The sequence below is a fragment of the Streptomyces pratensis genome (assembly GCF_037137275.1).
Lineage (GTDB): Bacteria > Actinomycetota > Actinomycetes > Streptomycetales > Streptomycetaceae > Streptomyces > Streptomyces pratensis_B.
Map to the genome: position 1 here is coordinate 19,597 of NZ_JBBBEN010000103.1, position 42,263 is coordinate 61,859.

At 74.3% G+C, this 42,263-nt stretch carries 24 protein-coding genes; 14 read left to right on the top strand and 10 right to left on the bottom strand.

Going from position 1 to position 42,263, the window contains the following annotated elements:
* Positions 1-680: 680 nt before the first annotated feature.
* Positions 681-1,124, bottom strand: a complete 444-nt coding sequence (locus tag V9U70_RS29300; RefSeq protein WP_336680178.1) for an Rv3235 family protein — start codon at positions 1,122-1,124, stop codon at positions 681-683.
* 272 nt (positions 1,125-1,396) lie between these two features.
* On the opposite strand from V9U70_RS29300, the gene V9U70_RS29305 reads away from it, so the two are divergent.
* From V9U70_RS29305 to V9U70_RS29315, 3 genes are all read left to right on the top strand, one after another.
* On the top strand, positions 1,397-1,903 hold the full coding sequence (locus V9U70_RS29305; protein ID WP_336680180.1) for a DUF6912 family protein: 507 nt from the start codon (positions 1,397-1,399) through the stop codon (positions 1,901-1,903).
* 38 nt (positions 1,904-1,941) lie between these two features.
* Positions 1,942-2,619: an HAD family hydrolase gene (locus V9U70_RS29310; protein ID WP_336680182.1), complete on the top strand. Its 678-nt coding sequence runs from the start codon at positions 1,942-1,944 to the stop codon at positions 2,617-2,619.
* Between the two features lie 553 nt (positions 2,620-3,172).
* The gene (locus V9U70_RS29315; RefSeq protein WP_336680184.1) at positions 3,173-8,176 is read left to right on the top strand and encodes an NAD-glutamate dehydrogenase; all 5,004 of its coding nucleotides are present in this window, start codon (positions 3,173-3,175) and stop codon (positions 8,174-8,176) included.
* A 128-nt stretch (positions 8,177-8,304) separates the two neighbouring features.
* On the opposite strand, the gene V9U70_RS29320 is transcribed toward V9U70_RS29315, so the two are convergent.
* Both V9U70_RS29320 and V9U70_RS29325 read right to left on the bottom strand, forming a co-directional pair.
* Positions 8,305-9,108: an ABC transporter ATP-binding protein gene (locus V9U70_RS29320; RefSeq protein WP_419724049.1), complete on the bottom strand. Its 804-nt coding sequence runs from the start codon at positions 9,106-9,108 to the stop codon at positions 8,305-8,307.
* Positions 9,101-10,066: an ABC transporter permease gene (locus tag V9U70_RS29325; RefSeq protein WP_419724050.1), complete on the bottom strand. Its 966-nt coding sequence runs from the start codon at positions 10,064-10,066 to the stop codon at positions 9,101-9,103. Before V9U70_RS29325 ends, V9U70_RS29320 begins: the two co-directional genes overlap by 8 nt.
* A 156-nt stretch (positions 10,067-10,222) precedes the next feature.
* On the opposite strand from V9U70_RS29325, the gene V9U70_RS29330 reads away from it, so the two are divergent.
* On the top strand, positions 10,223-10,831 hold the full coding sequence (locus tag V9U70_RS29330; protein ID WP_336680186.1) for a TetR/AcrR family transcriptional regulator: 609 nt from the start codon (positions 10,223-10,225) through the stop codon (positions 10,829-10,831).
* A 24-nt stretch (positions 10,832-10,855) separates the two neighbouring features.
* Here the strand turns inward: V9U70_RS29330 and V9U70_RS29335 are convergent, their stop codons facing one another.
* Both V9U70_RS29335 and V9U70_RS29340 read right to left on the bottom strand, forming a co-directional pair.
* Complete coding sequence (locus V9U70_RS29335; RefSeq protein ID WP_336680188.1) at positions 10,856-12,070, bottom strand: hypothetical protein; 1,215 nt, start codon at positions 12,068-12,070, stop codon at positions 10,856-10,858.
* A gap of 95 nt (positions 12,071-12,165) precedes the next feature.
* Positions 12,166-15,780, bottom strand: a complete 3,615-nt coding sequence (locus V9U70_RS29340) for a CDP-glycerol glycerophosphotransferase family protein (RefSeq protein WP_336680189.1) — start codon at positions 15,778-15,780, stop codon at positions 12,166-12,168.
* A gap of 101 nt (positions 15,781-15,881) precedes the next feature.
* Here V9U70_RS29340 and V9U70_RS29345 point away from each other — a divergent pair, with 101 nt between their 5' ends.
* From V9U70_RS29345 to V9U70_RS29370, 6 genes are all read left to right on the top strand, one after another.
* Complete coding sequence (locus V9U70_RS29345; protein WP_336680191.1) at positions 15,882-17,069, top strand: CDP-glycerol glycerophosphotransferase family protein; 1,188 nt, start codon at positions 15,882-15,884, stop codon at positions 17,067-17,069.
* A gap of 161 nt (positions 17,070-17,230) precedes the next feature.
* Positions 17,231-18,022, top strand: coding sequence for a methyltransferase domain-containing protein (locus V9U70_RS29350; protein ID WP_336680193.1), 792 nt, complete (start codon positions 17,231-17,233; stop codon positions 18,020-18,022).
* Positions 18,023-18,068: 46 nt separating this feature from the next.
* Positions 18,069-18,965: a TylF/MycF/NovP-related O-methyltransferase gene (locus tag V9U70_RS29355; protein ID WP_336680194.1), complete on the top strand. Its 897-nt coding sequence runs from the start codon at positions 18,069-18,071 to the stop codon at positions 18,963-18,965.
* A gap of 244 nt (positions 18,966-19,209) precedes the next feature.
* Entirely contained in the window at positions 19,210-22,659 is a 3,450-nt protein-coding gene (locus V9U70_RS29360; protein WP_336680196.1) for a bifunctional glycosyltransferase/CDP-glycerol:glycerophosphate glycerophosphotransferase, read from the top strand.
* A complete protein-coding gene (locus V9U70_RS29365) occupies positions 22,656-25,526 on the top strand; it encodes a bifunctional glycosyltransferase/CDP-glycerol:glycerophosphate glycerophosphotransferase (protein WP_336680198.1) in 2,871 nt (956 codons plus the stop codon). The genes V9U70_RS29360 and V9U70_RS29365 overlap by 4 nt, the downstream gene beginning before the upstream one ends.
* Positions 25,523-26,665 carry a glycosyltransferase gene (locus V9U70_RS29370; RefSeq protein WP_336680200.1) on the top strand — a complete coding sequence of 381 codons (1,143 nt, stop codon included), beginning with the start codon at positions 25,523-25,525 and terminating at the stop codon, positions 26,663-26,665. The genes V9U70_RS29365 and V9U70_RS29370 overlap by 4 nt, the downstream gene beginning before the upstream one ends.
* A gap of 22 nt (positions 26,666-26,687) precedes the next feature.
* Here V9U70_RS29370 and V9U70_RS29375 read toward each other — a convergent pair whose 3' ends face one another.
* From V9U70_RS29375 to V9U70_RS29395, 5 genes are all read right to left on the bottom strand, one after another.
* The gene (locus V9U70_RS29375) at positions 26,688-28,916 is read right to left on the bottom strand and encodes a bifunctional glycosyltransferase/CDP-glycerol:glycerophosphate glycerophosphotransferase (protein WP_336680203.1); all 2,229 of its coding nucleotides are present in this window, start codon (positions 28,914-28,916) and stop codon (positions 26,688-26,690) included.
* Positions 28,917-29,077: 161 nt separating this feature from the next.
* On the bottom strand, positions 29,078-29,995 hold the full coding sequence (locus V9U70_RS29380; protein WP_336680205.1) for a carbohydrate ABC transporter permease: 918 nt from the start codon (positions 29,993-29,995) through the stop codon (positions 29,078-29,080).
* Positions 29,992-31,278, bottom strand: coding sequence for a carbohydrate ABC transporter permease (locus tag V9U70_RS29385; RefSeq protein ID WP_336680207.1), 1,287 nt, complete (start codon positions 31,276-31,278; stop codon positions 29,992-29,994). The genes V9U70_RS29380 and V9U70_RS29385 overlap by 4 nt, the downstream gene beginning before the upstream one ends.
* 103 nt (positions 31,279-31,381) lie before the next feature.
* The gene (locus V9U70_RS29390) at positions 31,382-32,746 is read right to left on the bottom strand and encodes an ABC transporter substrate-binding protein (RefSeq protein ID WP_336680209.1); all 1,365 of its coding nucleotides are present in this window, start codon (positions 32,744-32,746) and stop codon (positions 31,382-31,384) included.
* 211 nt (positions 32,747-32,957) lie between these two features.
* On the bottom strand, positions 32,958-36,458 hold the full coding sequence (locus V9U70_RS29395) for an FHA domain-containing protein (protein WP_336680211.1): 3,501 nt from the start codon (positions 36,456-36,458) through the stop codon (positions 32,958-32,960).
* A gap of 546 nt (positions 36,459-37,004) precedes the next feature.
* Between V9U70_RS29395 and V9U70_RS29400 the strand changes: the two genes are divergently transcribed.
* The 4 genes from V9U70_RS29400 to V9U70_RS29415 form a co-directional block, all read left to right on the top strand.
* Positions 37,005-38,681: a serine/threonine-protein kinase gene (locus V9U70_RS29400; RefSeq protein WP_336680213.1), complete on the top strand. Its 1,677-nt coding sequence runs from the start codon at positions 37,005-37,007 to the stop codon at positions 38,679-38,681.
* Between the two features lie 145 nt (positions 38,682-38,826).
* Positions 38,827-40,074: a serine/threonine-protein kinase gene (locus V9U70_RS29405; protein ID WP_336680215.1), complete on the top strand. Its 1,248-nt coding sequence runs from the start codon at positions 38,827-38,829 to the stop codon at positions 40,072-40,074.
* Positions 40,075-40,209: 135 nt separating this feature from the next.
* Positions 40,210-41,316 (top strand): peptide chain release factor 2, encoded by a 1,107-nt coding sequence (gene prfB / locus V9U70_RS29410; RefSeq protein WP_336680216.1) that lies wholly within the window; start codon positions 40,210-40,212, stop codon positions 41,314-41,316.
* A 351-nt stretch (positions 41,317-41,667) separates the two neighbouring features.
* On the top strand, positions 41,668-42,263 hold a 596-nt coding region (locus tag V9U70_RS29415; RefSeq protein ID WP_336680217.1), incomplete at its 3' end, for a hypothetical protein.

Consider the following 42,263-nt stretch of genomic DNA (forward strand, 5'->3'; position numbering starts at 1 on the left):
CCCCGGCCGCGTTCCGAGAGGCGGGGGCAGGGGCGGGGCGCCCCGCCGGCGGGCGGTGGACGTGAGCCCGTCGGCGAGCTGAGGCGGTCCTGACGCGCGAGGGGCGGGTGCGCCGCCATCGGGGCGGCAGCTCCTCTGGGCCCGCTGCCGGGCGGCGTGCCGGGGCGGCTGTTCCGTAGCGCCGAGGGCGGGCCCGGCCTCGGCGGTGGGCCGGACGGCCTGTCGGCACTCCTACGTGCCTGTTCGCGCGGGGACCCGGCGCTGCGGCCCGTGCCGCGGGGGCGCGCAGAGGCGACTGCGGGGCGTGGCCCCGCCGGGAGAGGGTCGCGGGCGACTGCGGTGGTGCGCGGCTCCTGCTGGGCTTCGACGCTCCGGCGGCCGGTGCGGGCCGGCCGAAGCGCGCGAGCCGCGTCGGTGCACCCGGCCCGCCGGGACGGGGGCCGGCTCGTCCCTGCTCCGGTGGGGCCTGACGAGACCGGCCCCGATGTCCGCTGCCGACTGTCCCCACGGTCTCGTCCCCGGTCAGCCATGGTGGACGGCCGCGTCGTGGAGTACGGAAGTCTCGACGGCTCCCGGTCGGGCGCCCGAGCGGAACAGCCCCTGACCCGGCCCCCGGCCCCTGGCCCCTGCCGGGGCCCGCGCGGCCCCGGGGGACTGGCCCGTCCGCCCGCCGTGGAGGGTCACCGCGGGCCGGGGGAGCCGACGGCGAGGCGCTCGCCGCCCAGTTCCACGGCCGCGCAGCGCCAGCGCCGGTCGTCGCCCTGCTCCAGACGGAAGGCCATCGCCCGGACCCGGTCCCCCTCCGCGATGCTGGCGAAGGCCTCCACCACGCCCGTGGCGGGCTGGGCCCCGCGGCAGTGGCGCAGCACGGGACGACTGCCCCGGGCGGCCCCCGGCGGCGCGCTCGGGGCCAGCTCGGCGAGCTGGTCGTAGGCGTCGCCGACCGTGTGGCCGAGCATCCAGTGCACCGGTCGCTGGCCGCTGAGGACCGCGAGCAGGCGCTCGGCGAACCACTGGTGGGGCCGCGGCGGCCGCTGCGCCGTCCGGCGCGACCGCTGCGGGGGTACTGACCGAGGGCCGCGCTGGTCGCGGCGGCCGGCGGGCCTCGTCCTGTCCGTGCTCATGCTTCGCCCCCGTTGACCGGGCCCGGTATCTACCGGGCGGTAACTCCTGTTGGGGATCTTCTACGGGGGCGGTCGTCAGCGCCGCAAGGGGCCTCGCGGCGCCGCTCGGCGCGGGGCACGTTCACCTATCAGTGGCACGGCCCTTGTGCGGCAAGGGAACCGGTGGGGGTGACGGGCCGTACGCGGTGGACGGAAGACCCCGGTTGCCGAAACCCGAAAGGGGACGTTCCCACGTATCCTGAGGGCGTTCTCCCCCTACGAAAGCGGCTGCCATGCGCGTGTACGTCCCCCTGACCCTCTCCGGTCTCGCAGCGGCGCAGGGTGCGGGCGAGGTCGGCCCCGGGCCGCTGACGGCATACGCGGTGACCCCCGGGCTGCGCGAGTGGTACGTCTCCGACGACATCGAGGAGCTGGAGTACGCGGCGCTCAACCGGGCCGCCGCCGCCTCGCTCAGGTTGATCGCCCAGAGCCCGGACGATGCGCGGCGACGGGTCGTCCTCGCCCTCGACGTGCCGGACGGGGCGGCTGTCGCCGACCCCGGCCACGGGCTGGACGCGTCGTCCATCGGGGAGGTGCGGATCGCCAGGGCGCTGCCGCTGGCCAAGGCGGCCGCGGTGCACGTGGACGCCGAGGACGCCGGGCAGGACGTGGCGGCCGCCGCGGCGGCGCTGGAGGCGGCGGACCGGGGCGACGACGACGCGCGGTTCACCGTGGACGGCGCGGAGGACCACGAGCTGCTCTGGTTCGGCGTCCAGGAGATCCCGCAGCTCATCGGCTGAGGGAGGGCGCTGTCGGACCCGGCGGGTATTTTCTCCCTATGACTTCCGGGACGACACGCACGCATCTGGTCTGGGACTGGAACGGCACGCTGCTCGACGACATGCAGGCCGTCGTGCACGCGACGAACGCCGCGTTCGCGGAAGTCGGTCTGGCGCCGGTCACGCTGGAGCGGTACCGCGAGATGTACTGCATACCCATCCCGCGCTTCTACGAGCGGTTCCTGGGCTGGCAGCCCACAGAGGCCGAGTGGGAGCGGATGGACGCCGGCTTCCACCGGTACTACACCGAGCAGCGGGTGGCCTGCGGGCTCACCGCGGGGGCCGAGGAGCTGCTGACCGGGTGGCAGCGGGCCGGGCGCAGTCAGTCCCTGCTGAGCATGTACGGGCACGAGCAGCTGGTGCCCGCGGTGCGCGGGTACGGCATCGAGCCGCGCTTCGTCCGCGTCGACGGGCGCACGGGCCCGTCCGGCGGGAGCAAGGCGCTCCACATGGAGCGGCACTTCGCGGCACTGGCCGATGCCGCCGGCATCGCGCCGGAGCACTCGGTGGTCATCGGGGACGCGCTGGACGACGCGGTGGCAGCCGCCCACGTGGGAGCGCGGGCCGTGCTGTACACGGGGGGATCGCACAGCCGCCGCAGCCTGGAGGCGGCGGGCGTGCCGGTGGTGGACAGCCTGACCGAGGCGGTGGCGCTCGCGGAGACCTTCTCGCGGTGAGCGTGGACGCCCCGGGCGGCGCGCGGAGGCCCTCGCGACCGGCCGGGGCACGCGGACGCACCGGCCTGGACCGCCGGGGGCCGGGGTGCGGTGCGGCTCCAGGGCGGCGGTCTGCCGGGCTGTCGCGCTCCGGGTCGGCCGGCGCCGGCCTCGCGGGGCGGGCGGCCTCTCTCCTGCGGTGCGGACGGCCTGCCCCGGTTTCACGAGTGAGCGAAGCAGACGCGGCGCACTGTCCGGAACGTCAAAGTTCGGGGCGTTCTTTTGTGCATAAGCGGCTCATGACGGGCCGGGGTGGGGGAGAGATAGCCTGGTGCCGTGATCAGCGCGATACGCCTCGGGGGCAGCGAAGCCCCCGGCCGCCGCCCGGAGTGCCACCGCACCCGGGCGAACCGCGATCTCCCGACCCCGGATCTGCTGCCGAGAATCGCCAGTATGGTCCCGGGTATCTCTCGAAGCGGCATAGCGTCGACCCAGACCGGAAACCCTGTGTCGTGGCGGTACGCCGCTTTTCTCACCTACGTCACGCAACGGCGCGCGACAGGAGCCAGAGGACATGCAGACCAAGCTGGACGAAGCCAAGGCCGAGCTGCTCGCACGGGCCGCCAAGGTAGCTGACAACAGCCCGGGCGGTGGTGCCGGTGGCCCGGGGATCGCCCCCCGGTTGCAGGTCGCCGCCGGGGTCGGCGAAGGGGCCCGCCCCGGTCAGGACGCGGTGCTCGCCTACCTCCAGCGCTACTACCTCCACACGGCTCCGGAGGACCTCAACGGCCGCGATCCGGTCGACGTGTTCGGGGCCGCGGCCTCGCACTACCGGCTGGCCGAGAACCGTCCGCAGGGCACCGCGAACGTCCGGGTGCACACCCCGACGGTCGAGGAGAACGGCTGGACCTGCAGCCACTCCGTCGTCGAGGTCGTCACCGACGACATGCCGTTCCTGGTGGACTCCGTCACCAACGAGCTGTCCCGGCAGGGCCGTGGCATCCACGTCGTGATCCACCCGCAGGTCACCGTCCGCCGCGATATCGCCGGCAAGCTCATCGAGGTGCTCGCCGACGGCCCCGGCGTCCCGAAGGGCCTCACGTCCGGCAAGGGGGCCGACGCCGTCCGGGCCGAGCTGCCGCACGACGCGCTCGTCGAGTCCTGGATTCACGTCGAGATCGACCGCGAGACCGACCGCGCCGACCTCCAGCAGATCACCGCCGACCTGCTGCGCGTCCTCTCGGACGTCCGGGAGACCGTCGAGGACTGGGGGAAGATGCGCGACGCCGCCCTCCGGATCGCCGACGGCCTTCCCGGCGAGCCCCTGGACGACCTCGCGGAGGAGGAGGTCGAGGAGGCCCGCGAGCTGCTGCGCTGGCTGGCCGCCGACCACTTCACCTTCCTCGGCTACCGCGAGTACGAGCTGCGGGACAGCGACGCGCTGGCCGCCGTGCCCGGCACCGGGCTGGGCATCCTGCGCTCCGACCCGCACCACAGCGAGGACGAGGCCCACCCGGTCAGCCCGTCCTTCGGCCGGCTGCCCGCCGACGCCCGCGCCAAGGCCCGTGAGCACAAGCTCCTCGTCCTGACGAAGGCCAACAGCCGGGCCACCGTGCACCGGCCCAGCTATCTCGACTACGTCGGCGTGAAGAAGTTCGACGCCAAGGGCAACGTCGTCGGCGAGCGCCGCTTCCTCGGCCTGTTCTCCTCGGCCGCCTACACCGAGTCCGTGCGCCGGGTCCCCGTCATCCGCCGCAAGGTCGCCGAGGTCGTCGAGGGCGCGGGCTTCTCGTACAACAGCCACGACGGCCGCGACCTGCTCCAGATCCTGGAGACCTACCCGCGCGACGAGCTGTTCCAGACGCCCGTCGACCAGCTCCGCTCCATCGTCACCTCCGTGCTCTACCTCCAGGAGCGCCGCCGGCTGCGGCTCTACCTGCGCCAGGACGAGTACGGGCGCTACTACTCCGCGATCGTCTACCTGCCGCGCGACCGCTACACCACCGGCGTGCGCCTGCGGCTGATCGACATCCTCAAGGAGGAGCTGGGCGGAACCAGCGTCGACTTCACCGCCTGGAACACCGAATCGATTCTCTCCCGGCTGCACTTCGTCATCCGCGTCCCGCCGGGCACCGAGCTGCCGCACCTCACCGACGCCGACGCCGACCGCGTCGAGGCCCGTCTCGTCGAGGCCGCCCGGTCCTGGGCCGACGGCTTCCAGGAGGCGCTCACCGCAGAGCTGGGCGAGGAACGCGGCGCCGAACTCCAGCGCCAGTACGGCCACTCCTTCCCCGAGGGCTACAAGGCCGACCACTCACCGCGCGCCGCCGTCGCCGACCTGGTCCACCTGGAGACCCTCAGGAAGGACGAGAAGGACTTCGCGCTCAGCCTGTACGAGCCGGTCGGCGCGGGCCCCGGCGAGCGCCGTTTCAAGATCTACCGGACCGGCGAGCAGGTCTCGCTCTCCGCCGTCCTGCCCGCACTCCAGCAGCTCGGCGTCGAGGTCGTCGACGAACGCCCTTACGAGCTGCGCTGCGCGGACCGCACCCACGCCTGGGTCTACGACTTCGGTCTGCGGATGCCGCAGACCGACGGGGGCGGCGGACACCTCGCCGACGACGCCCGCACCCGCTTCCAGGACACCTTCGCGGCCGTCTGGCGGGGGCAGGCGGAGAACGACGGCTTCAACGCGCTGATCCTGAGCGCCGGTCTCAACTGGCGCCAGGCCATGGTCCTGCGCGCGTACGCCAAGTACCTGCGGCAGGCCGGTGCGACCTTCAGCCAGGACTACATGGAGTCCACGCTCCGTAACAACGTCCACACCACCCGGCTGCTCGTCTCGCTCTTCGAGGCCCGCATGTCGCCCGGCCGCCAGAGCGCGGGCACGGAGCTGACCGACGGCCTCCTCGAAGAGCTCGACGGGGCCCTGGACCAGGTCGCCTCGCTCGACGAGGACCGCATCCTGCGCTCCTTCCTCACCGTCATCAAGGCCACCCTGCGCACCAACTTCTTCCAGGCCGCCGAGGACGGGGCCCCGCACAGCTACGTGTCGATGAAGTTCGACCCGCAGGCCATCCCGGACCTGCCCGCGCCCCGCCCCGCGTTCGAGATCTGGGTCTACTCGCCGCGGGTGGAGGGCGTCCACCTGCGATTCGGCAAGGTCGCCCGCGGCGGCCTGCGGTGGTCCGACAGGCGGGAGGACTTCCGTACGGAGATCCTCGGCCTGGTCAAGGCGCAGATGGTGAAGAACACCGTCATCGTGCCGGTCGGCGCCAAGGGCGGTTTCGTCGCCAAGCAGCTGCCGGACCCGTCCGTCGACCGGGACGCCTGGTTGGCCGAGGGCATCGCCGCGTACCGCACCTTCATCTCGGCGCTCCTGGACATCACCGACAACATGGTGGCCGGCCAGGTCGTGCCGCCCGTCGACGTCGTCCGGCACGACGAGGACGACACCTACCTCGTCGTCGCGGCAGACAAGGGCACCGCGAGCTTCTCCGACATCGCCAACGAGGTCGCCGTCGCCTACGGCTTCTGGCTGGGCGACGCGTTCGCCTCCGGTGGTTCGGCGGGCTACGACCACAAGGGCATGGGCATCACCGCCCGCGGCGCGTGGGAGTCCGTCAAGCGGCACTTCCGGGAGCTGGGCCACGACACCCAGACCCAGGACTTCACGGTCGTCGGCGTCGGGGACATGTCCGGTGACGTCTTCGGCAACGGGATGCTGCTCTCCGAGCACATCCGGCTGGTCGCCGCGTTCGACCACCGGCACATCTTCCTCGACCCGAACCCGGACGCGGCGACCTCGTACGCAGAGCGCCGCAGGCTGTTCGACCTGCCCCGCAGCTCCTGGGCGGACTACGACACCGACCTGCTCTCCGCGGGCGGCGGCATCCACCCGCGCAGCGCCAAGTCCATCCCGCTCAACGCCCACCTCCGCGAGGCGCTCGGCATCAGCGGGCCGGTGACCAAGATGACCCCCGCCGAGCTGATGCAGGCCATCCTCAAGGCCCCCGTCGACCTCGTGTGGAACGGCGGCATCGGCACGTACGTCAAGGCCGCGTCCGAGTCGAACGCCGACGTCGGCGACAAGGCCAACGACGCGATCCGCGTCAACGGAGAGGACCTCCGGGCCAAGGTCGTCGGCGAGGGCGGCAACCTCGGAGCCACCCAGCTCGGCCGGATCGAGTTCGCCCGCAGCGGCGGCCGGATCAACACCGACGCGATCGACAACAGCGCCGGTGTGGACACCTCCGACCACGAGGTGAACATCAAGATCCTGCTCAACGGTCTGGTCCGGGACGGTGACATGACCGTCAAGCAGCGCAACAAGCTGCTCGCCGACATGACCGAGGAGGTCGGCGCGCTCGTCCTGCGCAACAACTACGCGCAGAACGTGGCGCTCTCCAACGCCGCGGCCCAGGCCCCGTCCCTGCTCCACGCCCAGCAGCGCTTCATGCGGCGGCTGGAGCGCGACGGACACCTCGACCGGGCGCTGGAGTTCCTGCCCGCCGACCGGCACGTCCGCGAGCTGCTGAGCAACAGCACGGGGCTCAGCCAGCCCGAGCTGGCGGTGCTGATCGCGTACACCAAGATCACGGCGGCCGACGAGCTGATCTCCACCGTCCTGCCGGACGATCCGCACCTGCAGAAGCTGGTGCACGCCTACTTCCCGAGCCAGCTGCGAGAGCGGTTCCCCGAGGCGGTCGACGGGCACGCGCTGCGCCGCGAGATCATCACGACCGTGCTGGTCAACGACACGGTGAACACCGCCGGTTCGACCTTCCTGCACCGGCTGCGCGAGGAGACCGGGGCGTCCATCGAGGAGATCGTGCGGGCCCAGTTCGCGGCGCGGGAGATCTTCGGCCTGTCCTCGGTGTGGGATGCGGTCGAGGCGCTCGACAACCGGGTCGCCGCGGACGTCCAGACCCGGATTCGGCTGCACTCGCGCCGACTGGTCGAGCGCGGTTCGCGCTGGCTGCTGGGCAACCGCCCGCAGCCGGTCGCCATCGCGGAGACCATCGAGGGGTTCCGGGACGGCGTCGAGCAGGTCTGGAGCGACCTGCCCAAGCTGCTCAGGGGCGCCGACCTGGACTGGTACCACTCGATCCTGGACGAGCTGACCTCCGCGGGCGTCCCGGACGAGCTGGCCGTGCGGGTGGCCGGGTTCTCCTCCGCCTTCCCGGCGCTGGACATCGTGGCCATCGCCGACCGCACGGGCAAGGAGCCGCTGGAGGTCGCCGAGGTGTACTACGACCTGGGGGACCGGCTGCGGATCACCCAGCTGATGGACCGGATCATCGAGTTGCCGCGGGCCGACCGCTGGCAGTCCATGGCCCGCGCCTCCATCCGCGAGGACCTGTACGCGGCGCACGCCGCGCTCACGTCGGACGTGCTGAGCGTGGGGAACGGGTCCTCCACCCCCGAGGAGCGGTTCCAGGCGTGGGAGGAGAAGAACGCGGCGATCCTGGCCCGGTCGCGCTCGACGCTGGAGGAGATCCAGAGCTCGGACGCGTTCGACCTCGCCAACCTGTCGGTCGCGATGCGGACGATGCGCACGCTGCTGCGTACGCACGCGTAGAGGTACGGACACGCCCGGGGGCCCGCGCCTGTGGNGGTGGCGCGGGCCCCCGGGCGTGGTGTCCCCCGGGCGCGAGGCACGCCACGCCCGGCGCCGGGCGGGGAGGCGGCCCGGTGCGCCGGACCGGGCTACGGGCGCTTGGTGAACGCCTCGTAGGCCGCCACCACGTCCTTCGCCGGACCGTCCATGCGCAGGGCGCCGGCCTCCAGCCAGAGGGCCCGGTCGCAGGTCTCGGTGATCGACTTGTTGCTGTGGCTGACCAGGAAGACCGTGCCCGCCTCTGCGCGCAGTTCCTCGATGCGGTCCTTGCTGCGGCGCTGGAACTTCGCGTCGCCCGTGGACAGCGCCTCGTCGATCAGCAGGACGTCGTGGCTCTTGGCGGCCGCGATGGAGAAGCGGAGCCGCGCGGCCATCCCCGAGGAGTAGGTGCGCATCGGCAGCGTGATGAAGTCGCCCTTCTCGTTGATGCCGGAGAAGTCGACGATCTCCTCGTAGCGGGCGCGGATCTGCTCCCGCGTCATGCCCATCGCGAGCCCGCCCAGCACCACGTTGCGCTCGCCGGTCAGATCGCCCATCAGCGCCGCGTTCACGCCGAGCAGCGCGGGCTGGCCCTGCGTGTGGACGCGGCCGCGGGCCGGCGGGAGCAGCCCCGCGACCGCCTTGAGCAGCGTCGACTTGCCGGAGCCGTTGGAGCCGATCAGGCCGATCGCCTCACCCCGGTAGGCGGCGAAGCTGACCCCCTTCACGGCGTGCACCGTGCGGGCGCCGGGGGGCCTGCGGCGGGAGGCGAGCCGGCTGAGCGCCGAGGCCGCGCTGGACCGGCCGGCCCGGGCGCCGTGAACCGTGTAGGTGATGTGGACGTCGTCCACGACGACGGTGGGGACCCGCTCGTCGCTCACGGGCGCGTCCGGGGAAGTCCGGGTCTCAGCCACGTCCGTACGTCTCCTCCGCCTTCCAGAAATACACGAAACCGGCCACCCCGCACACCAGCGCCCAACCCGCCGCGGCCGCCCACACATGCGGCGGCAGATGGGCTCCGGTGAAGCTGTCGATCAGGGCGTACCGCATCAGGTCGATGTAGAGGGCCGCCGGGTTGTACTCCAGCGCCACCAGCACCGCGTGCGGGACGCGGTCCCCCGCGAGCAGGCTGTCCAGGCTCCACATGACGCCGGACGAGTACATCCAGGTCCGCAGGACGAACGGCATCAGCTGGGCGATGTCCGGTGTGCGCGCGGTCAGCCGGGCCACGGCCATCGAGACGCCGGTGTTGAACAGGGCCTGGAGCGCCAGGGCCGGGACGGCCAGCAGCCAGGACGGCTGGGGGTACTGGCCGAAGACCAGCAGGATCAGGAACAGCGCCGCCAGCGAGAAGAGCAGCTGCTGCACCTGCTGGAGGGCCAGGGCCACCGGCAGCGAGGCGCGCGGGAAGTGCAGGGCCCGCACCAGCTGGATGTTCCCGCTGATGGCGCGCATCCCCGCGGTGATCGAACTGCTGGTGAAGGTCCAGATGAAGACCCCCGTGACCAGGAACGGGACGAAGTCCTCCACGCCGCGCCTGGTGTCCAGCAGGACGCCGAAGATGAAGTAGTAGACCGTCGCGTTGAGCAGCGGCGTCATGACCTGCCAGACCTGGCCGAGCTTGGCCTGGCTGTACTGCGCGGTCAGCTTGGCGGTGGCGAACGCGGTGATGAAGTGCCGACGGCCCCAGAGCTGTCGGACGTACGCGCCGAGCGTCGGCCGGGCCCCGCTCACAGTCAGGCCGTGCCGGGCGGCGAGCGCCGCCAGCTCGCCGGGCGCGTGGGCGGGGGCGGTGGAGCCCCTGGCGGGGGAGGGGCCGGCGGGAGGCGCGGGGCCCACCGGGGGCGGCGGAGCTGCTGTCTGGCTCACCACGATCGCTTTCGACGCAGGCGGAGAGGAGCGGACGGAACGATACGGTCCCGTAGGGACGCCCTCGTTGGGACGGGACCGTATCGTCGTAACGCTGAGAGTAGGACGCTTCCACGTCGCAACGCAACCGTTTCGTCGCGGCCGACTATCATGCGGCCCATGAGCACCGAACGGGGAACCCGCCGCCGCGCTCCCGCAGGCGCCGCCGTCCTGCGGGAGGACGTGACGGACGCCATCCGCGCCGCCGTCTTCGAGGAACTCGCCGCGGTCGGGTTCGCGCGGATGTCCATCGAGGGCATCGCCCGGCGGGCCGGGGTCGGCAAGACGGCTGTCTACCGCCGCTGGAAGTCCAAGCTGGCGCTCGTCCTCGACCTGGTCGCGGCCGTCGCCGCCCAGGGAATGCCCGCCCCGGCCACCGGTTCGCTCTACGGGGACGTGCGCGCCGTCCTCGAACTGGCCGCCTACGCGCTGCGCCACCCGGTCGCCTCGCAGGTCATCCCCGACCTGCTGGTGGAGGCGGCCCGCAACCCGGAGATCTCCGAGGCGATCAAGGCCGCCCTGCTCGACCAGCAGCAGGGCGTCGCCACCGTCGTCGTGCGGGAGGCGGTGGCGCGGGGCGAACTGCCCGAGGGCAGCGACCCGGACCGGGCGCTCGACCTGATCGTCGGCCCGCTCTACTGGCGTCTGGTCGTGGTCCGCGGGGACCTGCCGAAGGGCTACCTGGACGACCTGGCGGCCTCCGCGGTCGCCGCCCTCCGGCGCCCCTGAGCGGCCGCGCCCCCTCCCGGCGGCTCAGTCGGCCGCCGCCACGCGCGCCAGCACCTCGCCGGTGCGCGGGCCGAACGCCAGCACCGTGGCGTTCTCGGGCAGCCGCTGGAAGCGCGTCAGCAGCAGCCACCGCACCCCGTACCGCGCGGTGATCCTCTCCCGCCGGGCCTGCGGCGTCGACGCGGTGAGGTAGGCGGCGACCGCACGGCTCCGCTCGCGCCGCTCCGTGGGCGCGAGCCCCGCGTCCGGCAGCGCGTCGGCCAGGACGTACGCTCCGTGCCCCGCCAGCGCGTACATCGCCGGGCGGCTGTCCGTCAGGACCACCTCGCCCGCCGGGACGTGCGCGGTCGCCCAGGTGTACGGCTCCCCGGCTGCCCGCTTCCCCCCGATCTCCGGGGGGCCCGTGGTCCTGGCGTCGGCCGGGGTGCGCGGGGCGGTGAGCCCGTTGTAGTAGGGCCACAGCGCCGCCACGGTCACCGCGCACACGGCGGCGACCGCCCACCGCCGCAGGGACGGCCGGATGCGGGTCCGCTGCCGGACCGCGATCAGGGCGACGCACCCCACCGCCGCGCCCAGCGCCGTCGGCGGGTGGACCAGCAGGACCAGCCCGAGCAGCACCCCGATCCCCGCCGCGTCGCTCCACCGGGGTGTCCGGCCGGGCCGGGGGTCGCCGGGCCGGGGGGCGCGGGCGGCCGCGCGGCCGGTCCAGACCCACAGGTGCAGCGCGAGGGCGACCGCGAAGGTGCTCGGCGCGCTCCACCGGGCCGGGTCCGCCCAGTGGATCAGGGCCAGCGGCGCCAGCACCAGGACCGGCGCCCAGCGGTGCGGGGTGAGCAGCCGGGTGATCCGGCCGAGCCCGGAGAGCAGGAGCAGCAGGTTCGCAGAAGCGGCCAGCGCGACGACCGACGCCCCCGGAAGCCCGGTGGCGCGGGCGGCCACGCCCTGGAGGAGCGCGTACGGGGAGTAGTGGGCGCTCGCCACGGCGGGCAGGTCCGTCATCGGGAACGACGGGTGCAGCAGGTTCGCCCGCAGCCGCTCGACGACCGCCGCCTGGAGGCCGGTCTCGCAGCACAGCGGGGCCTGCCAGGCTGCGGCCGACAGCGCGGCCCACATCAGACCGCCCACCAGCAGGTAGGGCGACGGCAGCCACAGGGGCGGCCGCACGGCCTCGTCGGCTTCGGTCGCGGTGGCGGCGGGAGGGAGGTCGGACGGGGCGGAGGTATCGGGGGAGAGGGACACATCTGATGGGTTCCGTGCGCGGGCCCGGCTCTCCCCGCCGCCACTCGTCCGGGGGATTTCCGGACCCCGTCGGGAAGCCCGGCGCCCCTGGGGCTCTACCCCTCCGCGAGCAGGCGGTCCGCCACCCGCGCCGCCGCCCCTCCGTCGTCCAGGTCGCAGTAGTCGCGCCGGAAGCTCTCGTACGCGTCGGCGTGGCGGGCCGCCAGGGCTTTCGTGTCCCGCAGCGCCTGCGCCACCTCCTCCGTCGTCACCAGCAGCGGCCCCGGAGCCCGCGTCTCGAAGTCCAGGCAGAAGCCCCGGACGGTGTCGCGGTAGTGCTCCAGGTCGTACGTGTGGAAGAGCATCGGGCGGCCCGTCAGCGCGAAGTCGAACATCAGCCCCGCGTAGTCGGTGACCAGGACGTCGGCGACGAGGAGCAGCTCGGCGGCCCCGGGACGGTGCGAGACGTCGAGCACGCCCGGCCCGTCCTGGAGCCGGCCGGTCACCCGGGGGTGCCGGCGGACCAGGACGGTGTGGCCGGGGCCGAGCGCTCGCGCCAGGGCGTGCGGGTCCAGGGCCGGGTCCCAGCGGTACGGGCCGGGGACCGTGTGGTCGGCGGACGCGGCCGGGGGGTGCGCCAGGTGGGCGCGGTAGGTCGGTGCGCAGAGCACGACGCGCTCCTCCCGGGGCAGGCCGAGGACCCGCCGGAGCTCCTCGGCGGCCTTGTCGCGGTCGGGCGGGAACAACATGTCGTTGGCGGGCGAGCCGGCCTCCAGCACCTCGCCCCGGTATGCCAGGGACCGGCGCAGCCACGGGGTGGCGAAGCGGCTCGGGGAGATCAGCAGGGACCATTGGGCCGACCGGTGGGGCAGGGTGGCGAGGTGTTGGTGGTCGGCGTAGAGGGTGTCCGCCAGCCCGGTGCCGAAGCGGCCGAGCGGGGTGCCGTGCCAGGTCTGGAGGACGGTCTGCCCCGGCCGCCGCTCGAACCAGACGGGCAGGTGCGCGTCCGTGACGATCCGGCGGGAGCGGGCCAGCGCCTCGTACCAGGCGGGGCTGTGCACGGCGACGGCCCTCGCTCCGGGCGGTACGTCGGTGGTCCGGCCCGGGGAGCCGCCGGTGACCCACAGGTGTTCGGCGTCCGTGCCCCGGCGCACCAGCTCGGCGTGGACGGCGCGCGGGGAGTCGCCGCCCGCGTAGAGGATGCAATCGCGGAGCGCGGGGGAGGTGCGCCGGGGCGTGTAGTGCGCGGCGCGCAGCAGCCGCCTGCCGTACGCACTGCGCCCGGCGGTCGGCGTCGGCCCGCCGACGACCACGGTCAGCCGGTCGCCGTGCCGTCGCTCCAGGCTGAGCACGTCGTCGCCGCAGGGCAGCCGGGCGGCGGCGGAGGCCAGGACGCGCACCGGGTGGCCGTCCAGCCGGACGCCCCAGCGGCCCTCCGGAAGCCGCGGGTCGATCACCGCGGTGAACCGTCCCGCGGCCCAATCCACGGTGAGCTCCGCGACCGGGACCGTCTCGTGCAGGGTCTCGTGCCACAGGAGGAGGGCGGCGGGCCCCCCGGGGCGGAGCGGGAGCGGGCCCGGCGCCGCTCCGGTCGGGCCCGGCGGGCGCGGGTCCCGTTCCGTTCCGGACGGGTCCTGCGGGCGCCCGCCCCCGGGGGCGCACGGCCTCCTCTGTGCTCCCGCCGTGCCCCGCCGCGCTCCGCCGTACGTCCCCGAGACGCGCACGGCCCCCTCCGCCGTACGCTCCACGCGGTCGACGGCCGGCAGCTCCGCGAGGTCCAGGACCAGGTCGCCCGCCGCGTCCGCGTGGGCGGGCGGCGGCAGGTCGGGGGCGGCGGGCAGCGGGACGCGGGAGCCGTCGGCGAGGAGCAGCCCGATCCGCCACCGCTCACCGCTCTCCGCCTCGACCTCGCGGGGGGTCCGGCGCGGGGCCGGCGGTACGGCGGCGAGTTCGGTGAGCGGAATGCGCACGGTGAACGCCGCGCTGTCCGCGCCGCCCCCCCGCGCCTCTCCCGCGCCGCGCGGTGCGCCCGGGTCGTTCGACGGGTCTGCCCCGTGGACCACCGGGCAGGAGCGCTCGGCGGCCCCGTCGCGGGACAGCAGCAGGGCCGTCGGCCGGGGCCCGTGGAGGAGGCGGCCCGTCAGTTCCAGATCCTCGCCCTCCCCGTCCGCCGCGCGGACGGTCCGGTGCGACACGGCCAGGGCCCGGAGCGGGGAGACGGTCAGCCGCAGCCGGCCGGCCCGATGGTCGAGCACCGCCCGCCGCCCGTCGCCCAGGTCGTGCACGAGCGGCTGCTCCGCGCCCGCGTCCAGGGCCCGCACCGCCACCCGTCGGACCGCGCCCCTTCCGGCGAGCACCAGGCCGACGTACCAGCCGCGCCCTTCCGCTGCGGGCAGCCGGTCGGGGTCGAGGACCATCTCGAAGCCCGCGTGGTCGTAACCGTGCACCTCCTGACCGGAGTGCGCGGTCGCCTCCGGCGTGTACACGGAACGCACCGGCGCCGTGCGCACCCGCCGCCCGCCGACCGCCCGGACCACGCCCACGGTGAGCCGGCTCCGGGGCGAGGCGGCGGGCAGGTTGCGCAGATACGCGTACCCGCGCAGCCGCAGCTTCCCGTCCGCTCCCCAGCGCGCCTCCAGCAGCCGGGCCACCGCCGGAATGTCCGTGCGCGCGAGCCGGGCGCTCACGCCGTGCACGCCGGGGTACACCGCCCGCCGCCGGCCCGGCAGGCCCTCGACGGCGAAGGCGCCCGCGCCGTTGGCCCGCTCGAAGGCGAGCACCGTCAGCAGCTCCGCCGTCCTGCGCTCCCGCACCAGGGACCACTTGACGCGCAGCTGGGCCGGCAGCCCCTCCAGCACCCCGGGCCCCGCCCGGTCGAGGAAGGCCCCCGCCCCCTCCAGGAACATCGCCCGGTAGGCGTCGCCGCCCAGCGGCAGCCCGTCCAGGAAGTAACCGAAGTCGTCCCGCAGGCACGACGCGTCGTACACCCGCCGCTGCTCCGCGTCCCGTGCCCCGAGGAACGCGCTGACCTGCTCGCACGCGGCGATCCTGTCCCGTACGCCGGTGACGTCGGTGCGCCGCCGGGTGATCGAGCCCTCCCGCACCCGCCAGTAGTAGACGTGCTCGTGAAGGACGTCGACGGACCGGGCGAGGTGGTGCGCGGGGATCGTCACCGGGGCGTCCTCGTACAGCTTCCCCTCGGGGAAGGAGAGGGCGTGCCGGTCCCAGAAGGAGCGCCGGAACACCTTGTTCCACGCCACCCGGTCGGCCAGCAGACGCGGGTCGCGGGTGATGTGGGTGCGCGGCCGGGAGCCGGTCAGCCAGCGGTACTGCCAGGCCTGGTGCCGCCCCTGCCCGGTCAGCCGCCATACGTTGCCGGTCGCCAGGTCGGAGCCGGTCGACTCCAGCGAGGCCGTCATCCTCTCGTACGCGTCGTGGACGACGACGTCGTCGCTGTCGGCGAACGCCAGGTACGGCACGGTGGGGGTGGTGTGCCGGACACCGGTGTTGCGGGCGGCGCTCAGGCCGGCGTTGCGCTGCCGCACCAGGCGGAAGCGGCTGTCCTGGGCGGCGAAGTCCGCCGCGATCCGGGCGCTGCCGTCCGTCGAGCCGTCGTCGACGAGGACCACCTCGATCGCGGTGAGGGTCTGGTCCGCCACCGAGCGCAGGCAGTCCTCCAGATAGTCCTCGACGTTGTGGACCGGGACGACGACGCTGAGGAGTGGCTTCATGTCCTGGCCAACAGAGAGCGGGTCCCGGGGTCACCGGCGCTGCCCCGAACGGGTGAACACGGGCGGCCCGGCGGGCGGCGGCGGGACTACGCTCGGCTGCCATGCCCACCAGAGCTTCCGTGAAGCGGTTCGTCCGCGGGCAGGTCATGCGGGCCCTCTACCGCACCGACCTGCGCCGTCCGCTCGACCCCGGCCTCGCGGTCTACGGGGCGTACTGGAACCGGGGCGTCGCCTGCAACCCGGCCGCCGTCCACGCCAAGGCCCGCGAACTGGCCCCGCACATCAGGGGGGTGTGGGCCGTCTCCTCCCGGCACCGCGACCGGATGCCCCCGGGCGTGCCGTACGTCATCGAGGGCTCGCGCCCCTACTGGCGGGCCATGGCCACCGCCACCTACCTGGTCAACAACTCCAGCTTCCCCGGCGGTTTCACCAAGCGCCCCGGCCAGCGCTATCTCCAGACGCACCACGGGACCCCGCTCAAGACCATGGGCCTGGACCAGCGCCGCTACCCCGCACTCGCCCGGAAGACCGACTTCGGCAAGCTCGCCGCCCACGTCCGACAGTGGGACTTCAGCCTCTCCGCCAACCCGCACAGCACCGAGGTCTGGGACCGGGTCTACCCCGCTCCGCCCGACGGTGAGCCGTACGAGCACCTGAACCTCGGCTACCCGCGCAACGACGTCTACTTCACCGCCACCGCCGAGGACATCGCGCGCGTCCGTGCCCGCCTGGGCATCGCGGAGGGGCGGACCGTCCTGCTGTACGCCCCGACCCACCGCGACTACCGCACCGGCTTCGTGCCCGACCTCGATCCGGGGCGACTGGCCCGTGAACTGGGCCCCGCCTACGTGCTGTTGGTGCGCGCCCACTACTTCTACGGGCGCTTTGCCGAGGGGGGCGGGGCGCGAGAGGGGCAGGTGCTCGACGTCACGGCGCACCCCCGGGTCGAGGAACTGTGCCTGGCCGCCGACGCGTTGATCGGCGACTACTCCTCCCTGACGTTCGACTACGCCTGCCTCGACCGCCCGATCGTCACGTACGCGCCCGACTGGGGCGCCTACCGGGCCGCCCGCGGGACCTACTTCGACCTGCTTTCCGGCCGCCCGGGTGACACGCCCGGCACTGTCGCCACCACCCCGGACGAGCTGGTCGAGGCCTTCCGGAGCGGGGAGTGGCGGTCCCCGGGCGCCGCGGCGCTGCGCGCGGCGTTCCGGGCGCGGTTCTGCCCGTACGACGACGGGCGCGCGGCGGAACGGGTGGTCCGGCGGTTCTTCGACGGGGCGGGCTGAGGACTCGCCGCAGGCCTCCGGCGAGCCGGGGTGCGGGCAGGCGCGGTGGGGCGGGCGGGGGTGACCCGAGTGGCCGAGGGTGGCCGCGGGCCGCCGACTCCTGAGCCCGGCACGGTCGTTGTGCCCGGCAGCCCATCCACCCCCGATGTCGGGAGACGCCCATGCACCGGTCCGCCTACGAGCAGATGGAACTCTGCGTCAAGGAGTACCTGCCCGCCGAGGGGCCCGCGACCGGCCGCTACCGCGTCGTCGACCTCGGCTCCCGCATCTCCGGCCACCAGTCCCGCACCCACCGCTCCCTGCTGGCCGGCCACCCCGTCGACTACTGCGGGGTCGATGTGCGGGAGGGCCCCAACGTGGACGCGGTGATGGCGAAGCCGTACCGCATCCCCGCCCGCTCCAACAGCGCCGACCTCGTCCTCTCCGGTCAGGCGTTCGAGCACATCCCGTTCTTCTGGGCGACGATGCTGGAGATCGCCCGGGTCCTCAAGCCGGGCGGCCACGCCTTCATCACCGCACCCTCCCGCGGCCACGTCCACGACGCCCAGGACTGCTGGCGCTACTACCCCGACGGCTTCCGCGCGCTCGCCGCGCACGCCCGCCTGGAACTGCGCGAGGCCTACACCGACTTCCCGCCCCTCAAGGGCATCTGGCACGACTACCGGGCCATCGACCGAGCGGCGGCCTACTGGGGCGACTCCGTCGGCGTCTTCCGCAAACCGCGGCGCTACCCCCGGCTCACGATGTTCGCCGTCCGGGAGCTGGCGGTGTGGTGGGCCAACCGGGCCGGCGGCGTGGACGGGGTCCCGCTGCCCCGGCCGGTGGACGGGCGCGAGCGATGCGGCAGGCCAGAGCCCACCGCGGTACCGGAACAGAGCCCCGTACCGGAGCAGGCCCCCGTGGTGGCCCGTGCGCCGGAACGCAAGCCCGCGCGTACCGAGCCGGGCGGCTGAGGGCGAGCGCGCCGGCGGGATCAATGGCAGGTTGACGAAAGATGACATGCGGCGCAAACCGCGCGTACTGTCCCGCAGCATGGCTTGGCGCAACGCCGTCAACGGCGTCCTTCAGCAGCTCACCGGATACCAGCTCAGGCGCGTCACGGTGCCCGCCGCCCGCACGGCCCCGGCCGGCCTCGCGCCGGCTCCGGCCGCAGCGCCCGCACCCGACCCCGCTCCCTCCCCCTCCGCGACGGCGCAGAAGGCGAAGCCGAAGCCCGCCCTCGTCTTCCCGGAGGACTACGACGACGAGGCGAAGGACATCATCCGGGCGGTCAAGCCGTACTCGATGACCTCGCCGGAGCGGCTCAACGCCTTCATCCTCGCCACCCGTCACGTCGCCCGCCACGCCATCCCCGGAGCCATCGTCGAATGCGGCGTCTGGCGCGGCGGCTCCATGCAGGCCTGCGCCCGCACCCTGTTGTCCGTCGGGGACACCGAACGCGAGCTGTACCTCTTCGACACCTACGAGGGCATGACGCCGCCCACCGCGGAGGACCTGCGGCGCGACGGCCGCCCGGCGCAGGAGCTGCTGGACGCCCAGGGCAAGGACCGGCCGATCTGGGCGGTCGCCTCGCTGGAGGACGTCAAGGCGGGGTTCGAGCAGGTCCCCTACCCGCCTGAGCGCGTGCACTACGTGCGGGGCCGGGTCGAGGACACGGTCCCCGGGCAGGCCCCGGAGCAGATCTCGATCCTGCGCCTTGACACCGACTGGTACGCCTCCACGCAGCACGAACTGGAGCACCTGTACTCCCGGTTGGTCAGCGGCGGGGTCCTCCTGATCGACGACTACGGCTACTGGCAGGGCTCGCGGCAGGCGGTCGACGAGTTCCTCGACAAGACCGGCGAGCGGCTGCTGCTGCTGCGCATGGACGAGGGCCGGATCGCCGTCAAACCCTGACGCGCGTCCTGCCCGCGACGACGAGCCCCGTGCCCTCGGCGGTACGGGGCTCGTCGTCCGCGCGCCCCGGGACCGCGTCAGGCATCCTTCCGGCGTCACCCGAACGGCTCCCCTCGGGTGACCGGGGCCCGCGAGACGGGTTGTACCCCGTGGCCCCCACGGCGCCCTTCACCTTCCGTGAGCCCGGGGCCTCTTGACGCCCACCGCCCCTGATGTCGTCCGCCCGGAAGGATCGTGCGCCGCGATGGCCCCCCGTCTCACCGTCGTCGTCCCCCTCTACAACGTCGAGGACTACCTCGGTGCCTGCCTGACCTCGCTCGCCGAACAGACCATGCCGGACCTGGAGGTCGTGCTCGTCGACGACGGCTCCACGGACGACGGTCCGCTCATCGCCCAGGAGTTCGCGGACCGCGACCCCCGCTTCCGGCTGGTCCGGCAGGAGAACGCCGGGCTCGGCGCCGCCCGCAACGCCGGGGTCCGCGAGGCCTCCCCCGACGCGCGGTTCCTGACGTTCGTCGACAGCGACGACGTCGTCCCGCCCGGCGCGTACGCGCGCATGCTGGACGCGCTGGACCGCTCCGGCTCCGACTTCGCCACCGGCAACGTCCTGCGGCTGCGGCAGAACGGAGACCTCGAACAGTCCCCGATGTTCCGCAAGCCGATGGCGAAGGCCCGCACCGCCACCCACGTCACCCGGGACTGGGTGCTGCTCGGCGACCGCATCGCCTGCAACAAGGTGTTTCGCCGCTCCTTCTGGGACGAGCACGCCTTCGCCTTCCCGACCGGCGTGCTGTACGAGGACATCGCCGTCGTCCTGCCCGCCCACTTCCTGGCCCGCTCGGTCGACGTCGTCGACGAGCCCGTCTACCACTGGCGCGACCGGGACGGCTCCATCACCACCCGCCGAGCGGTGCCACGCGGCATCCGGGACCGGGTCACCGCCGTCACCGCCGTCAGCCGCTTCCTCGCCGACCGGGGCCTGGCCGACGCCAGGCGCCGCTACGACGCGCACGCCCTCTCCGGCGACCTGTGGCTGTTCATCGAGGCGCTCCGGGACGGGGACGCGGAGTTCCACGAGGCCTTCCTCGACCACGCGGGCCGGTTCGCCACCTCCGTGGAACCCGCCGTCCTGACCGGACTGCCCCTGCACCTGCGGGTCAAGTGGCAGCTGATCCGCGAACGCCGGCTCGCCGAACTCCTCGGTCTCCTCGCCGACGAGACGAGGGGCCGGGACGTCTTTTGGGTGCGCGGACGGCTCCGCCCCCGCGCCTGCCACCCCGCCGTACGCGCCCCGCTGCCGCCCGCCACGACCGCGCTCGCCCCCGCCGACCTGCCCGTCCACGCCCACCTCACCGAAGCCGTCTGGCGGGACGGGCTGCTGCGCCTGACCGGGTACGCCTACGTCCGCAACGCCCCCGGCGGCCCGGTGCGGCTGACGTACCTGCGCGCCGGGAAGCGGCTGATCCCGCTGCGGACGCGCACGGTCCCCGGCGACGAGGCCACGGCCCGCTCCGGCGGCGAGCTGCACCGCTACGAGCGCGCCGGCTTCGAGGCCGTCGTGGACCCGCGCACGCCGGCGGCCAAGGGGACCGGACGGACCACCTGGAAGCTGGAGGCCGTCGTGGTCGGCGCGGGCCGGCCGCGCCGGGGGCCCATGCGGCTGACCGGCACGCCGGCCCCGCCCGCCGTGACGTACATCGACGAGCGGACCCGGATCGTCCCCGTCCTGTCCGGCGACAAGCTGCACCTGCGCACCGAGCGCGTCAACGCCGTGCTGACCGGGCAGGCGGCGGCCGGGGACGCCCTGCGGCTGACCGTGAAGGTCATCGGCGACGCCGGACCGGTCGCCCTGCGGCTCACCGAGTGGCGGACCAAGGAGACCCGTGAGTTCGCGCTGCGCGGCTCGCTCGGCTCACGGGTCGCCGAGATCCCCCTCAGCTCCTTCCGGGGCCAGGACGACATCTGGGCCGTCCAACTCGTCGGCGAGGGAGGCCCGCTGACCGTTGCCGCGCGGACCGACGCCGAGGACGGGCGCTATCCGCTCCCCGACGGCCGCGAGCTGTGCGCGGCCCCGAACCCGTCCGGCGACCTCGTGCTCACCGACCGGGCCGTGCAGCCGGTCGTCACCTGCGCCCGGTGGACGAAGGACAGCGGGGAGCTGGCGCTGGCGGGGGAGTTCCCGGTGCCGGCCGGCGCCGGCCACGAACTGGTCCTGCGCCACAGCGGCCACCACGAGGAGGCCGCCCTGCCCCTGGAGCGGGGCGACGGGGCCGGCTTCCGCGCCGTGATCACGCCCGCCGCCGTCGACGGGCCCGGGGGCCCGCTCCCCCTGGCAGAGGGGCGCTGGCACCTGTTCCTGCGGGAGCCGGGGGAGCGGGACCCGCAGGCGTACCGGCCCCTGCGGCTGAGCACCGCCCGGCACGGCGCGCTCCCGTGCCGGCAGCGCGCCGGCGGACGGGACTTCACCCTCCAGCGCCGCCACCACGACCACCTCGTCCTGGAGTCGGGCAGCGCCCTCCCGGCCGCCGAACGGGGAGCGTACGGGCAGCGCCTCCTGCGCGAGCGGTACGCCACGGCGCGCACGGCCACCGGTGAACCGCGCCAGGCCGTCCTCTACTCCAGCTTCGACGGGCGGCAGTACTCCGACTCGCCCCGCGCGATCCACCGCGAACTCACCCGACGCCAAGGGTCTTCCGGTCCGGACGTCGAACACCTCTGGGCAGTGCGCGACCAGCAGGCGACCGTGCCCGACGGGGTCCGCCCCGTCGCCCTGCACAGCTCCCAGTGGTACGAGGCGCTGGCCCGCAGCCGGTGGATCGTCACCAACACCCACCTGCCCGAGTGGTTCGAGCGGTCCGAGGGCCAGTGCGTCGTCCAGACCTGGCACGGCGCCCCGCTCAAGCGCATCGGCCGCGACCTCGCGGGAACGCCCTGCGCCGACACCGCGTACATGGCCTCCATGGAGCGGCGCGCCGCCCAGTGGAGCGTGCTGGTCTCCCCGAACAGCTTCTCCACCCCCGTCCTGCGCCGCGCCTTCGGCCACTCGGGCGAGGTGCTGGAGTGCGGCTACCCGCGCAACGACCTGCTGTACGCCCCCGACCGGGACGCGATCGCCGCCGAGGTGCGTGAGCGGCTGGCGATCCCCCAAGGGCAGCGCGTCGTCCTGTACGCCCCCACCTGGCGCGAGGACCGGCCCAAGCGGGCAGGCCGCTACGGGCTCGACCTCCCCCTCGACCCGCAACAGGTCGGCGAGGCCCTCGGGGAGGACCACGTCCTGCTGGTCCGCCGCCACTACCTCGTCGGCGGCAGCGTCCCGGACACCGCCGCCGTCCGCGACGTCTCGCGCCACCCGGACGTCGCCGAACTGCTCCTCATCAGCGACGTCCTGGTCACCGACTACTCCTCCGTCCTCTTCGACTTCGCGCAGACCGGCCGGCCGATGCTCTTCCACACCCACGACCTGGCGCACTACCGCGACACCCTGCGCGGCTTCTGCTTCGACTTCGAGGACCGCGCCCCCGGGCCCCTCGTCCCCGACTCCGCCGGCGTCGTCGCCGCCCTGCGCGACCTGGAGGCCGCCACGGCCGGGCACCGGGAGGCGTACGAACGCTTCCGGGCGGAGTTCTGCGACCTCGACGACGGGACCGCCTCCGCGCGCGTCGTCGACCGGATGCTCAAGGGGGAGCAGTCGTGAGCGACTTCAGCTGTGTGATCACCGCGGGCGGGATGGACGAGGGCTGCCCGCGGGGCGGCGCCGCCGGCGCCCTGCGCGACTCCGCCGCCTCCGTGCTCGGCCAGTCGCTGCGCGCCGCGGAGGCCGTCGTCGTCCTCGCCGCCGGCGCCGACGCGCCCACCCGCGAGGCCGCCCGCACCCTGGCCGACGGCGCCCCGGACCGGGTGCGCCTGCTCCACGCCGACCCGGCCGCCCGCACCACCGGAGCCCTGCGCAACGCGGGCCTCGACGCGGCGGCGGGCCGCTACGTCCTGGTGCTGTCCACCGGCGAACGGCTCCAGCGGCACGCCTGCCGCAACCTCTGGCAGGCCGGCGAGCGCAGCCGCGCCGACCTGGTCGCCGGCCGCTGGAGCGCATGCGCCGAGGCGGGGACCAAGGAGCACGAGCCGCCCTGGCAGGACGAGCTGTACGCCCGCTCCCGCACCCTCACACGCTTCACCCAGAGCCCCGAACTGGTCGTCCGGGACGCCCTGGTGACCGGCTTCTGCCTGCGCCGCGAGGCCGTCGCACGGCACGGCCTGCGATACGAGGAGGATCTGGCCCACAGCGAGATCCTGTTCGGCCCGCTCGCCGCCGCGGCGGTCGGCCGGATCGCCCTGCTGCGCCGGCTGATCGTGACCGGCAGGGCCGCCCCGGACCGGGCCCGCGACCTCGCCGCCCTGGCCGAGGCACACGGCCGGGTCGCCAACACCCTCCTCGCCCGCGGGCTGCCCGAGCTGCACGGGGAGCGGGAGCGGGCGTTCGCGCGCGACCACCTGGTGCCGCTGGTCCGCGCCTTCCCCCGGCTGCCCGCCGCCCGCCGCGCGCGGGTCGCCGCCGTAGCAGCCCGCGTCCTGGCCTCCCCCGCCCCACCGGACCTGCCGCCCCTGGAGCGGGTCGCGGTGACCCTGCTGGCCCGGGGCGACGCGGAGGGGGCCCTCGCGGCGGCCTACGCGCTGAGCCGGCCCGCCACCGTGTGCGCGTCCCTGGTGACGCGTGCGGACGGCCGGGTCCACTGGGTGGCAGAGGACGGCGCGGAGAGCCCGGAGGCCGCCGTGGACGTCACCGAACTCGGCTATCACCACCGCCCGTTCGGCGAACTGCGGCTGATGAACCGGCTCACCCGCTGCACCGTCGACGCCGGCCGCCTGGCGCTCGAAGGCCGCCTCGTGCTGCCCGGCCACAGCGGGCCCGCCTCCGACACGCCCCTCGCCGCCACCCTGGAGTTCCGCGCCCGCGGCGGGGCGCGCGCCGTCGTGTTCCCCGTGGCGGAGGTACGGCAGGGGACGACCGGGATCACGTGGCGGGCGCGCGTCGACGTCACGCGCCTCCTGCGCCCCCTCGGCGTACGCGACACCGCCTGGGACGCGCGGCTGACCGTCCAGGCCGGCGGACCCCACGGGCCCCGCTGTGTCAGCGACCTGTTCGCCCCTCAGGACCTCACCGCCGACGCCGGCGGCCTGCGCGCCCGGCCCCGGCTCGGGCGGCTCGCCGGGGACACCTGGGAGCCCTACGTCACGCTGAAGGACCACCTCGCCCTCCGGCTGACCGCCCGCCGCCGCCCGGCCCGCACCACCCGCCGCCTCGTCCGCTACGCCACCTGCTTCCGGCCCGCCCGCAAGGCCAGGGGCCTCGCCCGCGCCCTGGGCAGGCGGCTGGAGCGCTACCGCTCCCGGAGCTTCAAGACCACCGCGTACAACACCTGGCTCACCCGGCTCCCCGTGCGCCGGGGCTCCGTCGTCTTCGAGAGCCACATGGGCCTCTGCTACGGCGACAGCCCGCGCGCCCTGCACGAGGAGATCCGCCGCCAGGGCCTGCGGCTGCGCGCCACCTGGTCCCACGACGGCTCCCCGGAAGGCTTCCCGGCCGACGCCCGGCTCGTGCGCCGCTGGTCCTGGCGCTACCTGTGGGCGCTGGCCCGCGCCGAGTACTGGGTCGACAACCAGGGCTTCCCCCAGGCGCTGCGCAAGCCCGGACACACGACGTACCTCCAGACCTGGCACGGCTCCGCGTACAAGCGGATGGGTTTCGACGAGACCCGAGTACGGCTCCAGAACGCCCCGCTGCGCGAGCGGCTCCAGCGGTCCGTGCACCGCTTCGACCACTTCCTCGTCCGCTCCGAGCACGACGTGAGGACCCTCGCCCGCGCCTACCGGATTCCCGAGGAACGACTCCTGCGCACCGGCTACCCGCGCAACGACGCCCTGGTCGCGGAGCGCGCCCGCGCGGAGGCGGAGGGGCGGCTGCCGCGCCCGCCGCTCGCCGCGGCGCTCGGTCTGGACGACCACAGGAAGACGGTCCTGTACGCGCCGACCTTCCGCGGCGGGCCCGGCAGGGGACGCAGGCGCCGGCTCCTGCTGGACGTGCAGGAGTTCGCCGCACGCTTCGGGGACACCCACACCCTGCTCGTCCGGGCGCACTACCTTCAGACCGCCCGGCTGCCCCTCTGCCCGCCCGGGACCGTCGTCGACGTCTCGCGCCACCACGACGTCAGCGAACTCCTCGCCCTGACCGACGTCCTGGTCACCGACTACTCCTCCATCATGTTCGACTTCGCGCTGCTCGACCGGCCCGTCGTGCTGTTCGCCCCCGACCTCGACGCGTACACAACCGAGCGCGGCAGCTACTTCGACCTGCGGGAGAAGGCCCCCGGGCCGGTGGTCGAGACCCACGACGAACTCTTCGCCGCCCTGGCGGAGCTGAAGAAGTCCGACACCCGGCACGCCGACCGGCGACGGGCGTTCGCCGAGGAGTTCGGGGCCTACGACCGGGGCGACGCGGCGCGCCGGGCCGTCGCCGCCGTCTTCGGCGGACACACCAGCATCCAGCAGCGGGGGGCCGGCCGATGAGCCGCGACGTCTTCATCGTCTCCAACAGCACCGACGAGCTCGGCGGCGTCACCGCCTGGACGCACCAGACCGCCCGGCTCTTCACCGAGCACGGCCACCGGGTCCACGTCATCGGCGTCCACGCCTCCGACCGGAAGATGGCGCTGCCCGAGCGGCCCCCCTACCCCGTCACCGCCCTCTATCCGGCCCACCCGCCGACCCCCTGGGCCCCCTGCGGGCTCCGCGACCGCTTCCGCGTCCCCGCCCGGCGACGGGAAGCGGCCCGCGCGGCGGCGCAGCGGCAGGCGGTCGGACGGCTCTCGCAGCTCTTCGCCGCCGCCCGCCCCCGAGCAGTGGTCCTCGTCACCCAGGTGTGGGCGATGGAATGGGTCGGGCAGGCGGACACCGCCGGGGCGCGGGTCATCGGGATGAGCCACGAGTCCTACGCCTACTCCCGCGCGAGCCACCGCTACCGCTGGATCAAGAACCACTACAAGGACCTCGACCACTGGCTCGTCCTCACGCAGGAGGACGCCGACCAGTGGGCGGGCGAGGGCATGAACAACGTCGGCTTCCTGCCCAACGCCCTCTCCCGCCTCCCCGCGCAGCCCTCCCCCCGCACCGCGCGGACCGTCGTGAGCATCGGCCGGCTCAGCGACCAGAAGGGCATCGACCTGCTCCTGGACGCCTGGGCCCTGCTCGCCCCCCACCGCCCCGACTGGCGGCTGCGCGTGTACGGGGCGGGCGAGGACGAGGACGAGCTGAAGGCCCGCTGCACCGCCCTCGGCCTCGACGGCTCGGTGGAGTGGATGGGGTGCACCGACGACGTGGACGGGGCCCTCGCGGACGCCTCCGTCTTCGTCCAGTCCTCCCGCGGCGAGGGCTTCCCGCTCGCGCTGCTGGAGGCGATGGCCGCCGGACTGCCCTGCGCGGCGTTCGACTGCGCCCCCGGGGTCCGCGAGATCGTCCGGGAGGGCGAGGACGGACTCCTGGCCCCCGCCGGGGACGTCGCCGCCCTCGCCGACCGGCTGCTCCGGCTGACCGGCAACCCCCGGCTGCGCGACGCGATGGGGGACCGGGCCCGCTCCGGCGTCCAGCGGTTCTCCGAGCCTGAGGTCCTGCGCCGCTGGGAGGAGCTGTTCGCGCTCCTGGAGCGCTGAGCGCGGGCCGGCCGGCCCGCGCTCAGCCCCTGACGCGGGTCCCGGGCTGCTCCTGTTCCGGCAGGGCCGGCGTCCGCCGCGCCGCGTACGGCGCCGGCAACGGCAGCCCGCCCGTCTCCCCGAGGAAGACCCGGCGCACCACGCGCTCGGCGGCGTACCCGTCGTCGTGCGGGCAGAACCGCTCCCGGAAGGCGGCCCGCAGCCGCGCCGAGCGGGAGCCGTCCCAGCGGCCGTCCGCGAGGAGACCGGACAACTCCTCCTGGCTGCGCGCGATGAGGCCGGGCGGGAAGGAGGCGATGTCGAAGTACGTGCCCCGGGCCGCCTCGTACGCCTCGACGTCCTGGAGATGCAGCACCACCGGCCGGTCCAGGTTGACGTAGTCGAACATCACCGGCGCGTAGTCCGTGATCAGCCCGTCCGACGCGAGCGCCGTCGTCTCGACCGACGGATGCCCGCTGACGTCGATGACGCCGGGATGCGGGACGTGCCCGCCCGCCACGGCGGCCGCGGGGGGCAGGTCGCGGGCCAGGATCACGAACCGCGGCCCCAGGACCCGGATCAGCCGCTCCAGATCCAGCGCGGGCCGCTGGACACGCCGGTAGTCGCGGTGCGCCGGGACGTACAGCAGGGCCGTCGTGCCCTCCGGGACGCCCAGCGTCTCGCGCAGCCGGGCCCTGTCCGCCGGCCGGGTGCGGTGGTACACGTCGTTGCGCGGGGACCCGTACTCCAGCGTCGTGTAGGCGGCGGGGTAGGCCCGCTCCCGTACGAGGGTGGAGTGCGGGTTCGCGGACAGGGCGAAGTCCCAGGTGTCGGCGTCGCGCAGCAGTTGCTCGAAGTCGGTGCCGCGGGCGGCGGCCGGCCGGTCCAGGAGATCGGTGCCCACGCTCCCCAGCGGTGTGCCGTCATGGGTCTGGAGCCGGATCTGACCGCGGCGTTTGACCAGTCGGCGGTCGAGGGCGGCGTCGCTCACCAGATACGTGGAGCGGGCCAGCGCCGTCCAGTACCCGAAGGAGCCGGGCGCCACGTGCCGGGCCCCGGTCGGCACGGTGCGGGCGTCGGCGGGGCGGCAGAGCCAGACCGTCCGGAGCCCGGGCACCAGCTCACGGGCCTTCGCCTCGACCGCCGCGGGGCTGCCCGTGCAGCCCCGGTGCCCCCGGGTGGCGAACACCGCGTCCCGGGGCCGCAGCGGCAGCCGCGACTGGATCAGGTAGTGCGCCCGCAGCGCCGCGCCCAGCACCGCCCGGCGGGCGGCCGCAGAGCCCCGCCGCAGCCGTCCGCGCAGCCGCCGGGCGCCGGACAGCGCCCGGTAGGTGCGCCGCGCGCCGAGCCGCATCAGACCGTGCCGCAGCACGGTGCGCGGGGGCACCGGCGCTCCGGGGGCGTGATGGCGGCGGCAGGAGGCGGCCGCCCGGCGGAAGAAGGCGGCGCGGCTGGGGGGCGGCAGCCGGTCCGGGGAGGAGAAGAGGGCCGCGTAGTGGTCGAGCATCCGGCGGAACAGCACCGGCCGCCACCGGGCCAGCCCGGGCCGGGAGTCGATGAACGCGAAGACCCGGTCGTACTGGTCGAAGACGTCGAAGTGCTTCTCGCTGGTGGTGGAGAGGATGTTGCCGCGCCGCCGCTGGCGGTAGGAGACGCAGACCGCGTCCAGGACCGCGATCGACCCGGCGGACATCAGCACCGGATAGGTCCAGGGGGTGTCCTCGTAGTAGCCGGGAGGGAACGTGAACCCCTCTGCCTCGACGAACGCGCGGCGGTAGGCCTTGTTCCAGACGACCATGAGGAGCCGCAGCAGCTCGGGGCGGTCGGCGAGCCGGAAGCGGGCGGGGCCGCTCTCGTCGAGGTGGGCCGCCAGGACGTTGCGCACACTCCGGCCCGACCAGTACGTCCGGGCGTAGTCGTACATCAGGACGTCGGGTTCGCCGGTGGCCCCGAGCCGGTCGGCGATGACCTGGAGCGCGTGGGGCAGGAGGGTGTCGTCGCCGTCCAGGAAGACCAGGTAGTCGCCGTCGGCGCGCTCCATCCCGGCGTTGCGGGCCGGACCGAGACCGGCGTTGCCGGGCAGGTGCAGCACGCTGACGCGGGGGTCCCGGCGGGCGTAGTCGTCGGCGATCGGCCCGCAGGAGTCGGGCGAGCAGTCGTCGACCACGATGATCTCGAAGTCCTTGAACGACTGGCTCAGCACGGAGTCCAGACAGGCGGGCAGATACGCCTGGACCCGGAACGCGGGCACGATGACGGTGAACCGGGGCACTACACATCCATGGGTCGTTCGCGGGGACCAGGTGGCCCGCAAACGTCGGATGGAATGACAGGGTTACGCCGGGCGTGGCATTCGGGGGACGTACGCGGCGAAGCGGCCCGGTTCCGGGGAACCGGGCCGCTCCTGGTTGACGTACGGCCGTACGGCGGGTGCTATTTGACGGCGCCCGCCATGACGCCGGAGACGAACTGCCGCTGGAAGGCGAAGAACACCGCCAGCGGGATCACCATCGACACGAACGCGCCGGGGGCCAGGACGTCGATGTTGTTGCCGAACTGGCGCACCTGCTGTTGCAGCGCCACGGTGATCGGCGGCGACCCGGAGTCCGCGAAGATCAGCGCCACCAGCATGTCGTTCCACACCCACAGGAACTGGAAGATCCCGAGCGAGGCGATCGCCGGACCGCCCAGCGGCATCACGACCCGCGTGAACAGCCGGAGCTCGCCCGCCCCGTCGAGCCGGGCGGCCTCCAGCAGCTCGCGCGGGATCTCCGCGAAGAAGTTCCGCAGCAGGAAGATCGCGAACGGCAGCCCGAAGGCCGTGTGGAACAGCACCACCCCGAGCGTCGTCTCGAAGAGCCCGATGGCGCCGAAGAGCTCGGAGACCGGGATCAGAGCGACCTGCACCGGCACCACCAGCAACCCGACGACGAGCAGGAACCACCAGTCGCGTCCGGGGAACTCCATCCAGGCGAAGGCGTATCCGGCGAGCGAGCCGATCACCACCACCAGCACGGTGGACGGCACGGTGATCATGACCGTGCTCATGAGCGAGCCGGTGATCGTCGGGTCGTCCAGGAGGCGCCGGTAGTTGTCGAAGGTCAGCTCGGACGGAGCGGTGAGGACCGTCCACCAGCCGGTCGCCGCGATGTCCTGGGGTCCCCGCAGCGAGGAGAGGAGCAGGCCGATCGTCGGCATCAGCCAGAACAGGGCCACCAGGATCAGGACGACCCGCAGGACTCCGCCGCCGGCGCGTGCGGCGACCCGCACGGCCAGGGACGGCTTCGCGCGGAGCGGCTCTGGCGCTCGCTTCGCCCGCGCCCTCGGGGGGCGTGTCCCACGCGTGCTCATCGGCGTCCCTCCTTCCGGATACGCCGGATGTTGACCAGCATCACCGGGATCACCAGCAGCAGCAGAAGCACCGCGATGGCGCTTCCGACCCCCAGGTCCGCGTCCGTGCCGAACGAGGACCGGTACAGCTGGAGCGCCAGCACGTTCGCGTCGTCCTGCGAAGAGCCCGGGGCGATGATGAACACCAGGTCGAAGACCTTCAGCACGTTGATCATCAGCGTCACCAGGACCACCGCCAGGACCGGCGCCAGCAGCGGGACGGTGATCCGGCGGAACACCTGCCACTCGTTGGCGCCGTCCACCCGCGCCGCCTCCAGCAGCTCGCGCGGCAGGCCCGCCAGGCCCGCGGCGATCAGAACCATGGCGAACCCGGCCCACATCCACACGTAGCTGCCGATGATGGCGGGCGTCACCAAGGAGGGGCCGAGCCAGTCGACGCCGTTGTACGGCTCCCGGAAGTTGTCCGCGGGCAGACGAAGATGCGCTCCGTCCGCCGACGCGGGCAGGGTGAACACCCCGTCCGCCCCGGCCGTCGCGGTGGCGACGACCTCGCCGTCCCGTACCGCCTGGACCGTGAGCCCCTTCAGGCCCAGCTCCCGCGGGTCGACGACGTTGGGCTTGCCGCCGCCGCCCCGGGTGAAGTCCAGCCAGGCGGTGCCGGTGATCTCGCCCCCGGACGCCGCCGGGGCCCCGTCGGCCGGCCGTGCGTCGCCCGGCATCTTCGCCGGGGCCACGCCGACCAGCGGTACGCGCACCGGCTCGCCCGCGCGGATCGGCTGCTTGGACACGAAGTCTCCGTCGCCGTCCGCCGTGAAAGGGTGCACGGGCAGCGGGCGCGCCTTGGGGAACCCGGCGGCCTCGGAGAACGTGTCGTGCACCCCCACCGCGACGGCGTTGGCGACGCCGCGCTCGGGCGCCTGGTCGTACACCAGCCGGAAGATGATGCCCGCCGCGAGCATCGAGATCGCCATCGGCATGAAGACGATCAGCTTGAACGCGGTGCCCCAGCGGATGCGTTCGGTCAGAACCGCGAAGATCAGCCCCAGCGCGGTGGCGACCGTCGGGCCAAGGACCACCCAGATGGCGTTGTTCTTCACCGCCGTGACGATGGTCCTGTCGGTGAACAGGGCCCGGTAGTTGTCGATCCCGGCGAAGCCCGTGCCGGCCTGGTCGAGGAACGACCGGTAGACCGAGTACCCGATCGGATAGAGCACCAGTGCGCCGAGGAGCACCAGCGCGGGCAGCAGGAAGACCGCCGCGACGGCCCTGCGGGTGCCCGTCACCCCCCGGCGGGGCCTCTTCGGCCGGGACGGCGGCGGGTGCGGACTCGTGTCGTCGGCGGGGGGCACCGGGCCGGCGCCCCCCGCGGTCGCTGTCGTCACCGCGTCAGCTCTTGTACGCCTTGACCGCCGCGGACTCCAGCTGCTCCTGGGTTCCCGCGATGTCCTCCGGGTTCTTCAAGAAGTCCTGGAGGATCTTCCACTCGCCCTTCCCGGGCGTCCCGCCGAACGACTGCGGGGCCTGGTCGGACATGTCGAACCGGACGTCGTCGCCGGCCTGGACGAGCGCCTCGGCCATGGTGCGCTGCACGTCGTTCGGGTACGCGCTCAGATCCAGGCCCTTGTTCGGGGAGATGAACCCGCCCGCTTCCGCCCAGATCCTCGCGGCGTCGGCGGAGGCCAGCCAGGTCAGCAGCGCCTGCGCGCCCTTGGTCTCCGTCAACGCGATGGCCGCGTCGCCGCCGGTCACCACGGGCGCCTCCCCGCCGACCGCCGGGAACGGGAACACCTTGGCGTCCGTGCCGATCTCCGCCTCGGTCTGCGCGATGTTGACGGAGACGAAGTCCCCCTCGAAGACCATCGCGCCCTTGGGCTGGTCGCCCCCGGTGAACGTCTGCGTCACCGACGTCGGGAACTCCGTCTGCAAAGCCCCGTCCGCCCCGCCCGCGATCAGTTCGGGCCGGCCGAACAACTCGGCCAGCGTGGTCAGCGCGTCCTTCACGGACGGGTCCGTCCACGGGATCCCGTGGCGCGCCAGCTGGTCGTACTTCTCGGGGCCCGCCTGGGAGAGGTAGACGTTCTCGAACCAGTCGGTCAGCGTCCAGCCGTCCGCGCCGGCCACGGAGACCGGGGTGACGCCGGAGGCGGAGACGGTCTCCGCGGTGGTCAGGAAGTCCTTCCACGTCTTCGGCTCACTCGCCCCGGCGTTGTCGAACGCGGCGGCGTTGTACCAGATCAGCGACTTGTTGGCGGCCTTGAAATACACGCCGTACTGGGTGCCGTCCACCGCGCCGAGGTCCTGCCAGACCTGCGCGTAGTTCTGCTCGAGCTGGGCCCGCGCCTCGGGGCCGACCGGTTTCGCCCACTTCTTCGCCACCGCCTGCTGCACCGCGCCGACCTGCGGGATCATCGCCACGTCCGGCGGCTCCTGGCCCTTGATCTTCGTCCCCAGGAAGTTGACGATCGGGTCCTGCGCGGGGACGAAGCTGACGCTCGCGCCCGTACGCTTCTCGAACTCGTCCAGCACCTTGGTGAAGTTGGCCTGCTCGGGCCCCGTCCAGACCGCGGCGACCGAGACGCTCTCGCCGTCCAGTTTCGGTAACGTGACGGTGGGCGCGCCGTCCGCGCCCTTCCCGGAGCCGTCGCCCGTCGCCTTGCTGTCGTCGCCGTCGCCCCCGCAGCCGGTGAGCGCCAGAGCGCCGACCGCCGTGAGAACGAGTGCGGCCCTGCGTATCCGAAGGGTTGTGCGCATTCCTGCCCCGTCTCTCTTCTACGCGCCCGGTCACGTTCGCCTGGCCGGGCTGCGTCGTTCGTGCGCACAGTCCTACGCCGGGCGCACGGGCCCCGCAATACCGGCGGAGTACTCAACACGGTGATCGTGATGCCCTCGTGACGTCGCGTCAGCCACTGGCGGCGGGGGACGGGGCGCAGCCGGCCGGAGCGGGAAGCCGGGACGGGGGAGGTCAGGTCGGGAAGGGGACGAGGGCGGGCAGCGGCTCTGCGTTCACCGAACGCGCCGCGCGCTCCAGGGCGCTGGCGAGCAGGGCCAGGTCCGTCGGCCCGTTGCCCAGCTCCCTGACCGGCCGCCGGGTCGGCGGATCACCCATCCGCTCCCACTCCAGCGGGACGACGGTCGGCCGGAGCGTCGCCGTCCGGGGGATGCGGCCGGTGACCCGGCCACCCTGGAACGGCGTCACCCGGCCGTCCGGATGCCCGAGCCTGCCGCGCCCCGGAGCGGGCTCGTCCGGGGAGGGCGGCAGCACCGGTGCGTCCAGCACGACGCGCAGCCGGGCGCCCCGGGCCAGATCGGTGTCCTCCGTGCGGTCGGGGCGTGCGGAGGTGGCGACCAGGTGGACCCCGAGCCGCCCGCCGTCCCGGGCCACCGCCTCCAGCGCCCGCACCACCGAGCCGGCGCCGGGCCGGCCGGGGCTGCCGAGCGCCGGGGCGACCAGGGCGTCGAAGTCGTCGGCGAGGACGACGAGGCGGGGCAGCGGGGGCGGCCCCGGCGTCTCGGCCCGCGCGGCGGGGCGCAGCCGCAGGGCGCCGCTGGCCGGGGACTCCAGGTCGCCCCGCCGCTCCGCGCCGCTCGGCGACCGCGGCCCCACGACCCGCTGGGGCGCCTCCTGCCGGGCGTGCCGCTCGTGCCAGGCGGCGAAGTCCAGGTCGCCGAGCAGCTCGGCGCGCCGTTTCAGCTCACCGCCCAGCGCCTGGGCGAACTCCCGCATCCGGACCGGGTCGGACGCCACCAGGTGCGTGAAGGCGTGCGGCAGCTCCGTACAGGGGAGCAGCCCCTCGCCGCGCTCCCCGTGCTCGCCGCCGGAACCGTCGACGAGCAGGATGCCGAGCCGGTCGGGCCGGGCCGCGGAGGCGAGGGACGCGGCGACGGCCCGGAGCAGCTCCGTACGGCCGCTGCCCGGCGGTCCCTCGATCAGCATGTGCGGCCCCTCGTCGGCGAGATCGACGCTGAGCGCGCCGTGGGGGCCCGCGCCGAGCACGAGGACCGGCCGCCCGGCGTGCGGGGCGGCGGCCGGGGCCCCGCACTCCTGCTCGCCGGTCCGCTGCCCCGCCCCGGGACGCCCGTCGCTCCCGGAGCGCCACACCCCCGGATACGGCGTGCGGCCGGAGTCGTGGGGGTCCACGGCGGGACGCGGCACGCGGTCCGGGTCGTGGGCGCCCGCGGCCGGATACGGCGTGCGGCCGGAGTCGTGGGGGTGCGGGGAGGAGACGGCCGTGCGCTGCGGGCCGATGCGGGGCCCCGCGCTGAGCGTGCGGCCGGAACCGGGCCCGTCCCCGTCCGTACGCCCCGGGGGCGCCGCCGGCCCCCGGGGCGTCGAGGCGCCCGGCTGGGCCTCCGCCGTGGACGCCCAACGGGCCATGAGGGAGGCCGGAGTGGCGCGGGCCAGGCCCAGCTCGTCCAGCAGCCGGGCGGACGGCGGCAGCGCAGCGGTCGTCGGCCGGCCCGCCAGCACGGCCGAGCCCTCCTCGCGCAGGGGGGCCAGGGCCCGCCCGAACCGCTCGGCCCAGGCCGCCGACACCGCGTCGACCGCGGCGACCGTGCCGTGCCCCGCGGCCTGCCCGCCCGCGGTGCGCAGCAGGCGCAACGCCGTGGCGACGTCGCCGCTCAGCATCGCGACCGCCCCGCACTCGCGGAAGGCGACGGAGGCCCGGCAGGCGGCCTCGTACGTCGCGGCCACCGGGGACGTGGGAGAGGCGGCCGGGGTCTCGGCCAGGCAGATCAGATGGATGCCGGCCGCCGCCCCGGCTCCGGCCAGCCGGGCCGTGGCCTCGCGCAGCGCGGCCGTACCGGGGTCGCCGTCCAGGACGACCACCGTGTGCGGACCCGTGTGCTCGCGGGCGGCGGCGGCCACCGCGGCCCGGTCCAGATGGGGCCAGTCGGGGCCGAGCGGGCCCTCGTCGAGGCGGCGCACCAGCTCCGCCGTACGGGCGGTCGCCTGCTCGTGGTCGTAACCGAGGAGCAGCCGGCAGTCCTGTCCGTGCAGGGGACGCAGATGCGGCAGCCACCCGAGCCAGGCCCACTCCCGTCGCCGCTCCTCCAGGGTGCGGGAGCGGTCCGTGCTGAGGAGGACGATCTCCAGGTCGAACGGGGAGTGCAGCGCCGCGAGCTGCGCCACCGCGGAGCGGGCCAGCCCCGCCAGCCGGGCGCGCGGGCCGGTCAGCCCCAGCGATCCGGCCTCCCGCAGCCCCACGGTCACCGGGACGCCGGGCACCTCGGCCCGGTCCGTCGTCCCCAGCCGCATCACCAACGCCTCCGGGTGCCCCGCGTGGCGCTCCCACAGCCGGGGCCCGGGGCCGAGCGCGGTGAGCAGCACGGCCGCCGGGTCCGGCCAGGTGCCCGCGGGCGCGGACGGCACGGCGGAGAAGGGCGCGAGCGGGGAGGCGGGGGACGCCAGGCGCCCGGCCCCGGCGGCAGAGGAGCCGTCCCAGCCGCCTCTGGGGTCGTCCGGGTCGCCGGGCGCCGGGGGGCCGTGGAGGTCGTCGGGGGTGTGCGGCCGGCCGGGCTGACGCGCCGCTCCGCGGCGCTCCGGGGCCGACTGCTCGCCTCTGCCGCCCGTGAGCCGCCGGGCCCAGGCGCCTATCCCGCGCCGGGGCGCCCGGACGGTGTCGAACTGCTCGCCGCGGGCGTGGGCGCCGTGCTCAGGTCCTGTGTCCGGCGCGGCGTCGCCCTGCTCCGGCCAGGGGGCGTCATGGGCCGCGGGGGAGGGCAGGCCGTGTGCGGGGGCCGCCCCGGGGGCGCCGTGGCGGTGGGCGGCGCTGGGCGGGCCGGGGGCGTGGGCCGGGGCGGGCCGCTCCGCGTCGGCGCGGGGCACTCGCAGGTGCCCCTCGCCGTCCGGGGCGGTCGGCAGCGTCGCCGCGGGGGAGCCCGCCGTGAGCCGGAGGGTCGATTCGCCGAGCCGCAGCAGCGCGCCGGGGGCGAGGCGGACCGGCCGGTCCCGCACCTCGACGCCGTCCAGCGAGGTGCCGTTCGTAGAACCGAGGTCGGCGACCGAGACCCGGCCGTCCTCGGAGACCGTCACCGCGCAGTGCAGCCGGGACACGTCCGGGTCGTCGAGCGGGACGTCCGCGTCGGCGGAGCGGCCGATGCGGATCTGCCCGCCGTGCAGCAGGTGGACCCCGCCCGCGTCCGGCCCGGCGACCACGTGCAGCTGGGCGGGGACGGGGTCGTCCGTCACCTCGTCCTCGCCGGGGACCTGGAGCGAGAGCACCGCGCCGTCCACCAGAGGCGGCTCCCCCAGCGCGATGCGGTGCGCGTCCAGCCTCTCCCGTCCCGCGAAGAGCACCACCGCCCCGCCGCCCTGGGAGCTGTCGGGGCCCGACACGGCGGAGGCCAGCGAGGAGGCGACGGCCGCCAGGGCCGTGCCGGCGGGGGCGGTGACGAGCACGTCACAGGTGCGCGCCGGGGTCTGGCCGCTGCGCGGCGCGAGGACGGTCAGCCGGATCTGCATCGCCGTCGGCGGTCCCTTCTGCGCGGGGTGCCCGGCAGGGGAGCGCCCTGTGATGCCCCCCACCCGGCACGGTTCCCCACCCGGCACGGACACGTCGTCCGTACAGGTCGTCACGGACCGCGAGACTCAAGAGCTCGCGGATTCGTGCTGGAGGCATCCTTGCACCTGCCGCCGACAACACGCCCGACGGTCACCTTTAAATGATCTTGAATGGTCGGCTGTGGGCGCAAAAGTGCCTGCTTGCGTCCGGATACCGCCGCTCGGAGGGTCTTGGCGGGGAATCGCCTGCCCTGTACCGAGCAGTAGGGGCACACCTGTGCGATGGTCGCCGGGCAGGTGGGGACGCGCCCGTACGCCGATCAGAGCTGTCCGTGACCTACCTGAGACCGACCTGCGGGGACCGGGCGGCAACCTCTCGCCCGGTTCGCGCGTCTTCTCCCCGAACCGCGCCCCTCCGGTGCGCCTTTCGGCGGCACTAGAGTGGGCCGGAACATCCGGGCGGGCCGGGGGGACCGCAAGCACCACGATCAGCAGGGAGCGCATGACGTGCGGCCGGTAGGCAGCAAGTACCTGCTCGAGGAGCCGCTCGGACGCGGCGCCACGGGCACCGTCTGGCGAGCCCGCCAGCGGGAGACCGCGGGCGCCGAGGCAGCCGTCGCGGGCCAGCCCGGCGAGACCGTGGCGATCAAGGTCCTCAAGGAAGAGCTGGCCAACGACGCCGACGTCGTGATGCGGTTCCTGCGGGAGCGCTCGGTGCTGCTGCGGCTCACGCACCCCAACATCGTGCGCACCCGTGACCTCGTCGTCGAGGGCGATCTCCTCGCCCTGGTGATGGACCTGGTCGACGGCCCCGACCTGCACCGCTACCTCCGTGACAACGGCCCGCTCACCCCGGTCGCCGCCGCCCTGCTCACCGCGCAGATCGCGGACGCGCTCGCCGCCAGCCACGCGGACGGCGTCGTCCACCGCGACCTCAAGCCCGCCAACGTGCTGCTCGACGAGCGCGACGGCCGGATGCACCCGATGCTCACCGACTTCGGCATCGCGCGCCTGGCCGACTCCCCGGGCCTGACCCGCACCCACGAGTTCGTCGGCACCCCGGCCTACGTCGCGCCGGAGTCCGCCGAAGGCCGCCCGCAGACCTCCGCCGTCGACGTGTACGGCGCGGGCATCCTGCTGTACGAGCTGGTCACGGGCCGCCCGCCGTTCGCCGGGGGCACCGCCCTCGAAGTCCTGCACCGCCACCTCAGCGAGGAGCCCCGTCGCCCCAGCACCGTCCCCGCACCGCTGTGGACGGTCATCGAGCGCTGCCTGAGCAAGGACCCGGACCGGCGGCCCAGCGCCGAGAGCCTGGCCCGCGGCCTGCGTACGGTCGCCGAGGGCGTCGGCGTCCACGCGAACTCGGCCCAGATCGCGGCCGCGGAGGGGGTGGGCGCCCTGCTCGCCCCCGACCCGGCGCCCGCCGCCGTCCCCGAGGCCCCGGGAGCGGCCGACCCCACGCAGGTGCTGCCGGGCGCCGCGGGCTCGTACGACCCCGCCGCCCCCACCAGCGTGCTCCAGCAGACGCCGGGGCAGGGGGGCGCGGGGCAGGGGGACCCCGGCCACGCCGACCCGACCGCCGTCATGCCGCCCGTGCCGCGCTCCGACGGGCCGCCGCAGCCGGACGGCCCGCACCCCTGGCAGTCCCAGCTCCAGGCGGCCCGCGACCGCAACGAGCAGACCCAGGTCCAGTACCTCGACCCGAGCCAGGACCCGCTGCGCCGCCGCCCCCAGCGCCAGGCGCCCCCGCAGCATCAACAGCCCCCGCAGCACCCGCCGCGCCACCAGCCGCCGCAACACCATCAGCAGCCGCCGCAGCGCCGCCAGCCGCCTCCGCAGCAGCACCAGCCTCAGCCCTACCAACAGCCGCAACAGCCCCAGCGGCAGCAGTACACGCCTCCGCAGCCGCCGCCCCAGCAGCCCGCCCCGCGGCAGCCGAGGGAGCCGCGACCGCCGAGGCAGCGCAGCGCCAACCCCATGCGCATCCCCGGCCTCGGCTGCCTCAAGGGCTGTCTGTTCACCGTGGTGCTGCTGATCATCGCCGGCTGGCTCATCTGGGAACTGACCCCGCTCCAGGACTGGGTCGCCCAGGGCAAGGGCTACTGGGAGGCGATCGGCGACGCGATCGGCACCGTCACCGACTGGGTCTCCGAGCTCACGGACAGCACCGGAAGCGGCGCCTGACCCGTCATCCCGTCCCTTTGTCGACTTCTCCGGGGCGATATGCCCCGGAGAAGTGGAGCTTGGCGCCATCCAGGGCACGCGACACCCCGAACGCCGCGTAACTTTGTCGACCGGGGGTCCACCGCCAGCCGCTGAGGGAGCAGTCTTGGCACGGAATATCGGCAGCCGGTACACCGCCCACCAGATCCTGGGGCGCGGCAGCGCCGGCACGGTGTGGCTCGGCGAAGGGCCCGAGGGCCCGGTCGCCATCAAGCTGCTCCGCGAGGACCTCGCGTCCGACCAGGAGCTCGTGGGCCGCTTCGTGCAGGAGCGCACCGCCCTGCTCGGACTCGACCACCCGCACGTGGTCGCCGTCCGGGACCTCGTCGTGGACGGCAACGACCTCGCCCTGGTCATGACGCTGGTACGCGGCACCGACCTGCGCACCCGCCTGGACCGTGAACGCCGGCTCGCCCCCGAGGCCGCCGCCGCGATCATCGCGGACGTCGCCGACGGACTGGCCGCCGCGCACAGGACCGGAGTGGTCCACCGGGACGTCAAGCCGGAGAACATCCTGCTCGACATGGAGGGACCGCTCGGCCCCGGCGGCGCCCACCCCGCCCTGCTCACCGACTTCGGCGTCGCCAAGCTGATCGACACCCCGCGCCGCACCAAGACCACGAAGATCATCGGCACGCCCGACTACCTGGCCCCCGAGATCGTCGAGGGCCTCCCGCCGCGCGCCGCCGTCGACATCTACGCCCTGGCGACCGTGCTCTACGAACTCCTCGCCGGATTCACCCCCTTCGGCGGCGGCCACCCCGGCGCGGTCCTGCGCCGCCACGTCACCGAGACCGTCGTCCCGCTCCCCGGCATCCCCGAGGAGCTCTGGCAGCTCCTCGTGCAGTGCCTGGCCAAGGCTCCCGCCTCCCGGCTGCGCGCCTCGGAGCTCGCCGTACGGCTGCGCGACCTGCTCCCCCTGCTGGCCGGCATACCCCCGCTGGACGTGGACGAGCCCGGTGCGGAGGAGAGCGAACAGCGACCCCCGGCCTACGACGAGCAGCAGTACACCCCGGCCGCGGAGGAGCCGCGCCGCCGCGGGGCGGTCCCGCTGGTGCCCGGCTCCGCGCCCGACTCCAACCGCGACACCCACACGAGCATGCGCGTCCCCGCCCCGGACGAACTCTCCGGAGGCCCTCTCGGCACGGCCCGCGCCCCCCGGGCCCCGGGCCGCCCCCGGCCCGGCTCCGCCCGCAACAAGGCGGCCGCCGTCCGCAAACGCCGTCTCACCCTCGGCATCGCCGCCGCCGCGCTGTGCGGGGCCGTCGCCGTGGGCGGCTGGCTCGCGGCCGACGGCGGCGGGGGGGAGCCCACACCCCAGGACAGCGAGAACTCGGCCCCGGCCGCCCCGTAACAGGCCCCGCGAGCCCTGCGGAGAGCCTTCACGAGGCCTCGGCCGGCCCGCGGAACCACCGGACCACCGGGCCGGCCCGGTGCCCGGTGCGCGGGCGAGGGCGAGCTTCATCGGCCCAGCCGTTACGCTGGTCCCGTGGCAGTCGTCGATATTTCCGAAGAGCTGAAGTCCCTCTCCTCGACCATGGGGTCGATCGAGGCCGTCCTGGACCTGGATGCGCTGAGGGCGGACATCGCCGCGCTCGAGGAGCAGGCAGCGGCGCCGTCCCTGTGGGACGACCCGGACGCAGCCCAGAAGATCACCAGCAAGCTTTCCCATCTCCAGGCTGAGGTCCGCAAGGCCGACACCCTGCGCGGCCGCATCGACGATCTCGGAGTCCTTTTCGAGCTCGCCGAGGACGAGGGCGACGCCGACGCGCTCGCAGAGGCCGAGGCCGAGCTGGAGTCGGTGAAGAAGGCCCTGGACGAGATGGAGGTCCGCACCCTCCTGTCCGGCGAGTACGACGCCCGCGAGGCGCTCGTCAACATCCGGGCCGAGGCCGGCGGCGTGGACGCGGCCGACTTCGCCGAGAAGCTCCAGCGCATGTACATCCGCTGGGCCGAGCGGCACGGCTACAGGACCGAGGTCTACGAGACGTCGTACGCCGAAGAGGCCGGCATCAAGTCGACCACCTTCGCCGTCCAGGTCCCCTACGCCTACGGCACCCTCTCGGTCGAGCAGGGCACCCACCGCCTGGTCCGGATCTCGCCCTTCGACAACCAGGGCCGCCGTCAGACGTCCTTCGCGGGCGTCGAGGTGCTCCCGGTCGTCGAGAAGACCGACCACATCGAGATCGACGAAACCGAGCTGCGCGTCGACGTGTACCGCTCCTCGGGCCCCGGCGGGCAGGGCGTCAACACCACCGACTCCGCGGTCCGGCTGACCCACCTGCCGACCGGCATCGTCGTCTCCTGTCAGAACGAGCGCTCGCAGATCCAGAACAAGGCGTCCGCTATGAACGTCCTCCAGGCGAAGCTCCTTGAGCGCCGCCGCCACGAGGAGCAGGCCAAGATGGACGCGCTCAAGGGCGACGGCGGCAACTCCTGGGGCAACCAGATGCGTTCCTACGTCCTTCACCCCTACCAGATGGTCAAGGACCTGCGTACGGAGTTCGAGATCGGCAACCCCGAAGCGGTCTTCAACGGCGAGATCGACGGCTTCCTGGAAGCGGGCATCCGCTGGCGCAAGCAGGGCGAGAAGTAGCTCCCCCAGCAGGCGGATCGGGCCCGGACAGGCGACTGTCCGGGCCCTCCTCTCGTTGCGGCACACGCGGCCCGCCGGAGAGGCGCGGTGCCCGATGCGTCACAGTCATGCTTCCGAATAGCTGTCAAGAACCCTCATATCAGGGTGTAGTTCTCGGAATGACCTTGACGTAATCCTTAACTCTGGCCAGGGTGCTAGAGCAGCATGCGTATGTCTGGGGCGGGAGTGAACCGGGGGCGGGCGGGGTGACCACGACGCGACGTGGGCCCATCCGAAGCGATTCCCCGCAGAGCCGCGGACCGCAGGGCGCTGCTCCACTGACACGAGATCGGCTACTGGGGGTAGCAACACATGACGAAGAAGACGCGTATGCGCGTCGCGCGGATAGCCGCTGGTGCGGTTATTGCCGCGGGTGCCTCGCTGACCGCGGCCGGCGCGGCACAGGCACTGGAGTTCGGTGTCGACGGCGGCGACACCGGCCTCACCACCACCGCGTCGCCTCTGAGCGAGGAAAACCCGGCGGGCGGCGCTGACGAGGGCGCCTCCGGCGCGAACCCTGCCGGCGGAGCCGACGTGGGCGGTTCCGGTGACCAGGGTGGCGCGGGTGACCAGGGTGGTTCCGGTGACCAGGGTGGCTCTGGCGATCAGGGTGGCGCGGGTGACCAGGGTGGTTCCGGTGACCAGGGTGGCGCGGGTGACCAGGGTGGTTCCGGCGATCAGGGTGGCGCGGGTGACCAGGGTGGTTCCGGTGACCAGGGTGGCGCGGGTGACCAGGGTGGTTCCGGTGACCAGGGTGGCGCGGGTGACCAAGGCGGCACCGCCACTTCCGGCACGACGGGCACCACGGGTACGACCGGAACCACGGGCACCACGGGCACGACCGGAACGACGGGCACCACGGGAACGACGGGCACCACGGGCACGACCGGAACGACGGGCACCACGGG

Excerpts from the sequence above, each read along its gene's own strand:
- V9U70_RS29300 (WP_336680178.1), bottom strand. The coding sequence starts at position 1,124 with ATGAGCACGGACAGGACGAGGCCCGCCGGCCGCCGCGACCAGCGCGGC.
- V9U70_RS29305 (WP_336680180.1), top strand. The coding sequence starts at position 1,397 with ATGCGCGTGTACGTCCCCCTGACCCTCTCCGGTCTCGCAGCGGCGCAG.
- V9U70_RS29310 (WP_336680182.1), top strand. The coding sequence starts at position 1,942 with ATGACTTCCGGGACGACACGCACGCATCTGGTCTGGGACTGGAACGGC.
- V9U70_RS29315 (WP_336680184.1), top strand. The coding sequence starts at position 3,173 with ATGCAGACCAAGCTGGACGAAGCCAAGGCCGAGCTGCTCGCACGGGCC.
- V9U70_RS29330 (WP_336680186.1), top strand. The coding sequence starts at position 10,223 with ATGAGCACCGAACGGGGAACCCGCCGCCGCGCTCCCGCAGGCGCCGCC.
- V9U70_RS29340 (WP_336680189.1), bottom strand. The coding sequence starts at position 15,780 with ATGAAGCCACTCCTCAGCGTCGTCGTCCCGGTCCACAACGTCGAGGAC.
- V9U70_RS29345 (WP_336680191.1), top strand. The coding sequence starts at position 15,882 with ATGCCCACCAGAGCTTCCGTGAAGCGGTTCGTCCGCGGGCAGGTCATG.
- V9U70_RS29350 (WP_336680193.1), top strand. The coding sequence starts at position 17,231 with ATGCACCGGTCCGCCTACGAGCAGATGGAACTCTGCGTCAAGGAGTAC.
- V9U70_RS29355 (WP_336680194.1), top strand. The coding sequence starts at position 18,069 with ATGCGGCGCAAACCGCGCGTACTGTCCCGCAGCATGGCTTGGCGCAAC.
- V9U70_RS29360 (WP_336680196.1), top strand. The coding sequence starts at position 19,210 with ATGGCCCCCCGTCTCACCGTCGTCGTCCCCCTCTACAACGTCGAGGAC.
- V9U70_RS29370 (WP_336680200.1), top strand. The coding sequence starts at position 25,523 with ATGAGCCGCGACGTCTTCATCGTCTCCAACAGCACCGACGAGCTCGGC.
- V9U70_RS29380 (WP_336680205.1), bottom strand. The coding sequence starts at position 29,995 with ATGAGCACGCGTGGGACACGCCCCCCGAGGGCGCGGGCGAAGCGAGCG.
- V9U70_RS29390 (WP_336680209.1), bottom strand. The coding sequence starts at position 32,746 with ATGCGCACAACCCTTCGGATACGCAGGGCCGCACTCGTTCTCACGGCG.
- V9U70_RS29395 (WP_336680211.1), bottom strand. The coding sequence starts at position 36,458 with ATGCAGATCCGGCTGACCGTCCTCGCGCCGCGCAGCGGCCAGACCCCG.